This is a genomic window from Asaia siamensis (assembly GCF_014635085.1).
GTDB lineage: Bacteria > Pseudomonadota > Alphaproteobacteria > Acetobacterales > Acetobacteraceae > Asaia > Asaia siamensis.
This window is the reverse complement of the sequence record NZ_BMCH01000002.1, coordinates 458,950-514,714: the sequence shown is the minus strand read 5'-3', so window position 1 is coordinate 514,714 and position 55,765 is coordinate 458,950. Positions and strand designations below refer to the sequence as shown.

Below are 55,765 nucleotides of genomic sequence, written 5' to 3'. Positions count from 1 at the left end.
CACCGCGGCGTGTTCCGCTGCGGTGAACGGGCTTTTACGGAAACCAGGGGGGGTTGTCAAACACTTCCTCAAATCCCCCAAAAACCCCGCCACACATAGAATACACCCGATTCCCAACCCCATACCCAAGCCAACAAACCCAAATTAATTCCAAAAAAACTCACAAAACAGGGAACGAAGGGCCTCTTGCGTCTGTCCCCCGGGCGCATAAGCTCGCTTTTCCATGGCCCAGCATCGCATCCTCGTCGTCGTATCCCTTACCTGCATGGGCAGGGACGGATCAGTGCGCGGGTAGAGTTTCTGCCAGGCCCTGTTTTCACCCCCGCCGCAACGGCGGGGTTTTCTGGTCTCGCCGGGTGGCCTTCAAAAGGTTCCCGTTCGATGCAAGCGCTTTCCCCTACGACGCTTTCCCTTGGCCTTTCTTCTCCGGCCCTCGTCTCATTCCTGATCTTTGCCCTGACGAGTTCAGCAAGTCCTGGGCCGAATAATCTGTTGATCATGAATGTGGCCGCACGCTCGGGGCTGAGGCGTACCCTCCCCTGCATTCTGGCCATCACCTTGGCTTTCGGGTTGATGCTGATACTGGCGACCATGGGTGGGGGTGCAGTTCTGCATCGCAATCCCGGCCTGGCACGGATTCTAGGCATTCTGGGGAGTGGCTGGATGCTTTATCTGGCCTGGACGATCGCGCGGGCACTTCCCGATGCCATGAAGGCGAATGACCTGCCGCATTGGAGCACCACGTTGCTGCTCTGCTGGTCGAATCCGAAAGCCTGGGTGATGGCGCTGACCACCGGCACCGTCTATCTGCCTGAAGGCCCGCACTGGCCATTGGCCTTCATTGCGATAACAGGTCTCAAACTGGCAATCGGCTTGCTATCTCAACTTGGCTGGGCGGCTCTCGGCATTTGCCTGTATCGCCCGGCTCTCAGCCCTCAACATCTGGTGCTGGTCAACCGCATCATGGCGGCGCTACTCGCGCTTTCTGCGCTGGTCGTTTTGATCTGACGCCAGAAAAGCAAAAGCCGCCTCGCATAATCATGCGAGGCGGCTTTTGGAAAACGGATCAGAGCTTGTTGAAGCCGTCCTTGACGCTGTCGATACCGTCATTGACGGCGCTCTTTACATCGCCCTTTGTCTTCTCGGCCTTGCCTTCGAGATTCTGGGCAGCGCCTTCGGCCTCCAGCTTCTCGTTATGGGTCAGCTTGCCGGTTTCTTCCTTGATCGAGCCGACCACCTGCTTGACGGTGCCGCTGACCTTATCCGTGAATGAGCTCATGACGCTGTTCCTTCTCGCTGGGTCCTGCCTCTCGGGAGTCTGCCTCCGAAAGGCTCTCCCTTGTGGGTCTGCCTCAGGCAGGGAAGGTGCTTGAACGCCTCATTCCGCAGAAAGTCGCATGACGTCGATGCTTTCTGCACCGCAGCGGTCTTTTTCCAGTCGCTTCTATCCCATAGGGTGGGTTGCCCCCGACCTCTTATCTGAGAAAGCGCGCTGATGGCTCCCTTCCTGTTTTTTACTGTTGTCGTTCTATGGGGGCTGACCTGGTTTGCCATTCATCTGCAGATTGGCGGCACGACAGCCGATGTGGCCATTTTCTGGCGCTTCGTCCTTTCCGCAGCGCTGATAGGCAGCGGGCTTGCTGTGACCCGCAAGCTGCGCACGCCGCCCAAGGCAGCATGGCCATGGATCGCCGGTCTGGGCGTCTGTCTCTTCTCCTGCAATTTTCTGGGAATCTATAGTTCGGAGCTCTATCTGCCGAGCGGCACCGTATCGGTGGTATTCAGCATGGCGACCCTGCTCAACACGCTCAACCTTTGGCTGTTTTTTCGCAAGAAGCCCGATCTGCGCGTGCTGGCGGGCGGCATTCTCGGTGTTTGTGGCGTCGCCCTGCTTCTGGCGGGCGATATGGCGCATGAAAACTGGCATCTCATGCTGGCAGGGATGGGATTTGCGCTGCTGGGGACGTTCCTTTTCTCTTGCGGCAACATGCTCTCGCGGCATCTGGCCGGGTTTGCGCTCAGCCTGACCAATACCGTGTTCTGGGGCATGGTTTGCGGCGCAACGCTTCTGGCCGTCATCATCCCGCTTCTGGGCCACAGCTACAGCTTTCCGCTGACGGCCAGCTGGGTTGGCGGGCTGCTCTATCTGGCAGTGTTCGGTTCGGTAGCCGGATTTCTGTTCTATCTTGAACTGGTGCGACGGATCGGCGCAGATCGGGCGGCCTATGCCACCATTCTTTCTCCCGTCATCGCGCTCGGCATGTCTGCCTTTTTTGAGCAGGTTCACTGGTCGGCGCCCATGCTGGCCGGACTGGTGCTGATCCTGCTTGGCAATGTGCTTGCCTTCCTGCGCCGCAGGCCCCTGCCCCAGCCCGTCGAAGTCGAACAGGGCTGAGCCTGATTTGACAGAGGCGCAGGCCGGTTTTCTGATGGAGCCCTGAAAAGACCCATCAGGAGAAGCACCGATGAAGCCCGCCTCTGGCCAGACCCCTGCCCTCGTTCTGCTGGAGAAAGAAGGAATCGCCTATACCCTGCACACCCATGAGTATGACCCTGAGGCAGGCCGCAAGGGATTACAGGCAGCAGAGTCGCTCGGCGTCTCGCCAGAGCGTGTTTTCAAGACGCTGATGGTCTGGGTGGACAAGGACAAACCCGCCTGCGCGATCATCAGGTCTGATCACAAGCTGCATCTCAAGGCCGTTGCCGCCGCCCTTGGTGGCAAATCGGCCGCCATGATGGCACCGCCCGATGCGGAACGCCTCACAGCCTACAAGACGGGCGGTATCAGCCCGTTCGGACAAAAAAAACGCGTGCCGATCCTTCTGGACCAGCACGCGTTCGAACAGGAAACGATCTTTGTGAATGCAGGCCGCAGAGGCCTGCAATGCGAGATCACCCCGCAACCGACCGCCAGCCATTTTGGCTGGACGGTGGCACCTCTGACTGAATGATCAGAATCCGGTGGAAAGGGTGACCATCGCCGAGAAGGGCGGGTTGAGGTAGTAGGTCGGCTGGTTGCCCGCTGCGATCATGGTGCCATTCACGCCCTTGGTCGCATTCAGGTTGGTAGTGAAGCCATAGACACCGCTGCGGAACTTGGCACCGGTCAGGTTCGTCATGTTCAGCTGGATCTGCGGCGACTTCATGAAGCCTGCATTCTTGAAGCGATAGCCGATGCCGACCTGGTTGGTGACATATTGCGGAATGGAGCTGTCATTCATGAAGCTGGCATATTGCTTGCCGACATACATGATCTGACCCGAAATCCAGAACCCGCCCAGATCGTAGTCAAGCCCAAGCTTAGCCTGCTTGGAAGGCGCACGAACGGCAATCTTGCCCGCTGTCGGCAGCAGATCCGTACCGACACGGATATTGTTGTCGATGGTCGAGTGCAGATATTCAAACGTCGCATAGGGGCGCAGGTGATGCCAGGCGCGCGTTGAAAGCTGGATATCGACGCCGCGTGTGGTCTGGCCACCTGCGTTGACCGTCTGGCTGTAGCTCGCGCCTGCGTTCCCGTCATAATAATTGAGGGTCTGCTGGCGGTTCGTCAGGTTGTAGTTGAAGAACGAGATAGAGCCCACAATCAGCTCGCCGTTATAGCGATAGCCCAGCTCTTCCTGAATTGTATATTCAGGCTTGGACGCACCACCCTTCTGGGTCTGCACACCTGATGTGCCATAATAGTCCACCAGAGACGTATTGGATGGCGCCTTGAAGTTGGTGCTACCCGACACATAGATCTGATGATGCTTGTTGAAATTCCACAAAATACCGATCTGCGGCAGCGGCTCGGGTGTGTGTAGATTGCGGTTATACTGCGTGCCGGGCGTGTAGTTATACATCCGACGCGTCACCATGGCTTCCTTGAAGCCAACCAGGATATTCAGGCGATCATTGAAATACTTCATCGTATCGCCGATGAAGATCGTATTGACCTGCGTGAGTGACAGGAAGTCACGCGCACGGAACGGCTGACCCGAGGTCGTCTGGATGGTGTTGGTCGTCCCCCAGATATTGTTCGCCTCACCCGTTGCCTGATTGACAATGCCATAGGGCGAATACTGGTAGAGATTGGCATATTCATACCACCAGCCAAGCGTCAGATCGTGATGATTGTCCGGCTTGTAATGCAGCGCGATCGTGTTGCCGGTACGGAACTGCTCCTGGTTTGACGGAGCAAGAGCCAGAACGCTCTTGGCGCCGCCCAGGTCAAGCTTGACTGCCTGATTGCCCATATAGGTCGAAGCATTGATAACCGATGCGCCGGTTCCGTTGCCGATGCCATGCCAGAAATAGAGTGAATCTTCGAGCGTCAGCTTGGGCGTGATGACAAGATGAGTCGGCAGAACCGCCACCACGTTTTCGAACGGGTTGACGTGCAGCTTGTAGTAATTTGCTCCAGCCGATGTAGGACCCACATAATCGGTCGCATAATTGGTCGAATAGCCCGTTGTGCGCCACTGGCTGAGATTCGGAGCCAGATAGAAATCATTCGTCTGATCGTTATAGGCCACTGTCAGACCGGTGTGGCTTCCATTGCGGAAATCCTTCACCAGCTTGAAATCGTAGTGGTACTTCTCAGCCTGACCAGGGCCACGCCAAGTGTTACCCTTGGTATGGCTGAAGGCAAACATGGCACGCACGCCGCTATTGCCGATATCGCCCGAATTAAGACGAATGAACTGGCGGAACGTGTCGAATGAACCGAAGGACACATCCATGATGCCCCCGGCATGATGCGACGGGTTGCTCATGGTCATCGAGGTCATGCCAGCCGAAGCGCTGGTGACCGGCGTATCGATATTGACCGAGCCCGGCTGCACCGAAACGTTGTCGAGGTTTTCGGATTCCAGCACTTCGTTGGCGTAGAACTGACCGCCACCGATATCGTTGAGCGGCGCGCCATCGAGCAGCCAGCCCACTTCAGTGCCGTCAAAGCCACGGATATTCGTCTGACCCGTGTAGAGACCGAAAGGATCGGCCTGTGTAACGTTGGCAGAAGGCAGCATGGCGATGACCTGCTGCAGGTTCACGCTCGGTGCCAGCTTGGCAATGAAGTCATGCGTGATGGTCTGGACAGCCTTGGGAGCCGTCTCGACGCGCATCAGGCCACCACCCGGCTGGCGGGTACGGCTGCTGCGGCCAGTCACGGCGATTTCTTCGGGCTGCGAGCGCGCCATGACAGGGGCAGGCGTCGGGCGCGGCGCCGTCATTGCGACGGGGGCAGCGGTAGCGGCGACCGGCGTAGTGGCAGGCGATGCCGTCCGATGTGTGGACGCATGATGCTTGTGGCGTGTCGGCGCGGCGGTCGATACCTGAACGCTGCCAGCAAGGGCGGTGCCTGCAAGCAGCATCTTAAGACAGCGATGCGTGAAACTGGACGACATAGAGTGGCGTTTCCCTCGGCACTGGACAAAACAGGTGGCACTATTCGATCTGGTCGCATTCGTTACGATATCAAACAGAAACCTACTTCCCGGCTACCAGTTACGTTAAGAGACAGCAACGAAACCTCTGTGACAATTAAGCGGAAGTGACTGAATCGTCACCCACTGTTACCCATCTGCATCATCTGGCGCTTCCTAAAGCAGATGACGGCTGCTAGAGGCTTTGGTATTCAGACTGGTCGAATGGATCAGGATGGCTGCGGCCCTTTTGGCTGACATGCTTCTGCCACAAGATCAGACGATACTTTGCCGGATAATGCTCTGAGCGCGGTCTGTGCACAGATTGGAGCCCATCCCCTGACGCCTCCTCCCCCGACAAGACGTTCCTTGCCCAAGGGCCTATGGAAGCCGGCACTGACGATCCTGATCATCATCGGGCTGCTTCTGCTCGTGCGTGCCTTTCCTGTAACCCGCGCCCTGCTGGGCACCATTGAAAGCTGGAAAAACCAGCCCCTCGCCCCGCTGATCTTCCTTGCCATCGGCATTCCCTACAGCCTTTTCGGTCTGCCCCGTCAGGCGCTCTGCCTCGCGGCCGGACTGATGTTCGGAACATTGTCCGGCTTTGGCCTGGCCTCGGCCGCGACGCTGGGTGGTACGGTGCTCGGATTTCTGTGGATGCGCCGACTGGCCAGCCCCGCACAGCGCCAGCGCTGGCAGGAGCGCTTCAGGGGCAGATTGCGTCTGGTAGGCCATGTTCTGGAAAAAGCGCCTTTTCAGGCTGTGCTGACGCTACGGCTCATGCCGGTCGGTTCGGCCCTGATGGTCACGGCGGCGGCCGGACTCTATGGCGTGCCGCTTGGTGCCTTTGCTTGGGCGAGTTTCATCGGCGCCATTCCCCAGAATCTTGTCTTCGTGCTGATCGGCGCCGGGGCTCAGCTTGGGCAGGGCGTTCAGATCGGACTGGGAATCCTGCTTTTCGCCGGATCATCCCTTCTCGCCTGGGTGCTTCTCGCCAGAGGCCGGCGTGAGGGGGGCGAACTGGCGGCTCTGGCAGAGCGCAACGTGACCGGACAAGAAGGATGATACAGTAGCGCTCTTCGGGACGGACAGATTAAAAGTCGGGGCGATAACAAAAAAGAGATTGAAAAACGCCCGCTCTGCGATATCTGACACCTCATTGCCAGAGACTGGCCTGAAAACTGCCTTGTTCCTGATGCGCTTGAAGAGCGCGCGCCCCGACCGATATGGGGCCTTCGTCTATTTTTTCGTAGCCCTTCATCCAGCAGGAGCGCCTCATGGCCTCTCCCGACGGGATCTCTTTTTCTGACAATTCAGCCACCGGGCATCAGACCGACGCAGTGCCTGTCGCCATGCCAGGCTGGCTTCCCCTCCTTCTGGGATTTCTGACTGCGGTTGGCCCGGTCTCGACAGATATCTATCTGCCCGCCTTCCCGGCGCTCGAGAAATCGCTGCATTCTCCGGCAGGCAGCGCGGGCATGACGCTGTCAGCCTGGATGGTCGGGCTGGCGATCGGACAGATCACCATGGGCCCACTGGCCGACCGTTTCGGGCGACGCATTCCCATGCTTGTCGGGATGAGTATTTACACATTGGGCAGTGTCGGTTGCGCCATGGCGACGACCATGACCGAGATGTGTCTGTTCAGACTGATCGCAGCCGTCGCCGCTTCGGCCAGCATCGTCATCCCGAGTGCCTGCGTGCGCGATCTCTCGACAGGGAATGACGCCGCGAAGCTGATGTCGAAACTGATCCTTATCCAGGGGATCGTGCCCATTCTCGCCCCCATGCTGGGCGGGATAGCCCTCGACTATATCAGCTGGCGGGCGATCTTCTGGGTGTCGGCGGTTTATGGCGCGCTTTGCGTGCTTCTGCTGCTGCGCGCCTTTCCCGAGACCCTGCCACGCGAAAGCCGTCGCGAGCTGCGCCCGCTTTCGCTGCTGCATCGCTATCTCTTCATCGCCCGTGAGCGAAGCTTTATCACCAACGCTCTGGTTTGGGGTTTCTGCGGCTTTCTCTCGTTCACCTATCTGACCGCGGCGCCAACGGTTTTCGAGCACATCTTCGGTTTCACACCGGCCCATTACGGCATGCTGTTCGGACTGTTCGCCGTGTGCATGATCGGCTCGTCGCAGATCAATGGCGCACTTGTCGGGCGCGTCAGTTCGTCTGCCATGCTCGGCTGGGGGATCGCGTTTTCGGTGCTGGGTGCCATCGCTCTTCTGGTCGTCGTGATGGTGGCCGAACAATATCCCGGCCCGACGCATCATATCCGCCCGGTCATGCTGCTCCCGATCGTCGGATGCATGATGATTACTCTTGGCATGACCGGCATTATCGGTCCCAATGCCATGGTTGGCGCGCTGAGCAATCAGTCGCAATATGCAGGAAGCGCATCTGCATTCGCGGGAACCATGCAATATGCACTAGGATCTCTTGCGAGCACGGCAATCGGTGTTCTTCCGGCTGATACCCCCATGCCCATGGCAGCACTCATGCTGTTTGCGGCCCTCATGATGGGCGTATTTGCCGTAATGCGCCCGCATGCCCACCACCCTGTAGTTTCGGCTGAGTGATCAGCCTTTCCGGAGAGCCATTTATGACCGATTCGCCTGTCCTGCTGGTAGAGGATGACGATTCAATCGCCCTTATTGTCGAGGCGATCCTTTCCTCTGCCGGACAGACGATCGACCGGGCCATCTCGGCTGACGAGGCACTTTCTCTTGCAGCAGCCCGCGCCCCGTCCCTGATCATTTCCGATCTCAATCTGCCGGGCGCGCTCAATGGTGACGCCCTTGCGCGCAAACTGCGCGAGACCCAGCCCGGTCTGCCGGTCATTCTGATCTCGGGCGATTTCGAAGACGCCTCGTCGCGCGACGATCTGGTGCCGGGTGCCGTGATTCTGCCCAAGCCGTTTCGCCGTGCAGCGCTGATCGAGGCTGTCGAAAAAGCGCGTGAATCGGCGCGCTGACATTAGTAAGAGCGCCTGACATTTACATTTGAGGCATGACGCGGCTAGATGCCGCGCCTTTTGACGATGTTATGCAGCAGGGAAGAGAAGCAGGAACATGACCCAGAACACTCCGCATGGTGACCAGCCCGAGCTCGATCTCAAGAAATACATTCGCGAGATCCCGGATTTCCCCAAGCCGGGCATCCTGTTCTATGACATTTCGACCCTGATCCGTAACGCCGATGCCTGGCAGATTGCCACCGCACGCCTCACCCGCGCCATTGCGCCCTGGCAGCCCGATCTGCTGGCCGGAATCGAAAGCCGCGGCTTCCTGACAGCCGCTCCCGTCGCGATGCGTCTCGGCTGCGGCTTCATCATGCTGCGCAAGCCCGGCAAGCTGCCTGGCAAGACCATCTCGCTGAAATACGGCCTCGAATATGGCCATGACGAGCTGCATATCCAGGCCGATGCCATCAAGCCCGGCCAGCGCGTGGTCGTGCTCGATGATCTGCTGGCAACAGGCGGCACGCTCGCCGCCTCGATCAAGCTGCTGCAGAATGTCGGCGCCGAAGTTGTGGGCACGTCGGTGCTGGTCGAACTCGACGGTCTCGGTGGCCGCGACAAGCTGGACGTGCCACTGCATTCGCTTCTAACCTACCCGGCCTGAGGCCTGCGCCCCACAGGGCGGTTGACAGTCCAGCCCAATGGCAAGGACTGAACCGCCCGGTTTACGGCAGGCCCCCTCATGCGGAGCCCAGCCATGACAGATCGCCTCTCTTCCCTCTGGCAGCAGCGCTATCGCACGCTCCTGCCTGAGGCTCTGGCCGAAGCGCTGACCTCCAACCCGGTCAGCCAGAGCGCCGTTTTCGACGCCCTTCTCGCCCATCGCTCGGTCAGGGCCTATCTGCCCGATACGCTTCCCGAAGGTACGATCGAGGCCGCCATCGCAGCAGCCCAGTCGGCCGCAAGCTCGAGCAATCTGCAATGCTGGAGTGTCATTGCCGTTGAAGACCCGGTGCGCCGTGCGCGTTTTGCCGCCCTTTGCGGCAATCAGGAGCATATAGCGACAGCACCGGTCTTTCTCGTCTGGGTTGCCGATCTCTCGCGTCTGCAGCGACTGGCAATACGCGCTGGCGAAACCCATGAAGCGCTCGACTATGCAGAATCCTTCCTGATCGCCACGATCGACACCGCCCTCGCGGCCCAGAATGCTGTCAGCGCGCTTGAAGCCGCAGGGCTTGGCACCGTCTATATTGGTGGCCTGCGCAATCATCCGGAGGAGATTGCCGAGAAGCTGACCTTGCCTGAAGGCTGTGTCGGTCTGTTCGGGCTCTGCGTCGGTTATCCTGACCCGGAAAAGCCAGCGAGCATCAAGCCTCGCCTGCCCCAGCAGGCTGTCCTGCATCGTGAGCATTATGATGCCAGCACAGAGGCTGAATGCATTGCCACTTATGACGCGCTTGATGACGCGTTCCAGAAAGAGCAGGGACTGCCGCCCCGCCGCTGGTCAGAGACCATGGTCAGACGCATCGCCACCAAGGCAGGGCTGCATGGGCGCGACACCATGCTCGCCTCGCTCAGGGCACTCGGGTTCCGCCTGAAATAATGCGAGGGAGCACGCGGCTCCCCTTCTCGTCCCTCTGGTCAGACCGCGCCGTTCAGCATGCCGGTCTGATCATGGCAGCTAATATACTCGAGGATCTGGGCGTCGGCCTGCAACACGGCGACCTCATGAAAAAGGCGCAGATCGAGCCGCCCCTGCAAGGCCTGCACCACCTGAAGAAAATCGCCGAAAATGGCCTTGTGGGTCGGATGATGCTCGGCCCAGTTCTCCATGGCGGCCAGATCGCGCCAGGCGCTCATGCCGAAGCTGCGACAGGGCTTGCCACCATTGGCAGTGCTGACCTGCATGTAGCGATTGAAGTGACAGCCAATCGCCAGCCCCTCATCCCGCAGGAAATCCATGCCGGCACGCAGCGTCGGTTCGATGCGGTCCCGATAAAGAGCCAGTTCTTCCCCTGTGACATCGGACCAGTCCTGACCCGACCGGATCAGGGCCACCCCTTCATGACTGATCACAAACCGCCGTCGAGGTGTCTCTGACCCGATCTTTCGCGCACCTGACGAGGCAAGCGCCTCTGTCTGACTGGCGGGCAGACGATCGCGCATCCCACCCCAGTAGCCATGTTCCTGTATCGGCTCAGCACTTCTCTCTCCCAGCATGATGCCGACGCCTTCCAGCCGGTCAGAGGCGCTGGAAAGCGTTTCGAGATGGGTCGTTCGTGGCAGGAAGATCTCGCGATACAGTCCGACACCCTCATTCTCCCGTGCCGGATCGGCCCACCAGGCCTCATGCTGCTGCCACCAGCTCTGATAGGCGGCCTCATCCGGCCAGTAGCCGATGGCCACCTCATTGTCACAGCCAGCGCCATCGACGAACACGGCGCGCTCGACATTCCGGGCCGCTACACCCGTGCCTAGTTGCCTGACGAGTTCAGACAACAGCGCCTTTGCCTTTTCTCCTTCGGCATCCCCACGCCATTGCACCCCGAAATATCCCATGACGAGCTGGGAAGACCCTGTATTGCCGCGCGCAGTCCAGGCAGGAAACGGCGGCTGAAAGTCATCGGCGCTTCGCCGTTCCCGGCTTCGCGGGCAGCGGAGATGAGGAGCAATGGCGCTTTCCATAGGATTAGACCTCGCCAGAGAGCGGAAACGAGAAAGAGGCGCTTTCCACCGGCTCAGGCTCGGCCGGTCGCACATATTCCACGCGCCGCGCCCTAGTCGGATTGAACAGAAGACGGGTGACATCGGGGCGCGAATAATGCCCGACCGGATCGGCCGAAGCCTTGGCAATCGGAATGGCCGCAAGATCGATCTCGGCGTAGAGCAGCCCCTCTTCATCCGCTGCGAGTGGTGTCGCCAGTTCGCGCCCATCCGGGCCGAAAATGCGCGCCGCAGCGCCACCTGCACGCAGCAGCTCACGCTTGTTTGGCGTGTCGCACAGCTCGTCGAGCATGGCTTCGGAGACGATGGCGCATGGCGCCAGCACGAAGCATCCGCCCTCGACCGCGTACACCCGCGACGCTGCCGTATTGACCTCGGCGCTCAGCGCATGGGCGAAAGGCTCGTACAGCGAGAAGCTCGGCCAGGCGCCGACATGTACCTGCTCGTTCTGGGCATACATCGCGTATTTCGTCAGAGGCTGGATATGCTCCCAGCAACAGAGCGCGCCGACCCGGCCAAGGCCCGGCACATCATGCACCGCCAGATCGCTGCCATCCCCCTCGCCATAGACAGTGCGCTCTACATGGGTCACGCGCAGCTTGCGACGGGTGGCAATGGTCTCGCCATCGGGGCCGAGAACCCACTGGGCGATATAGAGCGAGCCTTCAAAACGCTCCGACAGCCCCAGCACAGCCGTGATGCCTGCGTCTCTGACGGCCTTGCGCAGGCGGTCGGCCTCGGGACTGTCATAAGCGAGCGAATTGTCGAAATAACGGCTGGTGAAACCCTTGCCGATCGACCAGGCCGGGCTGTCGAGCCAGATATGCCACGGATAGCCGGGAATGAAGGTTTCGGGAAAAGCGATCAATGCGGCGCCGGAGGCGGCGGCTTCCTTGATCAGGGCGATCGTCTTGTCGATGGTGGCATCGAGATCAAGAAAGACAGGGGCTGCCTGCACGACAGCGACCTTGTATCGGGGGTGCTTGAGACTCACTTTCCTGCTCCGTCCGTTGATATCTGATCGGGCGGGAAATGCCCGGAACAAAATCGATCTTAGGTCGGAACGAATTTCTGTCTTGTCTGGGAGGGAAGCAAAACATGCCTGCCTCTTTTCGCCCTCGCAGAGCCCTCAGACGAGCAAGGCGAGCCTGTTCTGGCGGTTGTTGCGATAGTCACGCGGCGCACAGCCATGAGCCGCAGAAAAGACCCGACTGAAATGGGCCTGGCTGACAAAACCGCTCATGCGCGCGATCTCGCCGATCTGGTAACGGTCACGGCTCGGGTCAGAGAGCGCATCCCGCGCCCATTCGAGGCGACGCTTCATTATATATTCCGCAACCCCCATGCCCTCATCGGTAAAGAGATCATCGAGATAGCGCGTGGAAATACGAAACTGTTCAGCGAGCATCCTGCGCCCGAGATCCGGGTCGCGCAGGCGCATCTCGATGGCATTGCGTATCTGCAGCCCCATGGCCATGCGATGCGATGTCGGCGCCCCTGAGCGATTACCCGAGGCGATCAGCATGGTCGCCACCAGTTCGGCGGCCTGGGCGGTGAGCCTGGACATGAGCATGTCAGGCATGGGCCGCGTCGTGGCCATCAACCCCGTCAGGAAATGACGGGTCAGATCTACAAGCGGATTGGAATCGTCGATCAGGGTCGCGGTGAGATACTCAGCATGACCGAAGCGCGCATTCAGGGCATCGGTGGGAAGCATGAAGACGATCTGCTCGAAATCCCGGTCGAAACGCAGCGTATAGGGGCGGTTCGTATGATAAAGCGCAAATGTGCCCGGCAGGACGATGGCCTCACGGCCATCCTGCAATACCTGCGCCCTGCCACTGACGCCGAGGCTCAGCAGATAATAGGTCTCCTCTGATGCGCTGATCAGGCGGCGAGTGCGCGATACCGACTGCGCGCTGGAACGCACGGTCGAGACACTGCAATTATCGAGCGCCAGACGGGTGACGGCCCCCTGAAACCCGGCCTGCTCCGGCTTGCATTCAAGCGGCACAAAAGATCGACAGACGATATCGTGCCAGAACTCGACTCCCGCCCGAGGCGGCAGACCGGCAATATCATAGCTCTGCAATACCAGCGGCATGTCATTCTGCCTCCGTCAATGCTGTCATCCGACCGCGTAACCCACCGGTTAGCACGGCGCAAAATGTTGCGGTATCGTTATTGTTCCGCTTTAGAACAATCCGAAGCCTTCGGACAAAAGAAAGCTCTCCTGCAGACAAGAGTTGCCTGCGCCCTGCATGCTGACATTCCCGCTCGATTTCAAGCGGGGGTGAGATGAAACAGATCCTGAAAACCGGCGTGGCCCTCACGCTCTGCCTCAAGGCACTTTCCAGAAGGACATTCTCCATCGGGATGCTTGCCACAGGGGTGCTCTCCATTGGCACCTTCTGTCCAGGCATCGTGACGCAAGCCGCCGCAACAGAAGGCGGCCAGACCAACTGGGCCTCGGGCGTGCAGACAATCTATCCAGCCCTGACACCAGCGCCCGGCCAGACGCTGTGGCAGGATTACTTTGTGGTCAATCCTAACGGCGCCTATTCGAGCACAAGCCGGAAGTCTGCAGTGCCGGGCTTCAGGGCAACCGCCATCGCCAATGCTGCCCGGCTGTTCCATAGCTGGCACGGCGAGTTTCTGGGCGCCACGATCTCGAGCAGCGCCATTCTGGCGATCAACAGCCTGACGCTGCGCGCGGGGGGACAGGGCGGCACGGCTTTTGGCGCCAACTGGCTCTATCTCGCGCCACTCTATCTCTCATGGCACACGCCCAAGCTGCATATCTATCTCGGTGAAGGGGCATTTCTGCCCATCGGCTCCTTCAGCAAGACCGATGTCGTCAGTGAGTCGACTCATGTCTTCGGCTTCAATCAGGAGGCCGCTTTGACTTGGATGCCTACAAAACGCTTCGATGTCTCAGCGGAAGGCGAATTGCAGATAAACACCAAAAACGGGGCTACCGATTACAAATCAGGCAATGTGATCAATATCGATTTCGGCGCAAATTACATGCTCACCCCCGCCCTACCCCAGCTTCGCCTCGGACTGAACGGCTTTGTGACGTCGCAATTTACCAATGACGTGCAGAAAGGACGGCGTGTCGGCGATGGCAACCGACTGGCCAAATATGGACTTGGCCCGCAACTCATCTGGTTTTTCAAACCACCCTACGCGGTTGCTTTCAAATGGCAGCACGAGATGGGCGTGCAGAACAGCACGCGCGGCGACCGTTACTGGGTCCAGTTCCAGATGCCGCTCTGAGAAGCGTCGCCCCGGTCCCACCCTTCACTCCCCCGGCACTCATGTGAGACCGGGGCGTGAAGGCAGATCAGCCCATGGCCCTGACGAGACTGTCCGATGTGATCTCGGCAATCGACCGCGCCCCGGTCAGGGTCATGGCCACGCGCAATTCCCGCTCCATCAGATCGAGCAGCTTCTCGACCCCGCTCTGCCCGCCTGCAGCCAGCGCGTAGATATATGCCCGCCCCAGAAGCACGGCATCGGCGCCAAGCGCCACCATGCGGGCGATATCCAGACCGGACCGCACACCGGAATCGGCCAGAATGGCCATCTCCCCCTTCACTGCGTCTGCGATTGGCGGCAGAGCGCGACAGCTCGACAGCACACCATCGAGCTGTCTGCCACCATGATTGGACACCACGATGCCATCGGCGCCAAAGCGCTGCGCATCACGGGCGTCTTCAGGGTCGAGAATACCCTTGATGATCATCGGGCCTTTCCAGAAGGTGCGGATCCATTCCAGATCCTTCCAGCTGATCGACGGATCGAAATTCTGGGCCAGCCAGCCGATATAATCCTCCAGACCTGTCGGATGACCGCGATAGGTCGAGATATTGCCCAGATCATGCGGCTTGCCATTCAGCCCCACATCCCAGGCCCATTCGGGATGCAGCACAGCCTGGGCAATGCGCCGTGCGGCAGCATAGGGGCCTGACATGCCGGAGTGAACGTCGCGATAGCGTGCACCGGGCGTCGGCATGTCTACCGTGAAGACGAGCGTCGTCACCCCGGCATCACGCGCGCGCTCAAGCACGTTGCGCATGAAACCCCGGTCTTTCAGCACATAGAGCTGAAACCAGATGGGTGCCGGGCTCTGGCTCTGCACCTCTTCGATCGGGCAGACCGAGACAGTGGAAAGGGTAAAGGGAATGCCCTTGCGGGCTGCCGCACGGGCTGCCTGCACTTCGCCACGCCGTGCATACATGCCGGTCAGGCCCACAGGTGCGAGAGCCGCAGGAAGGCTCAGCTTCTGCCCCAGAAGCGTGGTCGAGGTATCCAGACCCGACACATTGCGCAGGACGCGCTGTCTCAGCGCAACATGCGACAGATCGGCCCGATTGCGGCGCATCGTATATTCCGCATAGGCCCCGCCATCGATGTAATGGAAAAGGAAAGGCGGCAGCTTGCGGCGAGCGGCCTTGCGAAAATCCGTCGGGGCGGAAATCAGCATGGGATCGGGCTCCTGAGAATGAACGTTTTCCTGTTAACGTTCAGCAGGAGCGCATCGTCCTGAAGCGTCCAGTCACATCACCGTGCTGCCGGATCGCGCCATCATGTCATTGTGGAAGGAGGCGTTTTGGGGCGATGCGCCTGCTGACTGTCAGCCACCCCAGCCTGCAGGCCGGGATGACTGGATACTGACCGGACCCGGCTTAGCGCAGGATACCGGTATGGCCGATGCTGTAGCGACCCGGCTGCGGCCAGACGGTCAGACCATGCGGCTCGGCGCCGACAGGGATCTTCTTCATCTCGCCGGTATCGGTATTGATGGCATAAGCCACGTCATCGAAACGGCCCGAGAGCCAGAGCAGCTTGCCATCGGCACTGACATTGCCCATGTCGGGGCTGCCGCCACCGGGGATCGGCCAGGTCTTGACCACCTTATCCGTCGCGAAATCGATCACCGAAATGCTGCCGGGGCTGTGACGCGGGCCATGGATCTTGTGTGAGCCACGATTGGCCACATACATGAACTTGCCGTCGCGGCTCGGATATTCACCATGCGTGCCAGGGCCGGTCGGGATGAAGCCGGTTTCCTTGAAACTGTCGCCATCGACCACAAAAACGCCATCGGCATGCATGTCGGCAATGTAGAATTTATGGCCGTCAGGCGCTGTCAGGATATCCTGCGGCATACCGCCCTTGGACAGCTTCAGATAGCCGATCAGGCTGCGATTGACCGTATCGATCTTGGCCAGATAGCCCCCGAACTCGCAGGTGAAAATCGCATAGCGCCCGTCGATGGAGAAATCGGCGTGGTTGATGCCCTTGCATTGCGGGGCTTCGACAGAGCCGATCAGCGCCATGGTGTGCGGATCACGGAAATCGAGACGCTCATGCGCTTCGGCCACCACGATGGCGTATTTGCCATCGGGCGTGAAATACATGTTGTAGGGGTCATCCACCGTGATGGCCGTGCCGGGCTTGCCCGTGCGCGGGTCGATGGGCGTCAGGCTGCCATCATTGCTGCCTTCGGCATTATTCGTGACCCAGAGCGTGCGCAGATCCCAGCTCGGCACCACATGCTGCGGGCTACGGCCGACCTTGAACGTGTCCACCACCTTGAACGTCGCCGGATCGATGACCGAAACGCTGTTGCCGCGCAGATTGGGCACATAGACGCGCGCCAGATCGTCCTTGATCGCGGGCGAGATCTTGCCGGCGACCGTCTCGCTATAGATGTTCTTCGGGTCGATCACGGGCGGCATGCCGGGAATGGTCTGCACGGCGCCGGGCGTCGTCTGGGCCGTCGGCGCGGCTGTAGCTGCGGGCTGAGCCGGTGTCTGCACAGCGGGTTGGGCCGGGGCTGCAGGAGCTGACGTGTCAGCCGGTTTCGCAGAGGCCGCCGGAACAGTATTCGGCGCAGCGTCCTGCGCCCATGTCGCCGGGGCCGCGCCAAGCGCCACGCCAAACAGCGATACGATGAACGCGTGATGTGAGAACTTCATAGATGCTCCTTGAAAACGACTGATCTCAGCGGGCCTTGCCAAGGGCACTGAGCGCTGCCTGAACCTGAATCTCTGTTCCGATCTGCCCCAGCGCCGCCGTGGCGGGGCGCGGGTCTCCTCCATAGACACCCAAGGCGGTTCCCGGCAGGGGCGCCTTTTTCAGGGCGTCCTGCCGCACCATCGTCGGGTCGATCGCCAGCATCAACGCCGTATCACTCAGATCGGCATGTTTGCCGAGCGCTGCGCCAAAGCCTTTCTGACGCAGGACATCAGCATAAGCGCCGCCAATACTGTCGTAATACGCCGCCAGATAGAGGGCCTCTCCCTGACCGTGCCACTTATTGTTCAGCTTTTCTACCGCGGCCTTGAGATAGGACAAATATCCGCCGTGATCGGCGATGAAAACAACGCGACGAAAGCCCTGGACATGAAAGCTCTCCCCGGCGCCCTCGATCACGCCCTCAAAGACGGCGGGCGGAATCGAGATCGTGCCGGGAAAGCGCATATGAGAGCTGCGTGGGATGGTACTGCCTTCAGGGACATAGGCAATGACGGGCGCCACAAGCGTATGGCCCAGTCTTTCGGCAATACGCTCTGCCTGGCTCTGTGCCCTCACATTATGCTTGCCCACCGCGATATAGGGGCCGCTCTGCTCGGTCCCTCCCACGGGCACGATGATCGTGTCGGTACCGCCCTGCAGACGCGCCTGGATCTCGGTCCATGTCAGTCGCTCGAAAGAGACCGTCTCGGCATGGGCGGCAGAAAGCGCTCCCCCGGCGGAAGCGGCTGCCAGAAGAACCGACAGGAAAAAGCCTCGCGCTCTGGGGCGAAGGCAGGTCTTTAAAACCACGCGTGAGACTTCCTCTTGAAGAAACCGAAGTCGTTCTATCACAGGTGCGGACAGGCGCCAGAGGCGGGCGTGGATGTTGCAGAGTTTTGCCAGAGCTGTAAAACACCCAACTCATTCCGACTCAGATATGGAGCCATTGCCCATGGCGCTCGACCCCGTCGGCCTCAACGCCCTGCTGGCCCCCGAACCAATCGATAGCGTGGCCCATGTCATTCAGGTCGCCCTTACCCCCGTTTTCATGCTTTCGGGCGTGGCATCGTTGCTGACCCTCTTCAATACGCGCCTTGCCCGCGTATCCGACCATGTCGAAGAGGTGGCCCATCGTCTGAATGAGGCCAATGAAGATGCAGATGAGACGGCAAGGCTCGAACGTCATCAACGCAGGCTGCGCCGGCGGATCTTCGCTCTCGACAGCGCTGTCATGCTTGGTGGCGTCGGCGGCGCGTCGACCTGCGGGGCGGCGCTGGCCCTGTTTGTCGGGAGTCTCCACAACAGCCAGACGGTCGCCTGGCTCATCTTTCTCTTCGGTGGCGCGCTGTTCTGCACGGTCGGCGCGCTGTCTGCCTTCCTCGCTGACACGTTTCTTGCATGGCATGGGCTGAAAAGAGACGGGGCTCTGCCCAAGCCCGTCGCCATGGTAAAAGCAACAAGATAGCAAGCAGCCTCGTGGTGGGCGTAATTTTATTACCCCACCATCGCGCAAATAAATGCTGAATAGAAAGCACGTTCGTTCCATGCATTTACTGCATTGCTGAAGCGCGTTTTCAGCGATTGCCTTGGGGAAGGTTTAGGCGCTTTTTCCGCCGCCACACACCAAACACCTTAGGAAATCCTGATGTTCAGCGTCGAAATCGCCAATCTTCTCGCCCATCCGATCAGCGCCCTCAGCGCCCTCACGATGGTCTCTTTCATTCCCGTTATTGGTGCTCTTCTGGTTGCCACCATTGCTGCCGACCGCACAGCCTGATCCAGACACGATAAGGACCATGATTACTTGAAGAAGAGAAGCATAGCCGCTCCGGCTCGCCTCCCGTCTTCAAGCTATTCATCCGAGTATTTTATTTGCGCACAGGCGCAAAGAGCCCCAGATCCAGATGGTGGCCATTGGAATAGTTGAGACCGGTCACCCGGCCATATTCCGTCAGAGAAAATCCCTTCTCCAGCATATGCGCCGTCAGGGCCGCTTCATCCTTATGGTCGACAAGAACCAGCGCACAGGAAGCGTTCGCCGCGAGATACTCTGCGGCCGCAGGCACGCCCAGCAGCTTCGTGTTCGACCCTGCCAGAAATGCGAGGCTCGGCTCGGAATAGGAGACTGAGACCAGCGTGCTGTCTTCGCAGGGGCGATAATCGTCATAAAGCGTCGCTGCGCGCGGGGCCAGCTGCAGCAGCCCCAGATTGGGAATGACCGTCAGGAAGATGCCAGCATGCACCACCACGGCCGCCCCGATCACGACCCAGGCCGCACGCCGACGCTGTCTCTGCCACAACAGCCAGAAGGCGTAGAGCACCAGGGGCAACGCTCCGAATACCGCAATCAACGCGCCGTAATCGAGGCGGTGCTCGCTCTGCCATAGCAGAATGGCCCCAGCCACGACAAAGCCCAGCGCCAGCACGCCCCAGAGCAGCGTATAAAGCCCCATGAGCCCGCGCGCCCACACCGCTTTGGGTCGGGTCAGCGGCCATTTGGCCAGGGTTGCTGCGGCCAATATAGCTATGGCCGGATAGGTGGGCAGCACATAATGCGGCAGCTTGGTCGCGATGGCTTCAAAAACGAGCCAGTGCGGCACGATCCAGCAAAGCAGAAAGCGAACGGCGGGCTCGCGATGACGCGCCCAGATGGCTGGCAGGCCAAGAACGAGAAAAAGCGATCCCGGCCAGAAAGCCAGCAGGAACACCACGAGATGAAAACCGGGTGGCAGGCCATGCGCCTGCTGACCATGGCCAATCTTCCCGAGAAAATTGGTGCCAACCGAGTGGGAGAAGAACGCCCCGTGGCTCACCACGCCGATGGCGATACACCAGGGCAGCACGACAGCGAGCGTGATCAGCCAGCCCCAGCGTGGCCGCAGACGACCGAACCAGACCGCCTGACGTTCGATGATACGCAGGGCAAGAGGCGTCGCGAGACCAGGGATGAGTACCACCGGCCCCTTGAGCATGAGACCGCAGCCCATTGCCCCCCAGTAAAGCAGGGCAATGCCGATCGACGTATTCCGGTTGCGCTGCTGGTCGATATAGGCCCGAAGCAAGGCTGTCTCTACCAGAAGGATGTCGAGTAGCAGCACCGTATCGATGGTCGCCATGCGCCCTTCAGCGGTGAGCAGAGTCGATACCGCCAGCAGGGCAGCGGCGATGAGGCCGGTCATACCGCCAAACAGCGTCGCGCCAAGATAGGCTGTAAGAGTGACGGCGGAGACCGCTGCGATCAGGCTGGGAATGCGATAAGGCCACGCGACATGTCGGTCATGAGGGCCCCCGAAGAGCTTTTGCGCCCCGGCCTCGAGCCAGTAGATACCAGCCGGCTGGAGATAACGCGGCTGGTCGAGAAAGCGGACATCGACGTAATTGCCGCTCTCGAGCATCTGCGCCGAGGCTTCCATGTAACGCGGCTCGTCACGGTCGAGAGGGACAAGGCTCATGCGACCCGGCAGAAAAATGAGCAGGGTCAGCAAGGCCACGCCGAGATAGTGGCGCCAGGTCAGAGTCATGAGAGCCCTCAGCGTTCGGTTACGCGGCCCGGCAGTTTCGTGCGATTGAGCAGCCACATGACACCCAGAAGATCACGGATGCCGACGAGCGCGCGATTGAAATTGGTATATTTGGACTGACCGTGAAGCCGTGCGCGATGACGCGTCTCGACACAGATCAGCTTTGCCCCATAGCACCCCAGAAGCGCGGGGAGAAAGCGATGGACCCCCTCGAATTGCGGGATACGCAGAAAAGCGGATCGGGCAAAGAGCTTCATGGGGGCGCCGGTATCGGGGCAGCCATCGTTCAGAAGACGACGACGCAGACCGTTGGCAAATCTGGTTGCAATGACGCGCGACAGACGGTCATTGCGCTTGAGACGCACGCCGACCACCAGAGGTTCGCCTTCCTTGCAGGCTTCAGCCCGCTTGAGCATGTCGATGATGACGGCCGGATCGTCCTGTCCGTCTCCATCCAGCGTCGCGATCCAGTGCCCTTTTGCTGCCTCGATGCCGGTGCGAAGCGCTGCCGACTTACCAAGGCGGCGATCATGGCTCAGCAGGCGCAGGCCAGGCAGACAACGCGCACGTTCAGCGAGAAGCGCCTCGACCGTTGCGTCGGTGCTGCCATCATCGACAAAGATCAATTCGATTTCGGGGGAGTTCTCGAAAACATCGGCCAGTTCCTGGCAGACGGGGCGGATATTTTCCGCTTCATTGAGAACGGCAATAACGACAGAAAGACGTACACTCATGGCAGGAACCGCCTATGGCTTGTCCGGGAGGCAGTGCCACCCGGACAGATGATCAGGCCGCGTTCTGGCTGTGTGATCCGGCTTCGTTTGAAGCCTTGAGAGCCTGCGGCAGATCGCTGATGGCAGAGTCCAGCAGGGCTGAGGCACCAGCCTGCTCCGTGCTGAGATGCTGACCGAGCAGGCTGCGCGTCGCCTTGATGGCAGCATCGGCAGCCAGATCGCGCATTTCGCGAATGGCAGCGCGCTCCGAAGCAGCAATGCGATCACGCGCCATCTGCTCGCGACGGGAAGCGACAGCCTCTGCCTCGCGACGTGCGGTCTCTGCAATTGCAGCAGCCTCTTCGCGCGAACGCTCGATCAGGGCGCGGGATTCGGCCAGAGCCTGCTCGCGCTCACGGGTGGCGTCCTCTAGCATCTTCTCGGCTTCACGACGCAGGCGGCTGGCCTCGTCGAGATTGCTCCGTACCTGATCGGCACGCGCATCAAGAATGGCTGCTATGGCCTTCCAGAGCTTGCCGCCGAAAAGGACAAAGAAGAGAACGAAGGAAATAGCGACATAAAAACGCTGATCGTGGAACATCGCGTGACTTCCTTAGCCTCTGCTCGCCGCTAGACCGGCCTGAACGGCATCCTGCACCTGGGCGCGAGAGATCGTGTTCTCATTGCCAGCAGGACGCAGCAGCTTCTCGATCAGGCTCTGGGCCGTATCTGCCGCAACACCCGGCAGGCTCGCAAGCGCTTCTGCACGGGCAGAAGCAATGCGCTTCTCCGCTTCGGCGATATCGGTCATGAGCCGATGATTCATTTCGTGGGTCTGAGCTTCAGCGGCCATACGGGCTTCGTGAACGACCCGGTCAATATTGGCCTGAGCCTGTGCCGCGGCGTCATGACGGGCACGACGCAGTTCGTCAACGGCGCGATCGGCGTCGTCACGGGCACGGCGGGCAATATCAAGATCGCCCTCGATCCGGTTGCGTCGATGGGTCAGAACCCCTTCGATACGCGGCAGGGCCGAGCGGCTCAGAACAATGTAGAAGACCGCAAAGATGACCGCGCCCCAGACCACCTGCCCGATAAGCAGGGGGTTGGCGAAGTCGAGCTGCGGCATGCCAGCTGCCCAGGCCCGTCCCGGCACAGCGCCGAGCGCAAGCGCAATGGCCAGCGGGGCAGCGAGATTACGAGACGGAAGGCGCATGACTTTACCCTGCCTCTCTAATCAGACGAACAGGATCAGGAAGGCGATCAGAAGAGCGAACAGCGCGACGGCTTCCGTCAGCGCGAAGCCGAGCATGCCGAGGCCGAACACATGCGGGCGAGCAGCCGGGTTGCGAGCGATGGAGCTCACCAGCGTCGAGAAGATGTTGCCGAGGCCGATGCCGACACCGGCAAGAGCGATAACAGCAATACCGGCACCGATTTCGCGAGCAGCAGTAACGTCCATGAGTCAGTTTCCTTGGTTACGACAGAACAACAGTTAAACGTGAAAGGCGGCGTGCACTCAGTGCGCCACGGCCTCACGCAGATAAATGCAGGTGAGGATGGCGAACACATAAGCCTGCAGAACGCCCACCAGCAATTCCAGAGCCGTCAGCGCGACATTGATGACGACGGGCGCCACAGCCAGCACTGAACCGAATGCCCCAAGACCTGCCAGCATCAGGGTGAAACCGGCAAAAACTTCGAGCAGAACGTGACCAGCCATCATGTTGGCGAAAAGTCGGATCGACAGGCTGACAGGTCGCGAAAGGAAGGAAAGGATCTCGATCGGGATCAGAAGCGGCGCGAGAAAGACCGGCGCACCTTCAGGCATGAAATGCGTGAAGAATTTGACGCCCTGGTATTTGAACGACGCCAGGATCGACACCAGAAACACGAGAATGGCCAGAGATGCCGTAACGGCAATATGGCTCGTGAAGGTGAAGCAGTAAGGGATCAGGCCGAGATAGTTACCGGCAAGAATGAAGAAGAAGATCGCAAAAACGAAGGGAAAGAATGCCGCCCCCTCCTTGCCGATCGTCTCGGTGGCCATGTTATGAATGAAATCATAGCCCAACTCGGCAGCAGCCTGCAGACGACCCGGCACCACGGCAGCGGGACGCATGCCAAGATACAGGAACGCCAGAACGGCCACGATGGCTATCAGCATGAAGAGCGGCGACTGGCTGAAGCGCAGGGCTTCGCCAATCTGTCCGAGAACAGGATGAAGCTCGAACTGGCCGAGCGCGTCAATCGTTGATCCGGCGGCCAAGCTGCCTCTCCCGCTTCTCATTCAGAGCTTCCGACAACCCGAAAGCTCCATGAAACCAATAAACAAGACGCAGAAAACTGCGCCACGCTGTCAGACGTTGGCGTTTTTCACCGCACGCCAGACATTCAGCATCCCTGCTGCACCGCCGACGAGCGAGAAAAGGATAAGAAACAGGGGTTTTGTTCCGCACAGGCGATCAAGCCCGTAGCCCAGAACAACACCAACGATGAGCGCCGCAACCATTTCGGTTCCGATCCTCATCGCAAGGCCGAATGCCGAATAGTCGGCACTGCCTTCTTGCTCTGTGGTGCTCGTGTCCGCCTTACCGCTCTTGCCGCGCATCCGGGCCTCAGCATCAGCCAGCCTTCTATCGAAGCTGTCAGCGCTTTCTCCCGCTTGCGAGGAAACGTTCAGGTCGTCCTGTGCGCCCACGATTCCATACCTCGCCTTTCTCCCCGGAGCGGGGAGTCCTTGGTGCGCGGTTGCTACCCATCAAGACGTGTCCTGTCAACGCCTCGTAACTGCAGGACAATGAATTCTTGGTGTCATTCAGGCCGCTCAGACCCTGCGCGCCTCACCGGCCAGCTCGCGCCTCGTGCGATCCAGTGCCTCAGCGTAACGACGCAGCACGTATTTCTCGCTCAGGAGCCCCACGATCCGACACGTGGAGTCATTTTCAACCACAACGAGAGCGTCGGCTTCAGCACGCTCGAAGAAATGCACGGCCTCCTCACATGCCATACCGGGGAGAAGCATGATCTCCCGATGCAGGGCCAGCGCTTCCAGCAGCCGTTCCGGCGGATGATCCGGGGAATGGATCTCGGACACCAACACGATCCCGCGATAGCGCCGCACCCCGTCTGTCAGAACCACAAGAGGCCCCATGCCGAGCGGGCAGCACTGCCGTGCCTCACCCACAGTCATGTCAGCCGGCCTGCATGGGAATTCACGCTGCATCAGGCGTCCGACCGTGAGCGCCCTGAGCCAGCTCACATCGATGGCTGAACGAATCGATTCGCCACGCTGATGAAAACGCCAGGTGGCGAAGGAATAGCCAAACAGCCGACGCACGGTGAGCATCGACAGCACGCTTGCCAGCAGCACGCCGCTGGCAAGCGACAGATCGGCTGTCATCTCGAGAATGAGACAGGTCATGGTCATCGGCACGCCGATGATCGCAACCGCCGTGGCACTCATGCCCAGAACGGCACAGCTCGCAACGGACAAACCACCAACACCCAGAGCCGCAATGCCGAAGCCATAAAGCGACCCTGCCAGCACACCAAGATAAAGCGAGGCAAAGAACAGCCCGCCACGAAACCCACTGCCGATCGAGATGGAAGAGGCTGTCACTTTCAGAACCAGCAGCAGCAACAGAGGAAGTGGCTGCAACCCTTCTTCCAGCACCTTGATGACTGCCGAGTGACCCGCCGACAGGATGGACGGCGAATAAAGCGCCAGCACCCCCACCACGACGCCACCCAGCGCAGGGCGCAGCCAGACCGGCAGCGGAACCAGTCGGAACAGGGTTTCCGCCAGGGTCACGCCACGCATCGTCGCGATGCCCACCAGTCCGCAGAACACCCCAAGCACTAGCACAGGCATTGTTTCATGCAGGGTAAGCGGCGCATGAGGCAGAAGCGTCAGCGTGGTACTGACACCCCCCAGGAAATGGGCCGTACCGACAGCAGCAATGGTCGCAACGGCGACGGGCGCGAGATTGACGAGCGAATAGGTGCCGATCACCAGCTCGAAAGCATAGAAGGCCCCGGCGATAGGCGCGTTGAAGGCCGCGCCGATCGCGCCACCCGCACCACAGCCGACGAGAATGCGCAGATCCGCCCGACGCACCCGGAAGAGACGCCCGCATCGGCTTCCCAGCGCTGCGGCAATCTGGGTAAATCCGGCCTCCAGCCCAAGAGACGCGCCACTTCCGTTCGAAAGAAAGGTCTGGAAGGCGACGATAGCGCTGTCTCGCACCGACATGCGTCCGCCACGCAGGGCATTGGCCTCGATCGGGTCAACCGGGCGGTGGCTGAATCGACGGGCGAGCATCACCCCGAAAACCCCAAGCACGAGCCCGCCAAGACTGGGCATGAGCACGGTGCGCCACGGGCTCAGGCTGGTCAGCCCGGAAAGACGCCCGTCATTATGAAGGGCGTAGAGCACGCGATGGGCATAAAGCGTGCTGCGTGTCATGACCCAGACGCTCAGCCCGGCCAGGATACCAACGCCCGCGGCAAGGACGGTCAACCAGATTTCATTGGATCGAACGAGCGCACGCACATAGTACGGCACGTGCATCACATGCTGAAACCAGTCGACAATTCTGCGAAACCCTGAGGCCAAGAAAGATCCTCACACGGCTTTGAAGACAAGCGGAGAGCGATGCCCTTATTGTCGCCCGGACTTGCCGCAGGCAACAGAAAACCCCAGACTTCGCTCATTCTGCCTCCCCGAAAGGAGCCTCTACTGTGCTGCTGAACGTCATCGAACGCCTCCCGGCCCAACCGGGGGGACACCCGCCAGTCGTTTTTCTGCACGGCCTGTTCGGACGAGCGCGCAATATGGGCTTTCTCCAGCGTCAGGTGTCGCGCACACATCGCACCCTGGCGCTCGACCTTCGCAACCATGGCGAAAGCCCGCACGGCCCCATGGATTTTCCCGCCATGGTCGACGATGTGGTCGAGACCCTTCGAGCCCATGAGGCGCTCCCCGCCATTCTGGTCGGGCACTCGATGGGCGGCAAGGTCGCCATGATCATGGCACTGCAATATCCCGAACTCGTTGCCGGCATCCTGATAGGCGACATGGCCCCTGCCCGCACCGGCTTCGGTCAGGCAGCCCTGGCAGAAGCCATGCTGCATATCCATTTTCCCGATCAGCTCGACCGGCAGCAGGCAGACCAGCTTCTGGCGAAGGACATCCCCAATCGCAGCGTCCGCGATCTGATGCTGCAGAATGTCAGGCTCGGCACCGAACCGGGCTGGCAGATCGGCCTGCAGGACATCACCAATTCGATGACCAATATCGAAAACTGGCCCTATGTTCCCGAAGGGTACGTCTATGAAGGGCCGACACTCTTTCTGAGAGGGGAGCACTCTCCCTATATCGGCAAGGATCACGAACCGGTCATGCGCAGGCTTTTCCCCAATTACCGGCTTGAGACCATTCCCGATGCGGGCCATTGGCTCCATGCTGACAACCCAAAGCTCTTTTCTGAAAAGATGCTTGGGTTCATCGAGACCATCTGATCGGTAAGCCCTCTCTTCAAGGTATCGCCTCATGCTCAAACGCGCCGCGCTGTTACTGCTGCTTTCCATCGGTTCCGCGCAGGCCGACCCGCTTCCCGCCCTGACGCGGGACGGGCTTCAGGCGCTTACCCTGGCCAAGGATTCCATTGCCCTTCATTCGGTCGCCGGGGCGGATAACCAGACCATCAATGTGGCGGAACTCTATCGCAAGACACTGGTCGATGGCGGCTTTCCCGCTGATGCCATCACCATCACCAGACTGAACGACACGGCCTATATGGTGCTGCGCTGGGCCGGGCAGGACAGCGCGCTCAAGCCTCTGGTCATTTCCGGCCATATGGATGTGGTGGCCGCTCGTGCTTCCGACTGGGCACGCGACCCTTTCACCCCTGTCGTGGAAAATGGCTATCTCTACGGTCGTGGCGCCTCTGACATGAAAATGAGCAACGCTCTGGCTATCACAGCGCTGCTTCATCTGTATCACCAGGGCTACAAGCCAAAGCGTGACATCATTCTCGCGCTTTCGGGCGATGAAGAAACCACGATGAAGACGGGCCAGATCCTGGCCAGCCAGCTTTCCAACGCGCAGGAAGTTCTCAATCTCGATGTCGGTGGTGGCACCCTTGATGAAGAAAGCGGCCAACCGCTTTTCTACAGCTGGTCAGGGGCTGAAAAGACCTATGCCGATATCGCACTGACCGTCACCGATCCGGGTGGCCACTCCTCTGAGCCACAAGCACATAATGCCATAACGACCCTGGCTCAGGCGCTCGTGAAAATCCAAGCCCATCCATTCCGGCCCGAGCTGAATGCGCTGACGCGCAGCTATTTCCTCAACGCCGCGCGTTTCACCACCCCCCATCTGGCCTCGGCCATGCGCGTCTTTGCCGCCAGCCCGGATAATGCACAGGCCGTGGCAACGCTGCGTGCCGAACCCTCCCTCGTGGGCGCCATCGGAACGACCTGCGTGCCGACCAGAATTGAAGGTGGCCACGCCCTCAATGCGCTGCCACAGCGCGCGGAAGCCAATATCAATTGCCGCATTTTCCCCGGCCACTCCCGTATGGACATCATCCACGAGCTGGCTGCCATCATCGATAACCCGGCGGTGCGTATCGAAGATCGAAGTGAAGGCTCCGTGGAAACCCAGCCTTCGCCCATGAACGGCCCGCTTCCCACCGCTGTCGTCACCGCAGCCCAGCAGGCTTTTCCCGATGTCCCGGTCTTTGCCAGCATGAGCTCAGGCGCAAGCGACAGCATGTGGTTCAGGGAGAAAGGGGTGCCCGCCTACGGGGCGAGCCCGATCTTCATGAAATCCTCTGATAATTTCAGCCATGGGCTGAATGAGCGCGTGCCGCTCTCTGCCATCACGCCCGGCATGCATTTCCTGCTTTCCATCATCCCGGCCCTTTCGCAGAACTGATCAGGGTCTGTGGGCGATGAGGGACTCCCTCAATCGCCCGTCAGCGGGTTCTTGATCGTCTTGCCCTCTTCCGAGGCGCGCCAGAGATACCATGCCAGCGCCGAGCGATGAGGGCTGAAACGCTCCCCCTCCCGGCGCAGGGCCGCAGGTTTGGGCGGCTCTGCGAGTCCATGGAGCTTCTGCCAGCCCGCACGCACGCCAAAATCATCTACTGGCAGCACATCACGCCGATTTAATGTAAAGATGAGCAACATCTCCACCGTCCAGCGCCCGATGCCACGCAGGGTGATGAGACGCGCAATCAATGCCTCATCGCTCAGCGAGGCGGCTTCTTCGAGCCCGGGCACCACGCCTGTCAGCCTGGCTTCGGCCAGACCACGCAGCGCAAGCAGTTTCGAGGCAGACAGGCCGCAGGCTCTCAAGACCTCATCATTTTGCGCTAGAAGGGCTTCCGGCTCGGGCATGACGCCATCTGTCAGCGCGCAGACGCGCCCCAGAATCGCTTCCGCCGCCCTGCCATGCAGTTGCTGACCGATAATGGCGCGAAACAACGCCTGATAGGGTGTCTTGCCGTCAGATCCCCTGAGGCGACAGGGCCCGATACGATCGATCGCCGCCGCAAGGGCTGGGTCCTGCCCAAGACAGGTATAGAGGTCCGGGTCTTCGGGCATATGATTCTCTTCTTCCATTACAGCGCGACCGTCTCGCCCGCTTGGCAAGAGCAGGGGTCCAATGTCATGATAGAGGCAAGTGCCAGATCGTGTCGTCATGCAGAGTTCGTCACCTGCCCGATCACGTGGTGGCGTGTGTTCTGATTCTCTACAGGTGTTCTTCTGACACGCACACAGCCCGTTGATCCGGCTCCGCCCTCGTCAGGTGTGGCCTCTGCCTCGCGTCCTGGCAAGAAACGGACACGAAACGAGCCGTTGCTTTTTGCACCGGCGGCACTGAAGACGCGCGCCCTGCCCCCCATGGCCGGCACGAGGGCAAGGCTCAGCCATTACGAACCAAGAACAGCCTCGGAACCGCCGGTCAAGCCAGCCGGCGCCTCGCTGATCCGCCCGCAGGTGCTCGAGGATTCGGGCGTCACGACCGTGTTGATCGCCTCGGCAATCGCCCATGCGCTGCTGATCGGACTGCTGATCTACGAGAGCGCACGCCATGCTCATGGCGAGCCCAACGGCATGGAACAGCCGCAGGTCGAAATGATGTTCGCGCCGCCCACCAAAAGCGGCATGGCAGGCCCTCATGAAGACAAGCCGGGCGGCGAGGAGAAACCCTCCACGAGTCATGATGCCCCTTCGGCAAGCAGCAAGGACACGCAGCAGGAGCAGCAGCCTGACGAACAGGAATCGACACCGACCCCGGCTGTGCCTACACCGACCGCGCCTTCAGCGCCCCCCGTACCTGACGGCCCCTCGACCGAGCTGACGAAAACGCAGACCGAACGCCCAGTCAGCCCCGGCATTCCGAAATCCGGCAAGCAGAGCCAGACGCACGCCCATAGTCACCGGTCGAGCCGTCGCCCCACGCCGAAGCAGTCGGATAATCCTTTCGCAAACATGACGACGCTTGATTTCGGTGAGGCGCCCTCTGCCCCACGTCGTCAACGCGGCCGCCGCGGCGGGTCGGGCGCCCCCATCGACATGTCACTCGGGCCACTTTCGACCAATGGTCAGATCAACGCGCCTTTCATGACGCGCAATACGATCAAGGGTGTCAGTGACGATTACGGCAGCGAGATTGACCGCTGGATTCGTGCCCATCTCTATTATCCGGAAGATGCCATCAAGAACGGCGAAGACGGACCCTCTTCCGTGCATGTCGTTCTGGACCGCACGGGCCGCGTCAAATCGGTGCGCCTGACAGGCCAGTCGGGATCGTATTCACTCGATGCGGCGACGACCGGCATGTTCCAGGGCGCGCGCCTGCCGCCTGTGCCGCCTGACATGAAGGGCGACCATTTCGATATTGATCTGACGATCAATTACATTCTGATCAGACGCTGAGCCTGCCATGAGCCTTGACTCCGTTCGCGACGAACTCGCCCGCCTCGCCCCTGAACTCGCGATAATCGATGACGGGTTGAGCACGGCGACGGTTCTTGAGGCAGCCGAGGTGCACAAGGTCGCCCCAGACCAAATCGCCAAGACGCTCTGCGTCGATGCAGGGGGCAGGATCGTCCTAGTCGTGATGGCAGGGACGGCACGGCTCGACAATCGGCGCGCCCGCGAGGCATTGGGGGGCAAGCCCCGCTTTCTGGGGCCTGAAGCCGTGCTGGAAGTCACAAGCCACCCCGTTGGCGGCGTATGCCCTTTCGGTCTACCCGCACCACTTCCTGTCTATTGCGATGAATCGCTGCTGCAGTTCGAGGAAATCATCCCGGCTGCCGGATCAATCACGGCCTCGGTCCGCATGACGCCTCAGAAACTGGTCGAATTGACCAACGGCGTCTGGGTGCATGTACGTCAGGATGAAAAATAAGGGCTCTTTTTAAAAAAGAGCCAGAAAACCTTCGCCTGTCGGTCACTGACCAAACAAGCAGCACGCCAGTTTTCTTGAGATAAAAGTCTTTTTGCTTTTTTTCTTCAGAAAAAGAAGTTCCCCACCTCACCAGGAGGCGGGGAACAGACCCTCTTACTCCGCCGCTTCAGCGTAGGTGGAGATATCAGGGCAGGAGCAGACCAGATTACGATCACCCCAGGCGTTATCGATGCGATTAACCGGCGCGAAATATTTCACGCGATCGAGGCCGTTCGGGAAACAACCCTGCATGCGGTCATAGGCGCGGTCCCACTCGCCAACGAGATCGGCGGTGCTATGCGGTGCATGACGCAGCGGGCTGGCTTCCATGGCAATATTGCCAGCTTCGATGGCCGCAATTTCCTGACGGATGGCGATCATCGCATCGCAGAAGCGATCCAGTTCAGCCTTGCCTTCGGATTCCGTCGGCTCGATCATGAACGTGCCAGCAACCGGGAAGCTGACCGTCGGAGCATGGAAGCCATGATCGATCAGGCGCTTGGCGATATCATCAACGGTCACGCCGACAGCATCCTTGAGCGGGCGCAGGTCGATGATGCATTCATGCGCCGTGCGACCGTTGCTGCCACGATAGAGCACGGGATAATGCCCCTCGAGACGGGCCGCGATGTAATTGGCGTTGAGAATGGCCATTTCGGTGGCTTCACGCAGCCCGTCATCGCCCATCATCAGCACATAAGCGACCGAGATCGGCAGGATCGACGCCGAGCCGAAAGGCGCGGCTGACACGGCACGCGCGTCGCCCATTTCGGGACGACCCGGCAGATGCGGCGCGAGATGCGCCTTGACGCCGATCGGTCCCATGCCGGGGCCACCGCCACCATGCGGAATGCAGAAGGTCTTATGCAGGTTGAAATGCGAGACATCCGCGCCATAGAGACCCGGACGGGCAAGCCCGACCTGCGCATTCATGTTCGCCCCGTCGAGATAGACCTGACCGCCCGCTTCGTGAACGAGATCACAGATCTCCATAACGGCTTCCTCGAACACACCATGCGTCGAAGGATAGGTCAGCATCAGCGCGGCGATGCGCCCCTCATGCAGGGCGATCTTTTTTCGCAGATCCTCCAGATCGACATTGCCTGCCGCATCGCAGGCCGTCACCACCACACGCATACCGACCATCTGGGCCGAAGCCGGGTTGGTGCCATGGGCCGAAGCCGGGATCAGGCAGACATCGCGCTCGCTCTGGCCATTGGCCTGATGATAGGCGCGAATGGCCAGAAGCCCTGCATATTCGCCCTGCGCGCCCGAGTTGGGCTGAAGCGAAATGGCGTCATAACCGCTGACAGCACAGAGCGCGTGTTCGAGAATACCGAACAGCTCATGATAGCCTTCCGTCTGGTCGGCGGGGGCGAAAGGATGCAGCGCCCCGAATTCCGGCCAGGTGATGGGGATCATCTCGGCGGTCGCGTTCAGCTTCATGGTGCAGGAGCCGAGCGGAATCATGGTGCGATCCAGCGCCAGATCCATATCCGACAGACGGCGCATGTAACGCAGCAGGTCGGTTTCAGAGCGATGGGCATGGAACACGGAAGCTGTCAGGAAAGCCCCGCTGCGCTGCAGGGATGCCGGGAGTGTCGTTGCGCCGTCGAGCTTCGCTTCGAGCGCAGCAAGACGGGCATCATCCGGGCAGAAGCAACGCCAGAGCGCCTTGATGTGATCGGGCTGGGTGGTCTCGTCGCAGGCGATGCCCAGACGGCCATTGCCCGCGTCGCGCAGGTTGATCCCGGCCTTGCGGGCGCGCTCAAGCACCAGTGCGGCAGAATCACCCGCTTCGATCGTGATCGTATCGAAAAAGACGCTTGTTTCGACCCTGACCGCCAGTTCGCGCAGACCTTCGGCCAGGATCGAGGCCAGACGGTTCACACGATGCGCAATGGCACGCAGCCCCTCGGGGCCGTGATAGACGGCATACATCGAGGCGATGACAGCCAGCAGAACCTGCGCCGTGCAGATGTTCGACGTCGCCTTTTCGCGACGGATATGCTGCTCGCGCGTCTGAAGCGCCAGACGATAGGCCGGAGCGCCACGGCTGTCACGCGACACGCCTACAAGGCGGCCCGGCATGGTGCGCTTGTAGGCATCACGAACAGCCATGAACCCGGCATGAGGGCCACCAAAGCCCATCGGCACACCGAAACGCTGCATCGACCCGATGGCAATATCGGCACCCAGCTTGCCGGGCGCTTCGAGCATGACGAGCGCCAGCGGATCACAGGTCAGGGCTGCGACCGCGCCCTTCTCGTGAAGGGCCCCAATCACATTGCGGAAATCGCGCACGGCGCCTGAGCTGCCGGGATAGGAGAGCAGCGCGCCGAACACGGCGGATGCATCGAGATCGGTCTCGGGATTGCCGACAACGATGGTCCAGCCAAGGGGCTCGGCGCGGGTGCGCAGCACCGCAAGCGTCTGCGGATGGGTGTCGGCATCGACAAAGAACACGGTGCTCTTGGTCTTAGCGTTGCGCTGGGCAAGCGCCATCGCCTCGGCGCAGGCCGTGGCTTCGTCGAGCAGCGACGCATTGGCGATATCGAGGCCGGTCAGATCGCAGACCAGCGTCTGGAAGTTCAGCAGCGCCTCAAGACGACCCTGGCTGATTTCGGGCTGATAGGGCGTATAGGCCGTGTACCATGCCGGATTTTCGAGGATATTGCGCTGGATTACCGGCGGCAGAACCGTGCCGTAATAGCCCTGCCCGATCATGGACTGCATGACGACGTTGCGGCTGGCGATCTGCTTCAGGCGCGCCAGGGCTTCGCTCTCCGTCAGGGCCGGACCGATGCCTGAGGCCTTGCGGTCGAGAATGGCGGCAGGAACCGTCTGCTCGATCAGCGCATCAATGCAGGAAACGCCAAGCGTCTCAAGCATGGCGACAACCTCGCCGGGGCGTGGCCCGTTATGGCGGGAAACAAATTGATCGGCAGCCTGGTTTGGCCAGAGGGGGGCGTTACGGGTCACGTCTCGGCAAATCCTCGTCGGGAACGGGGTCAGTCACAGGTCAAAAAAGCAAAGGCGGCACAATGCGCCGCCTTTACCGGTCAGATCAGAGAGAGGCCTTGTAGGCATCGGCATCGAGCAGAGCCTCAAGCTGGGCGGAATCGGTCACGCGCAGCTTGAAGATCCAGCCTTCACCTTCCGGATCGGCACCGACCAGCGTCGGTTCGTCGCTCAGGCGGGCATTGAACCCGGCCAGAACGCCGCTTACCGGCGCATAGATGTCAGAAGCCGCCTTCACGGATTCGACCACGGCAGCAGCGTCGCCCTGAGCGACTTCGGTGCCTTCGTCCTTGGCTTCGACAAAAACCAGTTCACCCAGCTCTTCAGCCGCATGGCCGGTAATGCCGACGGTCGCGATCTCGCCTTCGAGACGAATCCATTCATGGGACGGGGTGTAATAGGTGGAGCTCATGATGACATCTTTCTCTGTGAGACGGTTTTCAGCGTTTGAAACCGGGGGGAACGAAAGGCAGGGCGCGGACCTGCACCGGCACAAACTTGCCGCGCAGCGCACCGTAAAGAACCGTGCCGATCGCAGAATGGCCGGTGGCGACATAGCCCATGGCCACGGGAGCGCTCACGCTTGGACCAAAAGCGCCCGATGTGACCACGCCAACCTTCTGCGTGCCTTCGGCATCGGCAAAAAGCTCGGTACCGCCGCGAACCGGCGCACGGCCTTCAGCCGCCAGACCGACGCGCAGACGCGAGACGCCATCGCGGGCCTGCGCCATGATGATTTCGGCACCCGGATAGCCACCGGCACGGGCGCCGCCCTCACGGCGGCTCTTCTGCATGGCCCAGGTCAGCGCGGCCTCAACCGGGGTCGTGGTCTCGTCAAGGTCATTGCCATAAAGGCACAGACCCGCTTCGAGACGCAGGCTGTCACGGGCACCCAACCCGATCGGCAACACGCGCTCATCAGCCAGAAGCGCGCGGGCGATCTGCTCGGCATGCTCGGCGGGAATGCCGATCTCGAAACCGTCTTCGCCCGTATAGCCCGAGCGCGTGACCGTGCAGCGCACGCCATCCACATCCGCCTCGATCGCATCCATGAAGCGCATCGCTTCGGCCTGCGGGCAGAGATCGGCCAGAACATGCACGGCTTCTGGCCCCTGCAGGGCAAGAAGCGCGCGATCGGCCTGAGGCTCGATCACGATACGGTCACCAAGGGCTGCCTGCATCAGCGCGGTGTCGGCTTCCTTGCAGGAGGCATTGACGACCACGAACAGCCAGTCGCCCATATTGGCGACCATCAGATCATCGCGAATGCCGCCCTTTTCATTGGTCAGAAACCCGTAACGCTGACGGTTGGCACCGAGCCCGGCCAGATCGACAGGAATGAGGGATTCAAGCGCCAGAGCGGCGTCTTCAAGCGTGCCTGTACGGGGCGTAACGCGAAGCTGGCCCATATGGGACACATCGAAAAGACCGGCCTTGCCTCGCGTGTGCAGATGCTCGGCCATCAATCCGGCCGGATATTGCAGGGGCATGGAATAGCCCGCGAACGGCACCATACGGGCGCCCAGTTCAAGATGGAGGGCATTCAGCGGCGTGAGAAGAAGCGCGTCGGACATAGGGCAGAATCCCCCGGAGGCAGGAAACGAGAAAAATCGTCGCCCCTTCTGTCGCCTTTGCCTGAGATCGCTATCCCGTCGGCGGACACCTCATCAAGGTGCCTCTCTCCAGAAGTTCCAGCCGATCGCGGTCCTTTTGCCTGAGAGTTTCCGGGGCGGTTGCTCCTTCGGCGCCGGAAAAAGTGTCCGGTCTCTCCCGTGAATCGGTGTTTACTCTTCGCAGAATTAGGGCTGAAAAGTCAATTCTGTAAACGAAAGGGATTTCAAGTCATGTCACAGCATTTCACGGTCATCGCAGAGTTTGCTGCCCCCGCCGAGAGCTTCGACGCCTTCCTGGAAATCTGCCGTTATGACAGCGACCGCTCGCTGGCCGACGAAGAAGGATGCCTGACCTTCGATGTACTGACCCAGCAGGATGCTTCGGACATCATTGTCCTACATGAAGTCTATACGGGGCGCCCGGCTTTCGACGCCCATCTCAAGACACCCCATTTCGAGAAATTCGCGGCAGCCCTGCGCGATCTCAGGATCGAGGAACGCAATGTGCGCTTCTTCACGCGCCAGCATCCCTGAGTGCTCCGCTCCGGCGCTTCGGAACAGAAGAAGGGGCTGGACGGCCCCTTTTTTACACCTGCATCACCCTTCATTGCCCGTCGCGCCATGCAGCATGACTCATACGTAACGACCCGAACCCCGTCCGGAGGGTTTTCGTGACACGGGGCCTCGCCTAGTCTGTCTTTTTGGGTTTCCTGCGTGACTGAGACAGCATGACACCGTTTTCCAGTTTCCTGCCGTCTGTGGCGCCGCCATCCCCTTCGCGCGAGGCCATTCTGCGAGCCTCACGCCTGCCAGAGGCCGAGGCCCTCGCGGCCCTTCTGGTCTCTGCGACACTGGGCGAACCCTATCTGGAGCAGATCGACCAGCAGGCGCGCTTTCTGGCCACTCGGCTGCGCGAGAGAGCCGGCACCAAAGGTGTCGAGACCATGGTGCAGGCATTTCCCCTTACCTCCCCCGAAGGCACGGCCCTGCTGACACTCGCCGGCAGCCTTCTTCGCATTCCCGATGCGGCCACGCGTGATGCGCTGATACGGGACCAGATCGGACAGGGCGTCTGGCTGCAGCAGGGCGGACAGAACCATCCTTTTTTCCTCAGTGCCGCGAGCTGGGCGATGTCCACTTCGTCGCGCCTTCACGCGCTGACGGGCGGCTTGCGCAGCCTCGCCCTGAAAAGCGGCGCGCCTTTCATCCGGCACGGGGTCGAGCGTGCCATCACGATGATGGGCACCCAGTTCGTACTGGCAGACACGCTGGTCCAGGGACTCAGGCGCAGCCGCAAGGCCGAGCAGGAAGGCTTTTCTCACGCCTATGCGCCCTTGCGTGAAACAGCGCGGGCGCCAGAAGACGCCGACCAGGCGCGCCAGGAAGCGCTGTCCATGGTCGAGACGCTGGGGCGCCATGGACGCGGGCAAACCATATACGAACGCCCGTCCCTTTCTTTCAGACTTTCCTCGCTGCATCCGCGTTTCGAGCGGTCCCAGACCGCGCAGGTCATGGAGGAATTGCTGCCTTTTCTGACCCTCCTCGCGTCGCGGGCCAAGGCCGCCAATATTTTCCTGATTGTCGATGCCGAAACCAGCGAGACGCTCGATCTCAGTCTCGACCTGTTCGACCGGCTCTGCCGCCTGCCCGATCTGGCGGGGTGGGACGGTCTGTCTTTTACCGTGCAGGCCTATGACAAGCGGGCACTGCCACTCATCGAGCATCTCATCACATCAGGCACCGAAACCGGTCGACGCGTGGGGCTGAGACTGGTGAAGGGCGCCTATTGGGACCATGAGATCCGGCAGAATCAGGCGCAGGTGACGCGTGACTATCCGGTCTTCACCCGCAAATGTCATAGCGACATCAGCTATATTGCCTGCGCGAAACGAGCGCTTGAGGCGCCTGAAGCGCTTTATCCGCAATTCGCCACCCATAACGCGCGCAGCATCGCGACCATTCAGGCAATCGCCGGGCCATGGACGCCGGGTCTCTACGAATTCGGCTGCCGACACGGCATGGGCGAAACGCTTCTGGCGCCGCTGGTGCACCCCCGTCAGGCCGGTATTGCCTGTCGGATCCTCACCCCCATCGGCCCGGACAGCCGCCTTGCCTCGTTTCTTGTGCGTCGCTTGATCGAGGCAGGCTCTGCCTCCTCGTTTCTCAATCAGGCCTATGACAGGCTCGTCACGCTCGATGCCCTGATTGCAGACCCCGTCGCTCAGGCACGTATCATTGTGCCGCGCGGCATGCCGAACGCGGATATTCCCCTGCCCTGCGACCTGACCATGCCCGAACGGCAGAGTGCCACCGCTCCCGATCTCGCGAATGATGCCACCCTTGCCCAGCTTGCAGAGTGTCTACCCGGGACGACATACCCTCGTCAGGCCGTGCCCATGGGACCGACCATGCCGCGGGCCGAGGGGCGGCCCCATGCGATCATCAACCCGGCAGCTCACGCCGATCGCGTCGGTATCGCGCTTTACGCCAGACCACGCGATATCGATGCGGCGCTCAACGCTGCCGAGACCGATCAGATCTGGCGCCGCACCGAACCCGAAGATCGCGCTGCCCATCTCGACCGGATGGCCGACGCGCTTGAGCAGGACCAGACGGCTCTTCTGAACCTGCTCGTTCGCGAAGCAGGCAAGACCATTACCAATGCCTCTGACGAATTGCGCGAGGCGGTGGACTATCTGCGCTACTACGGCGCCCAGCTTCGCAGCCTTTCCGAAAGAGGCCTGGTCGGCGCCCCGCTCGGCACGATCCTGTGCATCAGCCCCTGGAACTTCCCACTTGCGAGCTTCACCGGGCAGATTGCCGCCGCCCTTGCCGCGGGCAATGTGGTGATTGCCAAACCGGCGGAAGAAACACCGCTGATCGCCGCGCATGTCGTGTCCCTGTTTCTGCAGACGGGCCTGCCCCCTCGCGCGCTCCAGCTTCTGCCGGGCGAAGGGAATGTGGGCGCCTCTCTCGTTGCGGATTCCCGCATAGACGGTGTGCTCTTTACCGGCTCGACTGCCGTGGCCAAGACGATAAGCCGGGAATTGCTTGGCCGCACCGGGCGCACGGGCCAGCCCGTGCCCCTTCTGGCCGATACGAGCGGACAGAATGCCATGCTGGTTGACAGCACGCTATCGCCCCAGCAGGTCATTCCCGATATTCTCGCGTCGGCTTTCGACAGCGCAGGCCAACGCAGCGCCTCGTTGCGTGTGCTTCTGGTGCAGGAAGAGGGCGCCGATGCGCTGATAGAGGCGCTCAAGGCAGCCATCAGCGCACGTCATGTCGGCGCGCCCGATCAGCTGCGCTGCGATATGGGGCCCGTTATCTCGGCGGGTGCCCGCATACGCATCGAAGCGCATATCGACCGCATGAGACGGGCAGGCTATCGCGTCTGGCAACCAGATCTGCAGGCCGAAACGCTGAACGGTCATTTCGTGGCGCCCACCCTGATCGAAATCGGACGCGTGGCCGATATCGGTCTCGAGGTGTTCGGCCCTGTTCTGCATATCAGACGCTATGCCCGTCATGAGCTCGACGGGGTGATCGATGCGCTGAACGCGACCGGCTATGCGATGACCTTCGGTGTGCAGAGCCGCCTGCATGAGACGCTCGAACGCGCCACTTCCCGCAGCCGTGCGGGGAATATCTACGTCAATCGCTCGATGATCGGGGCAAGCGTGGGAATGCAGCCCTTCGGAGGGCGTGGTCTTTCCGGCTCGGGGCCGAAGCTTGGCGGGCCGCTTTTCATGCCACGGCTGATGCATGGTGCGCCCTGCCCGCTTGCCCCCACCACAGAAACCCCCGTGCCTTCAGCAGCGCGGGCCTTTCTGGCCTTTCTCGAACCACGAGACCCGCCTTCGGCCCGCAAGGTGCGCGCCGTTATCGCCCACGGGCTTTGCGGCCTCAGCCTGGATCTGCCCGCCCCCACGGGTGAGACGAATCGCTACAGCCTGCGTCCTAAAGGCGTCGTGCTTTGTGCCTGTGAAAGCTGGCCTGCCTTGCTGCACGCGGTCGGCCTTGCCCTTGGCACGGGCAATACCGTGCTGGTTCTGGCGCCTGATCCAGCGGTGGAATGGCTGCGTCAGGTCTCACGTCAGCTCGCCAATCTGATCACCCGCGTCAATCCGGGCGCCTTGCCGGAATGCGATGTGATGCTGATCCAGCGCGGCGCGGAAAGTGCTGAACAGGCAGCGCTCACCATCACAGCGCGTGAAGGCATGGTGGTGCCGGTTTATGACCTCGACACTGTGCGACCCGAATGGCTGCTGAGTGAGACGGTGGTCACCACCAATCATGCCGCGATCGGCGCCGATCTTGCCCTTGTAACCCGGGTGTGACGCGCGCGCCGGTTGGGAAAGCGGGCAGGCAGTTGCGATAAAACCCTTAATATGGGTTGTCACGAGAGACAGTTTCCATTTTGGTAATGAACCGTTTCAGCTGCAGCCCTTTCCCGGAGTATCCCTGCTTGACCATCCGTCTTTTCCGCGCCGGTACGTTTCTGACCGTCCTGCTGCTTGGCACGCGCGTTCTGCCTGCACTGGCCGCCCAGCCCCAGCCCGAAGCCGCGCCCCTTCCCTCGCCGCTGCCTCAGGCCAAGGATGTCGCTTTTCCCGGCACGCTCAAGCTGAGCGTCGATGCGACCGATCTCGACCATCATGTCATGACCATGCATGAGACGCTGCCCGTGCCGCAATCGGCACGCGAAGCGGGTGAGCTGGTGCTGCTTTATCCGAAATGGATCCCGGGCGGTCACGCGCCTGAAGGCACGATCACCCAGCTTGGCGGGCTGACCATCAGCTCTGAGGGCAAGCCTCTCACCTGGCTGCGCGATCCGGTCGATGTGTTCGCCTTTCATGTGCCCGTCACCAAGGCGCAGACCCAGATCGATGTCGATTTCAAGCTGCTCTCGCCCGTGAGCGACAATGAGGGCCGTGTCGTCATGACGCCCCATATCGTGAACGTGCAGTGGAACGAGGTGTCGCTTTATCCGGCTGGCTATTACTCGCGCGACATTCCCGTTCAGGCCAGCGTGAAGCTGCCGCATGGCTGGCAGGCCGCCACCGCGCTCCGCCCCGTGGGCGCTGCCACGGGCGACACCCTGACCTTCGGCACCGTGCCCTTCAACACGCTGGTCGATTCCCCGATCTTCGCAGGCGCCTATTTCAAGAAGGTTACGCTGAATGCCCCGGGCGGCGTGCCGGTCACGCTTAACATGGTGGCCGACAAGCCGGGTGACCTGGCCTATGACGATGCCGAATTGCAGATTCACCGCAATCTGGTCACCCAGGCACTGCTGACCTTTGGCTCGCAGCATTACGCGCATTACGACTTCCTGATGGCGCTGACTGATGAGCTGGGTCGCATCGGCCTTGAGCATCACCAGTCGAGCGAAGACAGCGTGAGCGAAGACTATTTCACGGACTGGAAGCATTCCTTCCCGCAGCGCGATCTGCTGGCGCATGAATACACCCATTCCTGGAACGGCAAGTATCGCCGCCCGGCTGATCTGTATGGTGCCACCTTCAATGCCCCGCAGCGCGGCTCGCTGCTCTGGGTCTATGAGGGCCAGACCGAGTTCTGGGGCAATATTCTTGCCGCACGTTCGGGCCTCGTCAGCAAGGAACAGGGTTTCGACTCCCTCGCCCTCATGGCTGCCACCTATGACGCCCAGTCGGGCCGCACCTGGCGCCCGGTGGCCGACACGACCAATGATCCGATCATCGCGCAGCGTTCGCCACTCTCATGGCGCGATTTCCAGCGTTCGGAAGATTACTATGTCGAGGGTCAGTTGGTCTGGCTCGACGCCGACATGATGATCCGCAAGCTCTCGCATGACACGAAATCACTCGATGATTTCGCCAAGGCGTTTTTCGGCACCAATGATGGCAGCATCATTGTCAGCACCTATACGTTCGATGACGTGGTTCTAACCCTCAACAAGGTTGTGCCCTATGACTGGGCCAAGTTCCTGCATGAGCGCATCAGCACCGTACAGAAGCGCGCGCCCCTGAACGGCCTCGAAGCCTCTGGCTACAAGCTGGTCTATACCGACAAGGAAAACGATTTCGGCGAGCAAAGCGGCAAGAACTACCACCGCCTTGGCCTGCGCTTCTCACTGGGCCTGATGATCAACCCGAAGAACGGCGCTCTGGGCACGGTGGCCTGGGACAGCCCGGCCTACAAGGCTGGCCTTGCCATTCATGACGTGATCGTGGCCGTCAACGGTGACGCCTTTACGCCGGAAGGTCTGATCGACGCGGTGAAAACCGCCAAGACGGACAAGAAGCCCATCACGCTGCTGATCAAGACCGACACGCATTTCCGCACCGTCTCGATCCCTTACTATGACGGTCTGCGCTCGCCCCATCTCGAGCGCATCCCGAACACCCCGGATCGCCTGACAACGCTGTATTCAGCGCGTCACTGATCTTTTCCACCGAGAGGTTGCCCATCGAGGCAGCCTCTCGCAAAGCGGCTCAGAAAAAAGGCCCCAGAGAGTCATGCCGCGCTGGAAGAAAGATAAATGATCATGAGATCATTTATTTGAGACTAGAATTCTCGTCGGAATATATATCCACTATCTATTGATAAAAAATAGATAGATAGCGGATTATGCTTCCAGTATCTTGCCTGATTTCAACCACTATATATTACGCTCTCCCAGAACCTTCGGTCACGGCGCAGCGATGAAATTGAACTCCAGCCTCTGCCCCGGCACGTCAAAACGGGGTTTGAGGCGCAGCGTCATGGCGGGCCGGGCGGGGCCGAGGGCTTCGGCGATGATCCGCTGGCACGAGACGAAGATGCTGCTATCGGGAATCATGTAAGCCAGATGGGTAATGTCTTCGGGTAGCAGACCGTTGGTGGCAAGAATTTCCCGTATGCGGGCCAGCGCGTTCTGGCATTCCTCGATCAAGCTGTCAGGCACCTGTCCATCGGCGCCAAGTCCTGTCACACCATAGACAGTCACGCTGTCCTGCAGGACAGGACGGGAAGAAGAGGAGAAATGATCGTGCATGAGCCGGAGCATATCGCACATTCCTGAAACTGCCCATCGCTTATGCGCGGAGGCTCCCATTACGGGCCGGTCTCTTCACGCCTCCTGCGCCAGCTGGGAAGGACTTGGCGTGCTGCTTACCGGAGCGTCCGGCTCTGGCAAGTCGAGCCTTCTGTTGCGCCTTGTCGAGTCCAGCTTCGCCCTTGTAGGCGACGATCAGATCGTGCTGCAGCAGACCATAGCCCGCCCGGCCCCCGCTCTCGCAGGGCTGATTGAAGTACGTGGGCTGGGCATCGTGCAGATGCCCTATCTGCCTGAAGCCGCCATCGTCCTGCGGGTCGAACTGGGGCAAAACACTCCCATCCAGCGCCTGCCGGAAAAGACTATCGACCCGCTGACGGGCGGCTGGTGTCTGACACTCGATGCCTTCCATGCCGATGCCGTGGCGGTCATACGCACGGCCCTGCGCTGCATTCGCGGCGATCTCACATTGCTTTGTGGCGTGAACGGGGGAATGGCGAGTGCAAACCCTCTCCCCAAAAAGCATGAAGAAAGCTAATGTCACGCCATGTATCCCGGCTTTGATGACAGGAGAGGCGGTCTGTGATTCCCGCGCGACGCGTTCTGCTGGTCACCGGGCTGTCCGGCGCTGGCAAATCTTCCATTCTGCGCATTCTTGAAGATCTCGGTTACGAAGTGACCGACAACCCCCCGCTGAACCTGCTCGATGCGCTCGTGGCGCGCACCGAACACCCGCTTGCCATAGGCATCGATGCCCGCACGCGCGGTTTTGAGGCGCGTGCCGTGCTTGAGGCGCTGACCAAACTTCGCGCCCAGCCGGGGCCGCAACATGTCGAACTGATCTACGCCACGGCCGAGACCGATGTTCTGCTCCGTCGCTTCACCGCCACACGCCGCCGTCACCCGCTAGACGCCAATACCGGCAGCGGCCCCGGCCTCATGGCCAGCATAGAGCAGGAAATCGGTCTGCTCATGCCCCTGAGAAGCGCAGCCGATCTCGTGATCGACACATCAGATCTGCCGCCACCCGATCTGCGTCGGCTGATCGAGTCGCGATTCGGCCATCAGAATGATGGCGACTCGATGACGACGACCCTGCTTTCTTTCGCGTATCCAGCGGGCCTGCCCCGTGAGGCCGATCTCGTTTTCGATGCGCGTTTCCTGCGCAACCCGCATTACGACGACGCCCTGAAGGCCATGACCGGGCTTGAGCGGGACGTGCGCGAATACGTGCGACGTGACCCCGATTACGATCTTTTCTTTTCGCAGATCCTTGGATTGCTCAAACTTGTATTGCCTCGTTTCGTGGCCGAGGGGAAAAAGCACGCGACAATCGCCATCGGCTGCTCGGGCGGTCAACACCGCTCTGTAACACTTGTTGAAGAGATTGCTGCCGCGTTAGGGAACTCTGACGACATTACACTCTTGTCAGATGGGCCAATCGCCGTCATGCATCGGGAACTGGCACGGCAGGGACGCAGCTCATGGCGATGGGTTCGCCCCCCTCAACACCGTGTCACGTCGGATGAACAGACACGGACAGAGCCGTCTTGATAACCGTGAGTGATGACCAATATGTCATGGGGTCGCCAGATTTCTGGCGTCACAGTTCCCTTGAAGGAAGGCCCCGATGATCGGGATCGTTCTTGTCACCCATGGTTCTCTTGCTCAGTCTCTCATTGAAATCGTGACCCATGTGGTTGGCCCGCAGGTCCAGATGGCGGTCATGGGCATCATGCCCGACGATGATATCGCCCTCGCCCGTGCCCAGCTCACCGCCGCCATCAATGCCGTTGATACCGGCGATGGCGTTCTGCTTCTGACCGACATCTTCGGCAGCACTCCCTCCAATCTCGCACTTTCCCTGCGGCATGAAAGCCGTGTCGAGGTTCTGGCTGGCGTCAATGTGCCGATGCTGGTCAAGCTGGCCAAGACACGCTGCACGCGCAGCCTGGCCGAATGCGCCGAGCTGGCAACCATGGCTGGCCGCAAATATATAGCCGCCGCCTATCAGCTGCCTGAGTCCTGTTTGCAAGGCGGCAAAAGCTGTGAAATGGTGGTCAATACCACCATGAGCTATGTCCCTCCCATTTCCCCGCTATTGACGCCCCTGCGTCAGGTCGCCCGATGAGCGCAGGCCCGACGCTGGAACGCGATGTGACCATCGTCAACCGGCTCGGCCTGCATGCCCGCGCCGCAGCGAAATTCGTCACGCTTGCTGAAAGCTTCGATGCCGTCATCGACGTGAGCCGTCATGACCAGCGCGTTTCGGCGCTGTCGATCATGGGGTTGATGATGCTTGGCGCCGGTCGTGGCGAGATGGTCCGCATTCAGGCAAGCGGCCCTCAGGCCAGCGCGGCCATTGATGCGCTGATCATTCTCGTCTCCGACGGCTTTGGCGAACGTGATTAAGAGACTGCGCCGCCCGTCGAGCGACATTACCCTGCCCGACGACCGGCCGATGAAAATCCTGCAGGGTACGGGCATTTCCGCCGGAATCGTCATTGCGCGAGCAAGCCTCGCCCATGAGCGCCCTCTGCCAGTCATTGAGGCCGTACCGTCGCAACTGCCTGCAGAGGCAGAGAGCACACGCCTCGATCAGGCCATCGCCCTGACCCTCAAGCAGCTCAAGAAACTGCGCGGCAAGCTGACCAGCCTGCCCGATGAGGGCCGGATCGAAATCGATGCGATGCTCACGGTCTATGAGCGCATGCTCAACCATTCGCGACTGGTACGCGCCGCCTATCGACGCATTGCCGAAGACGGATTGACGGCAGAGGCCGCCGTTCAACACGAAAGCGAGACACTGGCCGCCCAGGCTGGGCCTCAGCCCGGCATGCCGGAAGAGGAAATCGAAGGCGCAAGGCGGCGCGAAGGCGAGTTTCGAGAGGTGGCCCGCAGGCTGCTCCGGAATCTGACCGGCGTGTCATTTCGCGCTTTCTCCGATATTCCGGGCGGGTCGGTGCTGGTGGCGGAACAGATTCGCCCCGCCGATGCTGCCGTCATCGATCCGAACCGCATCGCTGCCGTGCTGTCGGAAGGCGGCGGCGCGACAGATCATACGGCCATCATGCTGCGGGCGTTGAATGTGCCTGCCGTGCTGGCCGTGCCCGAACTGACCAGTCTCGTTGAGGATGGCAGCCTGCTGATTGTCGACGGATCGAGCGGGCGGGTCATCATCAATCCTGATTCCTCGACACTTGCAGAAGCCCGCTCGGCCATGGCCGAGGAAGCAAAGGAACGCAAGGGCATTGGCCGCCTGCGCCGCCTGCCGAGCCGTCTGATCAGCGGTGAAGATGTCGAGCTTCTGGCCAATATCGAGATCGCCAACGAGCTGCCCCTGCTGCATCGCAATGGTGCTACGGGAATCGGCCTTCTGCGTACCGAATTCCTGTTCGATGAGAGCGAGCCTTTACCCGACGAAGACGGGCAATATGCCGTCTATGCCGGGCTGCTTGCCGACATGCAGGGCATGACGACGACCATCAGAGTACTCGACTGGGGCGGCGAAAAGGGCCTGGCCCGGTTGAGGCAGCTTGGCATTCATGACGAGCAGGAAGAGGAAAATCCGGCCCTTGGCGTGCGAGGGCTGCGCCTGCTGCTGCGCCATCCCGAAATTCTGGAAGCTCAGCTCTGCGCCATCTTGCGCGCCAGCCTGGAGGGGAAGTGCCGCATTCTGCTGCCTATGGTCAGCTCGGTAAATGAGGTGATCGCCACAAGGCAGATCTACGAACGCTGCGCCAGAAGACTGCGTCGTCGCGGAGTGAAGCTCCCCAATGATCTGCCCCCGCTCGGGGTCATGATCGAGACACCGGCAGCCGCCCTGACTGCGGGGGCTCTTGTGCGTCAGGCGGATTTTCTCGCGCTCGGCACCAATGACCTAACCATGTATACGCTGGCAGTTGATCGCTCGGCCGCAATGGGATCGGCGCTTTATACGGCGCTTCATCCGAGCCTGCTCAAGCTGCTGCGCTTTTCGGTCGATGAAGCCTTGCGGGCCCATCGCCCGATCTGTGTCTGCGGTGAGATGGCCGCTGACCCGCGCAGTGTCGCCCTGCTGATCGGTATGGGGCTACGTTCATTCTCGATGTCAGCGGCCTCGCTTCCAGCAGTCAAACGCATGATACGCTCCCTGAGCATCGACGCATGCGATGATCTCTATCGCCGGGCAATGCTGGTCGAAGACCCCATCCAGCTTACGGAACTGGTGCGTAGCTTCGCCTGCTGATTTTTGCTTGTCAGAGAGGCAGGCCGTGGGATGCGTTTGCCCCCCCAGCCGTGCGAGCGCGAAAGTGCCACGACCGAGGCGTGAGGCCATCGGTCATAGCGCCGAAGAGTGGCCATTCAGACCACTGTCTCGAGTCCCTCAGAGGAAAATAGTCTCTTAGTGGCGGAGTTCTTCCGGCACCTTGCCGCCGTTTTCGGCCAGCTTCTGCATGACCTGACGAATCAGCCATACATTCATGGCGGCACTGTCTTCCGTGCTTTCCGAGTAATGCAGCTCCTGTGCCAGATGCTTGCGCGCATCAAGCGAACTATCCATGTCGAGCAGCTTCAGCAGATCGACAATGGAGGTCCGCCAGTTCAGAGGCTGGCCCTTCTCCGCAGCGAGACGTGTCAGGACGGCATCGACATCGACAGGCGCACTCGGTGCCGAAGGTGTGGCGGATGAAGCATTGGTATCGATCGGTGACGCCGCAGCGCTGCCCGCCGAGCCGCTTGCCGGTGCCGCTTCGGCGTGGCCGAAGATCTTCGTCATGATCGTGCTGAAAATGCCCATTATGGCTCTCCCTGGCGAACGATGCCCGAATCACGCTTCTTGTCGCGTATTTCTGAATATTTCATGCCGTAACCAAAAGTGACATGTTGCTTCAAGGCATCAATTGAGATGGAAAATACCTTATCGTCTTAAGCGCATAAAGGTTTTCTCTTGCGTAGTGATTTTTTTAACACAGCAATGAGGCGCGTATGCCTCATTGCTGAGACGCTGACAGCCGGATAGGCGAGGTTTTCTGCCATTTCAGAGGATCAGCCCGCGCTATGTCGCCCAGCCCAGATGTCCATTTCATTTCCGGCCTTCCGCGCTCGGGCTCGACCCTGCTTTCCGCTCTCCTCTCGCAAAACCCGGCCCTCGTCACATCGGGCCGATCCTCGCCCGTAGCGCCCATGATCCTGCGCGTGTCGTCCCTCATGGCTGAAGGTGAATATGCGGGCGATTTCGATGCCAGAAAGCGCGACCGTGTGCTGCGCCAGATTCTCGACAGCTATTATGCTTCGGGCACTGAGCGACGGGTCATCATCGACACCCATCGCGACTGGTGCGCCCGGCTGGGGCTGATCGACACAATCTTTCCTGCAGCGAAAGTCATCTGCTGCGTGCGCGACCCGATCTGGATCATGGACTCGCTTGAGCGCCTGATCGTTCGTGACCCCATTCTCTCATCGCATCTCGTACCGATCGGCAAGCGCGCCACGCAGCATGACAGGCTCGACCATCTGCTCTCTGCCGATGGCGTCTTTGGCTATGCCTGGCGGGTGCTGATCGAGGCGTTTCACGGGCCGTTCGCCAACCGGCTCATTCTGGTCGATTACGACTATCTCGCCCGTTACCCCAAAGCCACGCTGGCTACTCTGACGCGGGAGCTCGGCCTGCCTGCTCATGACTATGATTTCGCGCATGTCGAAAGCCATGATCACACGGCGTTCGATCAGGCACTCTCCACACCGGGCCTGCATCAGCTTCGCCCGAAAGTCAGCTATGAAGAGAGGCGCTGCATCCTGCCGCCCGCTGTGCAGGAGACCTTGGCTGGCGGCATGTTCTGGCGTCGGCCTCAGGCGGGAGAAAGCGGTGCGCGTATTCTCGCCTGAGACGGCGTATGCTCAGAAGACGAGAACCGTCTTGCCAATGCTTGTGCCAGCTTCACTGTCACGATGCAGCGCCATCAGGGTTTCGGCAGAGAGCCCCGTCACGCGTCGAAGCTCGGTCGGTACCAGATCGCCCGCCTGAACCAGAGACGAGACCTGCTCGAGAATATCATGCTGGCGCGCCTTGTCGGGCGTGGCGAAAAGAGAGCGTGTGAACATGAATTCCCACGAAATCACGGCGCTTTTGCGTTTGAACCCCATGATATCGAAATGCGCCGGATCGTCGATCAGGCTGAGATGCCCTTGCGGTGCCAGGATTTCCTCATAGGTTTTCTGATGCTGGTCACTGGCTGTGAGAGACGCGATATGGCTGACATGCTCAAGGCCAAGCGCCCTGATCTGAGCCGCCATGTCACCTCGATGATCGATGACATGATGCGCGCCCATTCTCTCGACCCATTCACGCGTTTCGGGGCGTGATGCCGTGGCAATAATTGTCAGCCCTGTCAGCTTGCGTGCGATCTGGATCAGTATCGACCCAACCCCTCCGGCACCGCCCACGACAAGCAGCGCGCCAGAGGTCAGATGAGTGACCGAAAGACGGTCGAAAAGCATTTCCCACGCCGTTACCGCCGTAAGGGGCAAAGACGCTGCCTGTCCCCAGTCCAGCCCCTCGGGCATGTGGCCGACCAGTGTTTCCTCAACAAGCTGCTTTTCGGCATTACTGCCCTGGCGCATCAGCGCGCCTGCATAGAAAACACGATCACCGGGTCGGAAATGGCTGACATCTGGCCCGACAGCCTCGACGATTCCGGCAGCGTCCCAGCCCAGAACACGCCAGTCATCGCCCTCAAGCGCGCCAGCGCGCTGACGGATCTTGGTATCGACCGGGTTGATCGAGACCGCCTTGACCCGCACGAGCAGATCACGCCCCTGCGGCGGCGCCGGATCGGGAAGCTCGATATCCTGCAGGATGTCAGGCGCACCAGGCGCCTTGTAGCCGACCGCTTTCATGCGGATCTCCCTTTTCGTGAAAACACGCTGAAGAGAGAAGCCTAGCACAGCCCCCACGCCCGAAGCAGCATTCTGTCGCTTTGGGCAGAATCAGACTCAGGCGGGGCGCACCAGCTCGTACAAGGCGACAGCCGCGGCGTTGGATACGTTCAGGCTCTCCATATCGCCGGGCATGTAAACGCTGGCGATCTCATCACAGCTCTCACGTGTCAGGCGGCGTAGACCTGCCCCCTCGGCCCCCAGCACCAGCGCCACACGACGCCCCGCATAGCTTGGGCCATTCAGCACCGAGCCACCGGCGTCGAGCCCGACAGTCCAGAGACCGGCATTCTGCAACTGGGCGATGATGCGTGACAGATTGACCTCGCGCAGAACCGGCACGACATCGAGCGCGCCTGAGGCTGCCTTGGCCAGCGCGCCCCCTTCCTGCGGGGTATTGCGATCCTGAACCACCAGCGCCGCCGCACCGAAAGCAGCGGCAGAACGCAGGATAGCCCCGATATTGCGCGGGTCGGTTACCTGATCGAGAATCAGCAGCGGGCCTTCGCGACCTTCAAGCACCTCATCGAGAAAAGGCGGGGTCAGGGGTTCGACACGCAGGCATACACCCTGATGCACCGCATCACGCTCGCAGAGCAGATCGAGACGCTGGCGCTCTACTACATTGGGGGAAATGCGGATGGGCGCCTGTTTGGATTCGAGCGCCGATAATCCCTCTTTCGTCACCAGGAGTTCATGCAGATGACGATCCGGGTTGCGCAGGGCGGCTTCTACCGCATGCAGCCCGTACATCCAGTAGCCACTGGCTGCGGCGCGCCCCTCGGCGGAGCGGCCCGAACGGCCTGAAGGAGAACGGGGAGAGGGCGAGCGTGAGGGGCGTTTCGACATGAGGGCACTTCTAGAGGAACCCTCTCATCATGCAACAAAAATGAAGAATGCCCGTTGACACCAGTCCTGATCCGCCATATTCCCCGTCCCGACCTGGAGAGATGCCCGAGTGGCTAAAGGGGGCGGACTGTAAATCCGCTGGTGTACGCCTACGTTGGTTCGAATCCAACTCTCTCCACCAGGTCCCCTTCCTGACAATCCAATTATGATCCAACTGCTTTCATGGCGATTACCGGGCCTCGCCTGAGGCTCGTTCTGCAAGGCTTTCTCCCTCTCGCTCTTCCCTTTTTGCAGGGAGCGTCTTGCTGCGGCGGACCGCCTTCGACCCCACTCCTCCTTTTTTGCTCGTCTTCCGTGGCCTTGCCGCATTGCGCGCAATGAGCTGCACGTTACACACTCTCCTTATCGTTACGGAGACGGATAAACCGTCTCCCTGCCCGGGCGACGCAGCTTGCCTTGCGCGACCGTGAGTTTGAGGAGTGGATTGGTGATGGGTTCTGGTTTGGCATCACAACGCGATATGACCCGCGCGAAAAAGGCTCGTCCTGACCGCTCGAAAATGGTCCGGCTAAGCTTTGCCTGTCTCGGGCTGGCCTGTTTTGGCCTGAGTGCGGCTCATGCAGAACCGCGCAAGGTCATTCTCGACGATGACGGCTTTGCCCTCGCGCAGTGGATGGTCATCAAGGCCCCTGATGTTCAGGTCATGGGGGTCACGACCGTGACCGGCGACGCTTGGGCGAAAGAGGCGACAGCCGATGCCCTGCGCGGTGTGGAAATTGCCGGGCGTTCGGATCTGCCGGTCTATACCGGCGCCAGTTTTCCGCTGGTCAACACGGAAGCGCAGACAGAACGCTGGGAGGCCCTCTATGGCAAGATGGTCTGGAAGGGCGTCTGGATGAAGCACTGGGTGGAGCCCACCCTGCAGAAGCTCCCGCCCTATCATGGGCCCGATGTCGTGCCGGATCTGCCCCAGGGCAACCCGACCATCAAGGCGCAGTCGGAGCGTGCAGCAGATTTCATGATCGACATGGTGCATCGCTATCCGCATCAGATCTCAATCATTGCGACCGGCCCTCTGACCAATCTTGCACTGGCCCAGCGTCTCGACCCGCAATTTGCGTCTCTGGCGAAAGAACTGGTCTATATGGGGGGCAGCCTCAACCCGCGACAGACGCGCCCCGATGAGGTCGCCCATCAATTCGCCCGTGAGTTTCTGAATACACCAAGACGCGAATTCAATATCCGCTTCGACCCCGAAGCCGCCAGCATCGCCCTGCGGGCACCTTGGCCGAAAATCACCATGATCCCGGTCGATCCTTCAACGGATACCGAACTCACGCCCGCCCTGCTCAAGCGCATTTCGCGCTCCGACACCCCTGTTGCCCGCTCGCTCAAAACGCGCGAGCCCGGCTTTCCTCTCTGGGATGAGATTGCTGCGGCCGTCTGGCTCGATCCAAGCCTGATCACGCAGAAGGCAGATCTCTATGTCGATGTGAACACGCAGTTCAGCGCCTCTTACGGCGATATCCTCTCCTGGTCGCCCGGCTATCAGCCCGGTCTTGGCGAGGGCAAAACCATCGTGGTGCAGAGAATCGACATCCCTCGCTTCGAGGACCTCATCGACCGCCTCGTCGCAGCCCCCCAGAAGCCCCTCAGCGGCAGACCTCTGCCCTGATCAGCCCGATCTGTGCCGGGGTGTAGACTTGATCCGCCCCCGGCGCCGCACCCCGATTCCGGCTTTAACCGCTGGAGCGAGGCGAAGAAACCGGCTTGAAAAGAGGGATACAGATACGCCGCCCCAGCATCCCTCCCTTACAGGATGCCCTGCAGAAGCGACGACGTGGACCTAAATCCGGAGCGCTTTATTCCCCCCCGGGTGCGATCTGCTCTCTCCATGGGGAATCTGCCCCGCGTCGGGCACAGGTGGCGCTGGCGACTTTCTGACCATAGGCGAGCGCCTGATGCAGGGCAGCGGCTGACGGGTGGCCCAGTGTCTCGGGGGTGAGCAGGTTTTCCTCATGCAGGCCCGCAAGAAACCCGGCCATGAAACTGTCTCCGGCCCCTACCGTATCGACAACCTCCGTCGGGATGGCCTTGGCATGGGCGTGCGAAACACGGCTCCATCCGCTGACGCCATCCTTGCCATGGGTGATCACCACCACCCGGGCCCGATGCCGGAGCCAGTCTGCTGCCGCGGCCTCATGCGATATTTCCGGGAAAAGCCAGTCGAGATCAGCGCCGCTGATCTTGATGATATCAGCGGCCCGAAGCAGCCTGTCGATACGCGCCCGGTAGCCTGCCTCATCGCGCACCAGCGAGGCGCGGATATTGGGGTCAAAACTCACCAGCCTTGTGCCACCAGCCTCACGCAGAAAAAGCGTCTCATAGGCTGACGCCGTAGGCTCGCGTATGAGCGCGATCGAGCCGAAATGAAGTGCTCCGACCCCGGCCAGTGCCAGACCGGAGGGCATGGCCTCACAGATGCGGTCAGCCGCGCTCTCATCGTAAAAAGCATAAACCGGCTCTGCCTGATCGAGGCTGACGAAACCGAGGGTCGAAGGCGCCTCCAGCCGCTGCAGAAAGCGCTGCCCGACCCGGCTCTCTGTCAGACCAGCCACAAACTGGTCGCCGAAAAGATCCGTGGAGACGGCACAGCCATACTCTGTCGGCACCCCGAGCCTGCCCAGGGCCCGCGCCACATTATAGGACGACCCACCCAGACAAGGGCGATACGCCGCCCCTCCCTCTGCCTGCACGGGAATGAAATCAATTACCGCCTCGCCGAGGCAGAGAACAGAGTGGGTCATTGCTGTCTTTCCGTCCGCAAAAGCGGGTTATGCGCGGCAATCGTGAAAAGGTGCCGGACTCAGGCCCCTGCTGCCGTCGCCTCGAAAACCGCAGAAGCTTCAATCGTCTGGGGATCAGAGAAGAGTTGCTCGGCAACAACTGGGCTGAACGTGAAAGTGTCACAGCCGAGGGAGGCAAGACGGGCCATGTCTTCGGCATGGCGCAGGCTGGCCACAAGCAGGCGTGTCGTCGTGCCTGTCGAACCGAGAATGGCCTGCATCTCGCTGATCACGGCCAGGGCATCGCGACCGCTATCGTTGATACGCCCGAAATAGGGAGCCACATAATCCGCCCCGGAAGCGGCAGCCGTCAGGGCCTGATGGGCCACATAGACCGCCGTCAGGGTCGTTCGCACACCGCGCGCATGAAGCGCCGCAACGGCACGGATGCCGTTCTCGGTAATCGGCACCTTGACCACAAGACGGGGGTCGAGCGCGGCAAGAGCGAGGCCGGTCTCGATCAGGGCATCGGTTTCTGTACCCCAGCACTGGGCCTGAACTTCCTGCACCGGATAGGTCAGGATCTCCTGCATCAGCGGCGCAATGTCATCGAAGCTGCTGCGTAGTCCGGCGCGATCGAGAATGGTCGGGTTGGTGGTGACACCATGAAACAGACCGGTCGGCAGCCAACGGGCCAGGGCCTCACGGTCAGCTGTATCGAGAAATAATCTTACACCCGGACGGGCGCCCGGCTCGGCTCTCTGGACCATTCGACTCTCCTGAATTCAGCAATAATAGAGGGGAGAATACGTACTTTTGTCCTATTGTCAGGACACATGTTAGAGTGAGCGAACACATATGCGTCACCCGGAAAAAGCGGGGCGCTGAGGCTGCGGAAAAGACGACCATGACGCGAGTGAAGCGAATGCAGGGCAAGGGCGTGACGTCTGACAAGGCTACGCGGCTTCGTGTGGCCTGGATGTATTACGATCGCAGGATGACCCAGAAAGACATCGCCGAAGCGCTGGGTCTGGCTCGCACCACGGTTATCCGCCTGCTGGAGGAAGTCCTGCGTCGGGGTGAGGTGCAGATCTGGATCGCCACCGATTCAGAAGAAAGTCTCAGCCTTGCCGCCGATCTGGAGGCGCGCTTTGGCCTGGCAGAGGCGATCATCGTGCCGCAAGCGCGTGATCAGGACGAGGCAACACGTTCCGTCGGGGCCGCGCTGGGGCGCTTTCTCTCGGAAACGGTGCATGAGGGCATAAGTCTTGGAGTCGGTTGGGGCCGCACCCTTACTGCCTCACTGGGCAGTTTTCGCCCCTCACGCCTGGCCGATACAAGGGTCATTTCCCTTCTTGGCGGCATGATCGAAGCCGGGCACGAAAACAGCACTGATTATGCCTGGCAACTCGCCAGCCGGATGGGGGCGGAGTGCTTTCTCTATCCGGCACCGCTTCTGGTCGATTCGGCGGAGACAGCGCGTGTCCTGCGCGAGAAATGCGGGCTTGATCGGCTCGATCAGATGGCCGCCTCGCTCGACATGGCGATCGTGAGTGTTGGCGAGATCGGCGCAGAGGCCACGTCATTGTCGCGCGGACTCATTTCCGCAGAGGAATACGAACGTCTCATCGAGCGTGGCGCGCTATGCGATGTGATGTGTCATGCGCTCGATGGTCAGGGGCGTGAAATCGACCACCCTCTTAATAGCCGCATCATGTCTGTCGCGCTCTCTGTTCTGGCTGAAACGCGCCATCTGGTGATCGCCTCGGGCGGTGTGAGCCGAGCCCCTGCCATTTTTGCTGCGATCAGAAGATTGGGCTGCCATACGCTCGTGACCGATATCGGCGCCGCCCGCGCCCTGCTGGCCCTGGGGGACGATCTCTGACGAGATGATCGCTTCCTGAGCAGCAGGCACAAAAAAACGCCGCCCCCTGACAGGAAGGAGCGGCGTTCGAAACTGGCAGAAAGCGGCCGTTTATTTCAGCTTGGCATTGCACTGCGAGTAATACCCGCCGCCCTTCTGAATCCATTTCAGAGAGCCGTTACCACCGCTCTGCTGGTTGGCATGATACTGGTCGAGGCAGGTCTTCATACGGGCCTTGCCTGCTGAAAGCTTGGCATATTGTGGCGATACGGCAGTGGGAAACACTACATTGCCAGACGAAGCCGTGCTGGGCTTTGACGCAATACCTGCCCCGGGCGAAGCCGGTGCGTCGGTGGTGACCGGCTTGTCAGCGGCGGCCTCTTTCTCGGCAGCGGGCATATTCTGCTGCGCTGTCTGGGTCGAGACATCCCCACACTGGGCGGCCTTGAAATCCTTGTATTTCTGGCCGTTCATCGTGCCTGCCTTTTCAGCGGCCTGAAACTTCGCATGGCATTCCTTGGCGGTGAGCGCCAGAGCCGAAGGGCTGGCAAGCGCCGCCCCTCCGAGCATGAGACTGGCCAGAAGAGCATGGCCATGTGAGCGTTTCAGTGCCATCGGTATTTCCCTTGAAGGACAATGCGGATCAGTTGATCCGCTCGCCATGAAGAACCATGTCCAGACCTTCGAGTTCCTCATCACGCGTGACACGCAGACCGATTGTGAGGTCGATTGCCTTGAGGATGATGAAGGTGAAGATCACGCACCAGACGATGGTCACGCCAACCGCTTCGGCCTGACGGACGAACTGGGCGAAGGAGCCCACCACACCGGCAGGGTTCGCATCGGTTGCCGAAAGCGGGCCATAGGCGAACACA

General features: G+C 60.7%; 54 protein-coding genes, 1 tRNA gene and 1 riboswitch (1 of these 56 cut by a window edge). Of the genes, 27 read left to right on the top strand and 28 right to left on the bottom strand.

The features are described from left to right. Window positions 1-381: 381 nt before the first annotated feature. On the top strand, window positions 382-1,008 hold the full coding sequence (locus IEV53_RS05825; protein WP_188425821.1) for a LysE family translocator: 627 nt from the start codon (window positions 382-384) through the stop codon (window positions 1,006-1,008). Window positions 1,009-1,066: 58 nt separating this feature from the next. Here IEV53_RS05825 and IEV53_RS05820 read toward each other — a convergent pair whose 3' ends face one another. Then, window positions 1,067-1,279, bottom strand: coding sequence for a CsbD family protein (locus tag IEV53_RS05820; protein ID WP_188425820.1), 213 nt, complete (start codon window positions 1,277-1,279; stop codon window positions 1,067-1,069). 216 nt (window positions 1,280-1,495) lie between these two features. Between IEV53_RS05820 and IEV53_RS05815 the strand changes: the two genes are divergently transcribed. Both IEV53_RS05815 and ybaK read left to right on the top strand, forming a co-directional pair. Then, window positions 1,496-2,395, top strand: a complete 900-nt coding sequence (locus IEV53_RS05815) for a DMT family transporter (protein ID WP_188425819.1) — start codon at window positions 1,496-1,498, stop codon at window positions 2,393-2,395. 70 nt (window positions 2,396-2,465) lie between these two features. Next, window positions 2,466-2,951, top strand: a complete 486-nt coding sequence (gene ybaK / locus IEV53_RS05810; RefSeq protein WP_188425818.1) for a Cys-tRNA(Pro) deacylase — start codon at window positions 2,466-2,468, stop codon at window positions 2,949-2,951. Here ybaK and IEV53_RS05805 read toward each other — a convergent pair whose 3' ends face one another. Further along, entirely contained in the window at window positions 2,952-5,390 is a 2,439-nt protein-coding gene (locus IEV53_RS05805) for a TonB-dependent receptor (protein WP_188425817.1), read from the bottom strand. Window positions 5,391-5,777: 387 nt separating this feature from the next. Between IEV53_RS05805 and IEV53_RS05800 the strand changes: the two genes are divergently transcribed. The 5 genes from IEV53_RS05800 (at window position 5,778) to IEV53_RS05780 (ending at window position 9,967) form a co-directional block, all read left to right on the top strand. Beyond that, on the top strand, window positions 5,778-6,473 hold the full coding sequence (locus tag IEV53_RS05800) for a TVP38/TMEM64 family protein (RefSeq protein WP_188425816.1): 696 nt from the start codon (window positions 5,778-5,780) through the stop codon (window positions 6,471-6,473). Window positions 6,474-6,685: 212 nt separating this feature from the next. After that, window positions 6,686-7,984, top strand: a complete 1,299-nt coding sequence (locus IEV53_RS05795) for a multidrug effflux MFS transporter (protein ID WP_306414288.1) — start codon at window positions 6,686-6,688, stop codon at window positions 7,982-7,984. Window positions 7,985-8,007: 23 nt separating this feature from the next. Then, window positions 8,008-8,379 carry a response regulator gene (locus IEV53_RS05790; protein ID WP_188425815.1) on the top strand — a complete coding sequence of 124 codons (372 nt, stop codon included), beginning with the start codon at window positions 8,008-8,010 and terminating at the stop codon, window positions 8,377-8,379. 97 nt (window positions 8,380-8,476) lie between these two features. Then, a complete protein-coding gene (locus IEV53_RS05785; RefSeq protein WP_188425814.1) occupies window positions 8,477-9,028 on the top strand; it encodes an adenine phosphoribosyltransferase in 552 nt (183 codons plus the stop codon). Window positions 9,029-9,121: 93 nt separating this feature from the next. Continuing rightward, a complete protein-coding gene (locus IEV53_RS05780) occupies window positions 9,122-9,967 on the top strand; it encodes an NADPH-dependent oxidoreductase (RefSeq protein ID WP_188425813.1) in 846 nt (281 codons plus the stop codon). Window positions 9,968-10,005: 38 nt separating this feature from the next. Here the strand turns inward: IEV53_RS05780 and IEV53_RS05775 are convergent, their stop codons facing one another. The 3 genes from IEV53_RS05775 to IEV53_RS05765 form a co-directional block, all read right to left on the bottom strand. Then, on the bottom strand, window positions 10,006-10,923 hold the full coding sequence (locus IEV53_RS05775; protein ID WP_264784182.1) for a phenylacetaldoxime dehydratase family protein: 918 nt from the start codon (window positions 10,921-10,923) through the stop codon (window positions 10,006-10,008). 130 nt (window positions 10,924-11,053) lie between these two features. After that, window positions 11,054-12,082, bottom strand: coding sequence for a carbon-nitrogen hydrolase family protein (locus IEV53_RS05770; RefSeq protein ID WP_188425811.1), 1,029 nt, complete (start codon window positions 12,080-12,082; stop codon window positions 11,054-11,056). Window positions 12,083-12,217: 135 nt separating this feature from the next. Next, on the bottom strand, window positions 12,218-13,192 hold the full coding sequence (locus IEV53_RS05765) for an AraC-like ligand-binding domain-containing protein (protein ID WP_188425810.1): 975 nt from the start codon (window positions 13,190-13,192) through the stop codon (window positions 12,218-12,220). Between the two features lie 194 nt (window positions 13,193-13,386). Between IEV53_RS05765 and IEV53_RS05760 the strand changes: the two genes are divergently transcribed. Beyond that, window positions 13,387-14,367 carry a SphA family protein gene (locus IEV53_RS05760; protein ID WP_229719655.1) on the top strand — a complete coding sequence of 327 codons (981 nt, stop codon included), beginning with the start codon at window positions 13,387-13,389 and terminating at the stop codon, window positions 14,365-14,367. Window positions 14,368-14,434: 67 nt separating this feature from the next. Here the strand turns inward: IEV53_RS05760 and lldD are convergent, their stop codons facing one another. From lldD to IEV53_RS05745, 3 genes are all read right to left on the bottom strand, one after another. Then, window positions 14,435-15,577: an FMN-dependent L-lactate dehydrogenase LldD gene (gene lldD / locus IEV53_RS05755; RefSeq protein WP_188425809.1), complete on the bottom strand. Its 1,143-nt coding sequence runs from the start codon at window positions 15,575-15,577 to the stop codon at window positions 14,435-14,437. Between the two features lie 202 nt (window positions 15,578-15,779). Continuing rightward, window positions 15,780-17,075 (bottom strand): YncE family protein, encoded by a 1,296-nt coding sequence (locus tag IEV53_RS05750; RefSeq protein WP_188425808.1) that lies wholly within the window; start codon window positions 17,073-17,075, stop codon window positions 15,780-15,782. 25 nt (window positions 17,076-17,100) lie between these two features. Beyond that, window positions 17,101-17,925 carry a creatininase family protein gene (locus IEV53_RS05745; RefSeq protein WP_371869838.1) on the bottom strand — a complete coding sequence of 275 codons (825 nt, stop codon included), beginning with the start codon at window positions 17,923-17,925 and terminating at the stop codon, window positions 17,101-17,103. A gap of 142 nt (window positions 17,926-18,067) precedes the next feature. On the opposite strand from IEV53_RS05745, the gene IEV53_RS05740 reads away from it, so the two are divergent. Both IEV53_RS05740 and IEV53_RS14900 read left to right on the top strand, forming a co-directional pair. Then, window positions 18,068-18,580, top strand: a complete 513-nt coding sequence (locus tag IEV53_RS05740; RefSeq protein WP_188425807.1) for a DUF2721 domain-containing protein — start codon at window positions 18,068-18,070, stop codon at window positions 18,578-18,580. A 180-nt stretch (window positions 18,581-18,760) separates the two neighbouring features. Next, complete coding sequence (locus IEV53_RS14900) at window positions 18,761-18,892, top strand: hypothetical protein (protein WP_264784174.1); 132 nt, start codon at window positions 18,761-18,763, stop codon at window positions 18,890-18,892. A 91-nt stretch (window positions 18,893-18,983) separates the two neighbouring features. Here the strand turns inward: IEV53_RS14900 and IEV53_RS05735 are convergent, their stop codons facing one another. The 8 genes from IEV53_RS05735 to IEV53_RS05700 all read right to left on the bottom strand — a co-directional run bounded on the left by IEV53_RS05735 (window position 18,984) and on the right by IEV53_RS05700 (window position 25,922). Then, window positions 18,984-20,636, bottom strand: coding sequence for an ArnT family glycosyltransferase (locus IEV53_RS05735; protein WP_188425806.1), 1,653 nt, complete (start codon window positions 20,634-20,636; stop codon window positions 18,984-18,986). Window positions 20,637-20,644: 8 nt separating this feature from the next. After that, on the bottom strand, window positions 20,645-21,370 hold the full coding sequence (locus IEV53_RS05730; RefSeq protein WP_188425805.1) for a glycosyltransferase family 2 protein: 726 nt from the start codon (window positions 21,368-21,370) through the stop codon (window positions 20,645-20,647). Between the two features lie 52 nt (window positions 21,371-21,422). After that, window positions 21,423-21,950 carry a F0F1 ATP synthase subunit B family protein gene (locus IEV53_RS05725; RefSeq protein ID WP_188425804.1) on the bottom strand — a complete coding sequence of 176 codons (528 nt, stop codon included), beginning with the start codon at window positions 21,948-21,950 and terminating at the stop codon, window positions 21,423-21,425. 12 nt (window positions 21,951-21,962) lie between these two features. Next, entirely contained in the window at window positions 21,963-22,565 is a 603-nt protein-coding gene (locus IEV53_RS05720; protein ID WP_188425803.1) for a F0F1 ATP synthase subunit B family protein, read from the bottom strand. A 21-nt stretch (window positions 22,566-22,586) separates the two neighbouring features. Beyond that, complete coding sequence (locus IEV53_RS05715) at window positions 22,587-22,811, bottom strand: ATP synthase subunit C family protein (protein WP_025824649.1); 225 nt, start codon at window positions 22,809-22,811, stop codon at window positions 22,587-22,589. A 57-nt stretch (window positions 22,812-22,868) separates the two neighbouring features. Then, window positions 22,869-23,618, bottom strand: a complete 750-nt coding sequence (locus IEV53_RS05710; protein ID WP_188425802.1) for a F0F1 ATP synthase subunit A — start codon at window positions 23,616-23,618, stop codon at window positions 22,869-22,871. 90 nt (window positions 23,619-23,708) lie between these two features. Beyond that, complete coding sequence (locus tag IEV53_RS05705) at window positions 23,709-24,050, bottom strand: AtpZ/AtpI family protein (RefSeq protein WP_229719654.1); 342 nt, start codon at window positions 24,048-24,050, stop codon at window positions 23,709-23,711. 126 nt (window positions 24,051-24,176) lie between these two features. Beyond that, window positions 24,177-25,922: a chloride channel protein gene (locus IEV53_RS05700; RefSeq protein ID WP_188425871.1), complete on the bottom strand. Its 1,746-nt coding sequence runs from the start codon at window positions 25,920-25,922 to the stop codon at window positions 24,177-24,179. Between the two features lie 170 nt (window positions 25,923-26,092). Between IEV53_RS05700 and IEV53_RS05695 the strand changes: the two genes are divergently transcribed. Together IEV53_RS05695 and IEV53_RS05690 are read left to right on the top strand one after the other, a co-directional pair. Continuing rightward, window positions 26,093-26,872: an alpha/beta fold hydrolase gene (locus tag IEV53_RS05695; RefSeq protein ID WP_188425801.1), complete on the top strand. Its 780-nt coding sequence runs from the start codon at window positions 26,093-26,095 to the stop codon at window positions 26,870-26,872. Window positions 26,873-26,903: 31 nt separating this feature from the next. Beyond that, window positions 26,904-28,295 (top strand): M20/M25/M40 family metallo-hydrolase, encoded by a 1,392-nt coding sequence (locus tag IEV53_RS05690; protein ID WP_188425800.1) that lies wholly within the window; start codon window positions 26,904-26,906, stop codon window positions 28,293-28,295. 29 nt (window positions 28,296-28,324) lie between these two features. Here IEV53_RS05690 and IEV53_RS05685 read toward each other — a convergent pair whose 3' ends face one another. Then, a complete protein-coding gene (locus tag IEV53_RS05685) occupies window positions 28,325-28,966 on the bottom strand; it encodes a DNA-3-methyladenine glycosylase family protein (protein ID WP_188425799.1) in 642 nt (213 codons plus the stop codon). A 255-nt stretch (window positions 28,967-29,221) separates the two neighbouring features. Here IEV53_RS05685 and IEV53_RS05680 point away from each other — a divergent pair, with 255 nt between their 5' ends. Together IEV53_RS05680 and IEV53_RS05675 are read left to right on the top strand one after the other, a co-directional pair. After that, entirely contained in the window at window positions 29,222-30,304 is a 1,083-nt protein-coding gene (locus IEV53_RS05680; RefSeq protein WP_229719653.1) for an energy transducer TonB, read from the top strand. Window positions 30,305-30,311: 7 nt separating this feature from the next. Further along, window positions 30,312-30,779 carry a YbaK/EbsC family protein gene (locus IEV53_RS05675; RefSeq protein WP_188425798.1) on the top strand — a complete coding sequence of 156 codons (468 nt, stop codon included), beginning with the start codon at window positions 30,312-30,314 and terminating at the stop codon, window positions 30,777-30,779. A gap of 153 nt (window positions 30,780-30,932) precedes the next feature. Here IEV53_RS05675 and gcvP read toward each other — a convergent pair whose 3' ends face one another. From gcvP to gcvT, 3 genes are all read right to left on the bottom strand, one after another. Beyond that, complete coding sequence (gene gcvP, locus IEV53_RS05670) at window positions 30,933-33,800, bottom strand: aminomethyl-transferring glycine dehydrogenase (RefSeq protein WP_188425797.1); 2,868 nt, start codon at window positions 33,798-33,800, stop codon at window positions 30,933-30,935. A gap of 85 nt (window positions 33,801-33,885) precedes the next feature. Next, a complete protein-coding gene (gcvH, locus tag IEV53_RS05665; RefSeq protein ID WP_188425796.1) occupies window positions 33,886-34,251 on the bottom strand; it encodes a glycine cleavage system protein GcvH in 366 nt (121 codons plus the stop codon). 28 nt (window positions 34,252-34,279) lie between these two features. Beyond that, the gene (gcvT, locus tag IEV53_RS05660; protein WP_188425795.1) at window positions 34,280-35,413 is read right to left on the bottom strand and encodes a glycine cleavage system aminomethyltransferase GcvT; all 1,134 of its coding nucleotides are present in this window, start codon (window positions 35,411-35,413) and stop codon (window positions 34,280-34,282) included. Window positions 35,414-35,531: 118 nt separating this feature from the next. After that, a riboswitch (glycine riboswitch) is annotated at window positions 35,532-35,622 on the bottom strand. A 61-nt stretch (window positions 35,623-35,683) separates the two neighbouring features. On the opposite strand from gcvT, the gene IEV53_RS05655 reads away from it, so the two are divergent. The 3 genes from IEV53_RS05655 (at window position 35,684) to IEV53_RS05645 (ending at window position 41,882) form a co-directional block, all read left to right on the top strand. Continuing rightward, window positions 35,684-35,986 carry a putative quinol monooxygenase gene (locus IEV53_RS05655; protein ID WP_188425794.1) on the top strand — a complete coding sequence of 101 codons (303 nt, stop codon included), beginning with the start codon at window positions 35,684-35,686 and terminating at the stop codon, window positions 35,984-35,986. A gap of 194 nt (window positions 35,987-36,180) precedes the next feature. Beyond that, window positions 36,181-39,792: a bifunctional proline dehydrogenase/L-glutamate gamma-semialdehyde dehydrogenase PutA gene (gene putA / locus IEV53_RS05650; protein WP_188425793.1), complete on the top strand. Its 3,612-nt coding sequence runs from the start codon at window positions 36,181-36,183 to the stop codon at window positions 39,790-39,792. A gap of 128 nt (window positions 39,793-39,920) precedes the next feature. Continuing rightward, the gene (locus tag IEV53_RS05645) at window positions 39,921-41,882 is read left to right on the top strand and encodes a M61 family metallopeptidase (RefSeq protein ID WP_229719652.1); all 1,962 of its coding nucleotides are present in this window, start codon (window positions 39,921-39,923) and stop codon (window positions 41,880-41,882) included. Between the two features lie 246 nt (window positions 41,883-42,128). On the opposite strand, the gene IEV53_RS05640 is transcribed toward IEV53_RS05645, so the two are convergent. After that, complete coding sequence (locus IEV53_RS05640) at window positions 42,129-42,485, bottom strand: RidA family protein (protein ID WP_188425791.1); 357 nt, start codon at window positions 42,483-42,485, stop codon at window positions 42,129-42,131. Between IEV53_RS05640 and IEV53_RS05635 the strand changes: the two genes are divergently transcribed. The 5 genes from IEV53_RS05635 (at window position 42,472) to ptsP (ending at window position 46,701) form a co-directional block, all read left to right on the top strand. Beyond that, window positions 42,472-43,011: an HPr kinase/phosphorylase gene (locus tag IEV53_RS05635; RefSeq protein WP_188425790.1), complete on the top strand. Its 540-nt coding sequence runs from the start codon at window positions 42,472-42,474 to the stop codon at window positions 43,009-43,011. The genes IEV53_RS05640 and IEV53_RS05635 overlap by 14 nt on opposite strands. Before the next feature lie 44 nt (window positions 43,012-43,055). Continuing rightward, entirely contained in the window at window positions 43,056-44,027 is a 972-nt protein-coding gene (gene rapZ, locus IEV53_RS05630; RefSeq protein WP_229719650.1) for an RNase adapter RapZ, read from the top strand. Window positions 44,028-44,103: 76 nt separating this feature from the next. Continuing rightward, on the top strand, window positions 44,104-44,604 hold the full coding sequence (locus IEV53_RS05625; RefSeq protein ID WP_188425789.1) for a PTS sugar transporter subunit IIA: 501 nt from the start codon (window positions 44,104-44,106) through the stop codon (window positions 44,602-44,604). Beyond that, entirely contained in the window at window positions 44,601-44,885 is a 285-nt protein-coding gene (locus IEV53_RS05620) for an HPr family phosphocarrier protein (protein ID WP_188425788.1), read from the top strand. The genes IEV53_RS05625 and IEV53_RS05620 overlap by 4 nt, the downstream gene beginning before the upstream one ends. Continuing rightward, entirely contained in the window at window positions 44,878-46,701 is a 1,824-nt protein-coding gene (ptsP, locus tag IEV53_RS05615) for a phosphoenolpyruvate--protein phosphotransferase (RefSeq protein WP_229719649.1), read from the top strand. Before IEV53_RS05620 ends, ptsP begins: the two co-directional genes overlap by 8 nt. A gap of 156 nt (window positions 46,702-46,857) precedes the next feature. Here ptsP and IEV53_RS05610 read toward each other — a convergent pair whose 3' ends face one another. Further along, entirely contained in the window at window positions 46,858-47,253 is a 396-nt protein-coding gene (locus tag IEV53_RS05610; protein ID WP_188425787.1) for a DUF3597 domain-containing protein, read from the bottom strand. Window positions 47,254-47,513: 260 nt separating this feature from the next. Between IEV53_RS05610 and IEV53_RS05605 the strand changes: the two genes are divergently transcribed. Next, complete coding sequence (locus IEV53_RS05605; protein ID WP_188425786.1) at window positions 47,514-48,341, top strand: sulfotransferase family protein; 828 nt, start codon at window positions 47,514-47,516, stop codon at window positions 48,339-48,341. A 12-nt stretch (window positions 48,342-48,353) separates the two neighbouring features. On the opposite strand, the gene IEV53_RS05600 is transcribed toward IEV53_RS05605, so the two are convergent. Beyond that, window positions 48,354-49,352 carry a zinc-binding alcohol dehydrogenase family protein gene (locus IEV53_RS05600; protein WP_188425785.1) on the bottom strand — a complete coding sequence of 333 codons (999 nt, stop codon included), beginning with the start codon at window positions 49,350-49,352 and terminating at the stop codon, window positions 48,354-48,356. A 96-nt stretch (window positions 49,353-49,448) separates the two neighbouring features. Then, window positions 49,449-50,240 (bottom strand): 23S rRNA (guanosine(2251)-2'-O)-methyltransferase RlmB, encoded by a 792-nt coding sequence (rlmB, locus tag IEV53_RS05595; protein WP_188425784.1) that lies wholly within the window; start codon window positions 50,238-50,240, stop codon window positions 49,449-49,451. A 95-nt stretch (window positions 50,241-50,335) separates the two neighbouring features. Here rlmB and IEV53_RS05590 point away from each other — a divergent pair. Next, window positions 50,336-50,421, top strand: a tRNA-Tyr gene (locus IEV53_RS05590). Window positions 50,422-50,730: 309 nt separating this feature from the next. After that, complete coding sequence (locus IEV53_RS05585; protein WP_229719648.1) at window positions 50,731-51,915, top strand: nucleoside hydrolase; 1,185 nt, start codon at window positions 50,731-50,733, stop codon at window positions 51,913-51,915. Between the two features lie 187 nt (window positions 51,916-52,102). Here the strand turns inward: IEV53_RS05585 and IEV53_RS05580 are convergent, their stop codons facing one another. Beyond that, window positions 52,103-53,047 (bottom strand): carbohydrate kinase family protein, encoded by a 945-nt coding sequence (locus tag IEV53_RS05580; RefSeq protein WP_188425783.1) that lies wholly within the window; start codon window positions 53,045-53,047, stop codon window positions 52,103-52,105. A gap of 59 nt (window positions 53,048-53,106) precedes the next feature. Further along, the gene (locus IEV53_RS05575) at window positions 53,107-53,796 is read right to left on the bottom strand and encodes a transaldolase family protein (RefSeq protein ID WP_188425782.1); all 690 of its coding nucleotides are present in this window, start codon (window positions 53,794-53,796) and stop codon (window positions 53,107-53,109) included. 137 nt (window positions 53,797-53,933) lie between these two features. Between IEV53_RS05575 and IEV53_RS05570 the strand changes: the two genes are divergently transcribed. After that, window positions 53,934-54,911 carry a sugar-binding transcriptional regulator gene (locus IEV53_RS05570; RefSeq protein ID WP_188425781.1) on the top strand — a complete coding sequence of 326 codons (978 nt, stop codon included), beginning with the start codon at window positions 53,934-53,936 and terminating at the stop codon, window positions 54,909-54,911. Between the two features lie 90 nt (window positions 54,912-55,001). On the opposite strand, the gene IEV53_RS05565 is transcribed toward IEV53_RS05570, so the two are convergent. Continuing rightward, on the bottom strand, window positions 55,002-55,505 hold the full coding sequence (locus IEV53_RS05565) for a hypothetical protein (protein ID WP_188425780.1): 504 nt from the start codon (window positions 55,503-55,505) through the stop codon (window positions 55,002-55,004). 28 nt (window positions 55,506-55,533) lie between these two features. Continuing rightward, window positions 55,534-55,765: the end of an ammonium transporter gene (locus tag IEV53_RS05560; RefSeq protein WP_304500469.1), read on the bottom strand. Its footprint extends 1,100 nt past the window's final position; 232 of the gene's 1,332 nt are visible here — the last part of the coding sequence; its start codon lies off the right edge, out of view — the gene reads right to left on this strand; the stop codon is at window positions 55,534-55,536.

Coding starts and splice junctions, on each gene's coding strand:
- IEV53_RS05780 (WP_188425813.1), top strand. CDS start 9,122: ATGACAGATCGCCTCTCTTCCCTCTGGCAGCAGCGCTATCGCACGCTC.
- gcvT (WP_188425795.1), bottom strand. CDS start 35,413: ATGTCCGACGCGCTTCTTCTCACGCCGCTGAATGCCCTCCATCTTGAA.
- lldD (WP_188425809.1), bottom strand. CDS start 15,577: ATGCTGATTTCCGCCCCGACGGATTTTCGCAAGGCCGCTCGCCGCAAG.
- IEV53_RS05730 (WP_188425805.1), bottom strand. CDS start 21,370: ATGAGTGTACGTCTTTCTGTCGTTATTGCCGTTCTCAATGAAGCGGAA.
- IEV53_RS05785 (WP_188425814.1), top strand. CDS start 8,477: ATGACCCAGAACACTCCGCATGGTGACCAGCCCGAGCTCGATCTCAAG.
- IEV53_RS05740 (WP_188425807.1), top strand. CDS start 18,068: ATGGCGCTCGACCCCGTCGGCCTCAACGCCCTGCTGGCCCCCGAACCA.
- IEV53_RS05805 (WP_188425817.1), bottom strand. CDS start 5,390: ATGTCGTCCAGTTTCACGCATCGCTGTCTTAAGATGCTGCTTGCAGGC.
- IEV53_RS05795 (WP_306414288.1), top strand. CDS start 6,686: ATGGCCTCTCCCGACGGGATCTCTTTTTCTGACAATTCAGCCACCGGG.
- IEV53_RS05675 (WP_188425798.1), top strand. CDS start 30,312: ATGAGCCTTGACTCCGTTCGCGACGAACTCGCCCGCCTCGCCCCTGAA.
- IEV53_RS05565 (WP_188425780.1), bottom strand. CDS start 55,505: ATGGCACTGAAACGCTCACATGGCCATGCTCTTCTGGCCAGTCTCATG.
- ybaK (WP_188425818.1), top strand. CDS start 2,466: ATGAAGCCCGCCTCTGGCCAGACCCCTGCCCTCGTTCTGCTGGAGAAA.
- IEV53_RS05635 (WP_188425790.1), top strand. CDS start 42,472: ATGAGCCGGAGCATATCGCACATTCCTGAAACTGCCCATCGCTTATGC.
- IEV53_RS05575 (WP_188425782.1), bottom strand. CDS start 53,796: ATGGTCCAGAGAGCCGAGCCGGGCGCCCGTCCGGGTGTAAGATTATTT.
- IEV53_RS05760 (WP_229719655.1), top strand. CDS start 13,387: ATGAAACAGATCCTGAAAACCGGCGTGGCCCTCACGCTCTGCCTCAAG.
- IEV53_RS05585 (WP_229719648.1), top strand. CDS start 50,731: ATGGGTTCTGGTTTGGCATCACAACGCGATATGACCCGCGCGAAAAAG.
- IEV53_RS05610 (WP_188425787.1), bottom strand. CDS start 47,253: ATGGGCATTTTCAGCACGATCATGACGAAGATCTTCGGCCACGCCGAA.
- IEV53_RS05725 (WP_188425804.1), bottom strand. CDS start 21,950: ATGTTCCACGATCAGCGTTTTTATGTCGCTATTTCCTTCGTTCTCTTC.
- IEV53_RS05640 (WP_188425791.1), bottom strand. CDS start 42,485: ATGCTCCGGCTCATGCACGATCATTTCTCCTCTTCTTCCCGTCCTGTC.
- IEV53_RS05605 (WP_188425786.1), top strand. CDS start 47,514: ATGTCGCCCAGCCCAGATGTCCATTTCATTTCCGGCCTTCCGCGCTCG.
- IEV53_RS05750 (WP_188425808.1), bottom strand. CDS start 17,075: ATGAAGTTCTCACATCACGCGTTCATCGTATCGCTGTTTGGCGTGGCG.
- IEV53_RS05735 (WP_188425806.1), bottom strand. CDS start 20,636: ATGACTCTGACCTGGCGCCACTATCTCGGCGTGGCCTTGCTGACCCTG.
- IEV53_RS05815 (WP_188425819.1), top strand. CDS start 1,496: ATGGCTCCCTTCCTGTTTTTTACTGTTGTCGTTCTATGGGGGCTGACC.
- IEV53_RS05600 (WP_188425785.1), bottom strand. CDS start 49,352: ATGAAAGCGGTCGGCTACAAGGCGCCTGGTGCGCCTGACATCCTGCAG.
- IEV53_RS05720 (WP_188425803.1), bottom strand. CDS start 22,565: ATGCGCCTTCCGTCTCGTAATCTCGCTGCCCCGCTGGCCATTGCGCTT.
- IEV53_RS05685 (WP_188425799.1), bottom strand. CDS start 28,966: ATGCCCGAAGACCCGGACCTCTATACCTGTCTTGGGCAGGACCCAGCC.
- IEV53_RS05790 (WP_188425815.1), top strand. CDS start 8,008: ATGACCGATTCGCCTGTCCTGCTGGTAGAGGATGACGATTCAATCGCC.
- putA (WP_188425793.1), top strand. CDS start 36,181: ATGACACCGTTTTCCAGTTTCCTGCCGTCTGTGGCGCCGCCATCCCCT.
- IEV53_RS05620 (WP_188425788.1), top strand. CDS start 44,601: ATGAGCGCAGGCCCGACGCTGGAACGCGATGTGACCATCGTCAACCGG.
- IEV53_RS05655 (WP_188425794.1), top strand. CDS start 35,684: ATGTCACAGCATTTCACGGTCATCGCAGAGTTTGCTGCCCCCGCCGAG.
- IEV53_RS14900 (WP_264784174.1), top strand. CDS start 18,761: ATGTTCAGCGTCGAAATCGCCAATCTTCTCGCCCATCCGATCAGCGCC.
- IEV53_RS05765 (WP_188425810.1), bottom strand. CDS start 13,192: ATGCCGCTGGTATTGCAGAGCTATGATATTGCCGGTCTGCCGCCTCGG.
- IEV53_RS05700 (WP_188425871.1), bottom strand. CDS start 25,922: ATGCACGTGCCGTACTATGTGCGTGCGCTCGTTCGATCCAATGAAATC.
- IEV53_RS05690 (WP_188425800.1), top strand. CDS start 26,904: ATGCTCAAACGCGCCGCGCTGTTACTGCTGCTTTCCATCGGTTCCGCG.
- IEV53_RS05625 (WP_188425789.1), top strand. CDS start 44,104: ATGATCGGGATCGTTCTTGTCACCCATGGTTCTCTTGCTCAGTCTCTC.
- rlmB (WP_188425784.1), bottom strand. CDS start 50,240: ATGTCGAAACGCCCCTCACGCTCGCCCTCTCCCCGTTCTCCTTCAGGC.
- IEV53_RS05820 (WP_188425820.1), bottom strand. CDS start 1,279: ATGAGCTCATTCACGGATAAGGTCAGCGGCACCGTCAAGCAGGTGGTC.
- IEV53_RS05825 (WP_188425821.1), top strand. CDS start 382: ATGCAAGCGCTTTCCCCTACGACGCTTTCCCTTGGCCTTTCTTCTCCG.
- IEV53_RS05715 (WP_025824649.1), bottom strand. CDS start 22,811: ATGGACGTTACTGCTGCTCGCGAAATCGGTGCCGGTATTGCTGTTATC.
- IEV53_RS05570 (WP_188425781.1), top strand. CDS start 53,934: ATGACGCGAGTGAAGCGAATGCAGGGCAAGGGCGTGACGTCTGACAAG.
- IEV53_RS05580 (WP_188425783.1), bottom strand. CDS start 53,047: ATGACCCACTCTGTTCTCTGCCTCGGCGAGGCGGTAATTGATTTCATT.
- gcvH (WP_188425796.1), bottom strand. CDS start 34,251: ATGAGCTCCACCTATTACACCCCGTCCCATGAATGGATTCGTCTCGAA.
- IEV53_RS05775 (WP_264784182.1), bottom strand. CDS start 10,923: ATGGGATATTTCGGGGTGCAATGGCGTGGGGATGCCGAAGGAGAAAAG.